The sequence below is a fragment of the Roseobacter sp. TSBP12 genome (genome assembly GCF_009129705.1).
Classification (GTDB): domain Bacteria; phylum Pseudomonadota; class Alphaproteobacteria; order Rhodobacterales; family Rhodobacteraceae; genus Celeribacter; species Celeribacter baekdonensis_A.
The window spans coordinates 1-52094 of sequence record NZ_PYIB01000088.1 but is presented as its reverse complement, the minus strand read 5'-3'; the positions used below and the strand labels follow the sequence as shown (position 1 = coordinate 52094).

Annotated in this window: 73 protein-coding genes, 1 tRNA gene, 1 other RNA gene, 3 pseudogenes and 1 riboswitch (1 of these 79 running past the window's edge); of the genes and pseudogenes, 34 read left to right on the top strand and 44 right to left on the bottom strand. The window is 58.0% G+C overall.

Translation table 11 applies throughout. From position 1 onward, the window contains the following. From C8029_RS21365 to C8029_RS21320, 10 genes are all read right to left on the bottom strand, one after another. On the bottom strand, positions 1 to 616 hold the 5' portion of the coding sequence (locus tag C8029_RS21365; RefSeq protein WP_152003701.1) for a terminase large subunit domain-containing protein. 1094 nt of this gene lie to the left of the window's left edge; 616 of the gene's 1710 nt are visible here — the first part of the coding sequence; its start codon is at positions 614 to 616; the stop codon falls past the left edge of the window. A 30-nt stretch (positions 617 to 646) separates the two neighbouring features. Then, positions 647 to 1084 (bottom strand): hypothetical protein, encoded by a 438-nt coding sequence (locus C8029_RS22170; RefSeq protein WP_193217711.1) that lies wholly within the window; start codon positions 1082 to 1084, stop codon positions 647 to 649. A gap of 70 nt (positions 1085 to 1154) precedes the next feature. Further along, positions 1155 to 1373: an HNH endonuclease gene (locus C8029_RS22610; protein ID WP_226946428.1), complete on the bottom strand. Its 219-nt coding sequence runs from the start codon at positions 1371 to 1373 to the stop codon at positions 1155 to 1157. A 316-nt stretch (positions 1374 to 1689) separates the two neighbouring features. Further along, positions 1690 to 2451, bottom strand: coding sequence for a hypothetical protein (locus tag C8029_RS21350; protein ID WP_152003699.1), 762 nt, complete (start codon positions 2449 to 2451; stop codon positions 1690 to 1692). Further along, positions 2451 to 3035 (bottom strand): hypothetical protein, encoded by a 585-nt coding sequence (locus C8029_RS21345; RefSeq protein WP_152003698.1) that lies wholly within the window; start codon positions 3033 to 3035, stop codon positions 2451 to 2453. The genes C8029_RS21350 and C8029_RS21345 overlap by 1 nt, the downstream gene beginning before the upstream one ends. 224 nt (positions 3036 to 3259) lie before the next feature. Next, the gene (locus C8029_RS21340; RefSeq protein WP_152003697.1) at positions 3260 to 3913 is read right to left on the bottom strand and encodes a hypothetical protein; all 654 of its coding nucleotides are present in this window, start codon (positions 3911 to 3913) and stop codon (positions 3260 to 3262) included. Beyond that, entirely contained in the window at positions 3910 to 4311 is a 402-nt protein-coding gene (locus C8029_RS21335; protein WP_193217710.1) for a hypothetical protein, read from the bottom strand. Before C8029_RS21335 ends, C8029_RS21340 begins: the two co-directional genes overlap by 4 nt. 1 nt (position 4312) lies before the next feature. Then, the gene (locus C8029_RS21330) at positions 4313 to 4684 is read right to left on the bottom strand and encodes a hypothetical protein (protein ID WP_152003695.1); all 372 of its coding nucleotides are present in this window, start codon (positions 4682 to 4684) and stop codon (positions 4313 to 4315) included. Next, positions 4681 to 5403: a hypothetical protein gene (locus C8029_RS21325; RefSeq protein WP_152003694.1), complete on the bottom strand. Its 723-nt coding sequence runs from the start codon at positions 5401 to 5403 to the stop codon at positions 4681 to 4683. Before C8029_RS21325 ends, C8029_RS21330 begins: the two co-directional genes overlap by 4 nt. A gap of 244 nt (positions 5404 to 5647) precedes the next feature. Next, on the bottom strand, positions 5648 to 6121 hold the full coding sequence (locus C8029_RS21320) for a hypothetical protein (protein ID WP_152003693.1): 474 nt from the start codon (positions 6119 to 6121) through the stop codon (positions 5648 to 5650). A gap of 119 nt (positions 6122 to 6240) precedes the next feature. On the opposite strand from C8029_RS21320, the gene C8029_RS21315 reads away from it, so the two are divergent. Then, positions 6241 to 6507 carry a hypothetical protein gene (locus C8029_RS21315; RefSeq protein ID WP_152003692.1) on the top strand — a complete coding sequence of 89 codons (267 nt, stop codon included), beginning with the start codon at positions 6241 to 6243 and terminating at the stop codon, positions 6505 to 6507. Positions 6508 to 6552: 45 nt separating this feature from the next. Here the strand turns inward: C8029_RS21315 and C8029_RS21310 are convergent, their stop codons facing one another. Next, the gene (locus C8029_RS21310) at positions 6553 to 6732 is read right to left on the bottom strand and encodes a hypothetical protein (RefSeq protein ID WP_152003691.1); all 180 of its coding nucleotides are present in this window, start codon (positions 6730 to 6732) and stop codon (positions 6553 to 6555) included. 178 nt (positions 6733 to 6910) lie between these two features. On the opposite strand from C8029_RS21310, the gene C8029_RS21305 reads away from it, so the two are divergent. The 24 genes from C8029_RS21305 (at position 6911) to C8029_RS21195 (ending at position 18536) form a co-directional block, all read left to right on the top strand. Continuing rightward, positions 6911 to 7195 (top strand): helix-turn-helix domain-containing protein, encoded by a 285-nt coding sequence (locus C8029_RS21305; RefSeq protein ID WP_152003690.1) that lies wholly within the window; start codon positions 6911 to 6913, stop codon positions 7193 to 7195. A gap of 262 nt (positions 7196 to 7457) precedes the next feature. Next, the gene (locus C8029_RS21300; protein ID WP_152003689.1) at positions 7458 to 7733 is read left to right on the top strand and encodes a hypothetical protein; all 276 of its coding nucleotides are present in this window, start codon (positions 7458 to 7460) and stop codon (positions 7731 to 7733) included. After that, positions 7730 to 7981 carry a hypothetical protein gene (locus C8029_RS21295; RefSeq protein WP_152003688.1) on the top strand — a complete coding sequence of 84 codons (252 nt, stop codon included), beginning with the start codon at positions 7730 to 7732 and terminating at the stop codon, positions 7979 to 7981. Before C8029_RS21300 ends, C8029_RS21295 begins: the two co-directional genes overlap by 4 nt. Beyond that, positions 7978 to 8499: a hypothetical protein gene (locus C8029_RS21290; RefSeq protein WP_152003687.1), complete on the top strand. Its 522-nt coding sequence runs from the start codon at positions 7978 to 7980 to the stop codon at positions 8497 to 8499. Before C8029_RS21295 ends, C8029_RS21290 begins: the two co-directional genes overlap by 4 nt. Before the next feature lies 1 nt (position 8500). Next, positions 8501 to 8665: a hypothetical protein gene (locus tag C8029_RS22165; RefSeq protein ID WP_193217709.1), complete on the top strand. Its 165-nt coding sequence runs from the start codon at positions 8501 to 8503 to the stop codon at positions 8663 to 8665. Then, positions 8665 to 8880, top strand: a complete 216-nt coding sequence (locus tag C8029_RS21285) for a hypothetical protein (protein ID WP_152003686.1) — start codon at positions 8665 to 8667, stop codon at positions 8878 to 8880. Before C8029_RS22165 ends, C8029_RS21285 begins: the two co-directional genes overlap by 1 nt. Beyond that, on the top strand, positions 8877 to 9062 hold the full coding sequence (locus C8029_RS21280; RefSeq protein WP_152003685.1) for a hypothetical protein: 186 nt from the start codon (positions 8877 to 8879) through the stop codon (positions 9060 to 9062). The genes C8029_RS21285 and C8029_RS21280 overlap by 4 nt, the downstream gene beginning before the upstream one ends. Beyond that, on the top strand, positions 9059 to 9277 hold the full coding sequence (locus C8029_RS21275; protein WP_152003684.1) for a hypothetical protein: 219 nt from the start codon (positions 9059 to 9061) through the stop codon (positions 9275 to 9277). Before C8029_RS21280 ends, C8029_RS21275 begins: the two co-directional genes overlap by 4 nt. Further along, positions 9274 to 9534: a hypothetical protein gene (locus C8029_RS21270; RefSeq protein WP_152003683.1), complete on the top strand. Its 261-nt coding sequence runs from the start codon at positions 9274 to 9276 to the stop codon at positions 9532 to 9534. Before C8029_RS21275 ends, C8029_RS21270 begins: the two co-directional genes overlap by 4 nt. Positions 9535 to 9551: 17 nt before the next feature. Next, complete coding sequence (locus C8029_RS21265; RefSeq protein ID WP_152003682.1) at positions 9552 to 9974, top strand: YfdP family phage-associated protein; 423 nt, start codon at positions 9552 to 9554, stop codon at positions 9972 to 9974. Between the two features lie 30 nt (positions 9975 to 10004). Beyond that, positions 10005 to 10988 (top strand): DUF2303 family protein, encoded by a 984-nt coding sequence (locus tag C8029_RS21260; protein ID WP_152003681.1) that lies wholly within the window; start codon positions 10005 to 10007, stop codon positions 10986 to 10988. A gap of 143 nt (positions 10989 to 11131) precedes the next feature. Further along, positions 11132 to 11389, top strand: a complete 258-nt coding sequence (locus C8029_RS21255) for an Acb2/Tad1 domain-containing protein (protein WP_152003680.1) — start codon at positions 11132 to 11134, stop codon at positions 11387 to 11389. Positions 11390 to 11456: 67 nt separating this feature from the next. Beyond that, positions 11457 to 11660 (top strand): helix-turn-helix transcriptional regulator, encoded by a 204-nt coding sequence (locus C8029_RS21250; protein WP_152003679.1) that lies wholly within the window; start codon positions 11457 to 11459, stop codon positions 11658 to 11660. 4 nt (positions 11661 to 11664) lie between these two features. Further along, positions 11665 to 11973, top strand: coding sequence for a DUF4326 domain-containing protein (locus C8029_RS21245; protein ID WP_152003678.1), 309 nt, complete (start codon positions 11665 to 11667; stop codon positions 11971 to 11973). A 4-nt stretch (positions 11974 to 11977) separates the two neighbouring features. Further along, on the top strand, positions 11978 to 13975 hold the full coding sequence (locus C8029_RS21240) for a DNA cytosine methyltransferase (protein WP_152003677.1): 1998 nt from the start codon (positions 11978 to 11980) through the stop codon (positions 13973 to 13975). Continuing rightward, positions 13972 to 14532 carry a hypothetical protein gene (locus tag C8029_RS21235; protein ID WP_152003676.1) on the top strand — a complete coding sequence of 187 codons (561 nt, stop codon included), beginning with the start codon at positions 13972 to 13974 and terminating at the stop codon, positions 14530 to 14532. The genes C8029_RS21240 and C8029_RS21235 overlap by 4 nt, the downstream gene beginning before the upstream one ends. Continuing rightward, entirely contained in the window at positions 14529 to 14969 is a 441-nt protein-coding gene (locus C8029_RS21230) for a hypothetical protein (RefSeq protein WP_152003675.1), read from the top strand. Before C8029_RS21235 ends, C8029_RS21230 begins: the two co-directional genes overlap by 4 nt. Then, entirely contained in the window at positions 14966 to 15157 is a 192-nt protein-coding gene (locus tag C8029_RS21225; RefSeq protein WP_152003674.1) for a hypothetical protein, read from the top strand. Before C8029_RS21230 ends, C8029_RS21225 begins: the two co-directional genes overlap by 4 nt. Continuing rightward, on the top strand, positions 15157 to 15444 hold the full coding sequence (locus C8029_RS21220; protein ID WP_152003673.1) for a BrxR family helix-turn-helix transcriptional regulator: 288 nt from the start codon (positions 15157 to 15159) through the stop codon (positions 15442 to 15444). Before C8029_RS21225 ends, C8029_RS21220 begins: the two co-directional genes overlap by 1 nt. Continuing rightward, positions 15437 to 16414 (top strand): DUF5131 family protein, encoded by a 978-nt coding sequence (locus C8029_RS21215; protein ID WP_152003672.1) that lies wholly within the window; start codon positions 15437 to 15439, stop codon positions 16412 to 16414. Before C8029_RS21220 ends, C8029_RS21215 begins: the two co-directional genes overlap by 8 nt. Further along, on the top strand, positions 16414 to 16647 hold the full coding sequence (locus tag C8029_RS21210; protein ID WP_152003671.1) for a hypothetical protein: 234 nt from the start codon (positions 16414 to 16416) through the stop codon (positions 16645 to 16647). The genes C8029_RS21215 and C8029_RS21210 overlap by 1 nt, the downstream gene beginning before the upstream one ends. After that, positions 16647 to 17009, top strand: coding sequence for an ASCH domain-containing protein (locus tag C8029_RS21205; protein WP_152003670.1), 363 nt, complete (start codon positions 16647 to 16649; stop codon positions 17007 to 17009). The genes C8029_RS21210 and C8029_RS21205 overlap by 1 nt, the downstream gene beginning before the upstream one ends. Before the next feature lie 136 nt (positions 17010 to 17145). Next, positions 17146 to 17643: an excisionase family DNA-binding protein gene (locus C8029_RS23065; RefSeq protein WP_152003669.1), complete on the top strand. Its 498-nt coding sequence runs from the start codon at positions 17146 to 17148 to the stop codon at positions 17641 to 17643. 107 nt (positions 17644 to 17750) lie between these two features. After that, on the top strand, positions 17751 to 18536 hold the full coding sequence (locus tag C8029_RS21195; RefSeq protein ID WP_226946426.1) for a tyrosine-type recombinase/integrase: 786 nt from the start codon (positions 17751 to 17753) through the stop codon (positions 18534 to 18536). Positions 18537 to 18601: 65 nt separating this feature from the next. On the opposite strand, the gene C8029_RS21190 is transcribed toward C8029_RS21195, so the two are convergent. The 5 genes from C8029_RS21190 to C8029_RS21170 all read right to left on the bottom strand — a co-directional run bounded on the left by C8029_RS21190 (position 18602) and on the right by C8029_RS21170 (position 21543). Beyond that, positions 18602 to 18677 (bottom strand) — tRNA-Val (locus C8029_RS21190). A 73-nt stretch (positions 18678 to 18750) separates the two neighbouring features. After that, positions 18751 to 19476, bottom strand: a complete 726-nt coding sequence (locus C8029_RS21185; protein ID WP_226946424.1) for a thermonuclease family protein — start codon at positions 19474 to 19476, stop codon at positions 18751 to 18753. A gap of 201 nt (positions 19477 to 19677) precedes the next feature. Further along, positions 19678 to 19920, bottom strand: a complete 243-nt coding sequence (locus C8029_RS21180) for an HP1242/YdcH family protein (RefSeq protein ID WP_009572845.1) — start codon at positions 19918 to 19920, stop codon at positions 19678 to 19680. Positions 19921 to 20004: 84 nt separating this feature from the next. Further along, complete coding sequence (locus C8029_RS21175; RefSeq protein ID WP_152003667.1) at positions 20005 to 20901, bottom strand: DMT family transporter; 897 nt, start codon at positions 20899 to 20901, stop codon at positions 20005 to 20007. A gap of 36 nt (positions 20902 to 20937) precedes the next feature. Next, positions 20938 to 21543: a LysE/ArgO family amino acid transporter gene (locus C8029_RS21170; RefSeq protein WP_226946423.1), complete on the bottom strand. Its 606-nt coding sequence runs from the start codon at positions 21541 to 21543 to the stop codon at positions 20938 to 20940. Between the two features lie 82 nt (positions 21544 to 21625). Here C8029_RS21170 and C8029_RS21165 point away from each other — a divergent pair, with 82 nt between their 5' ends. Next, the gene (locus C8029_RS21165; protein ID WP_152003666.1) at positions 21626 to 22540 is read left to right on the top strand and encodes a LysR family transcriptional regulator ArgP; all 915 of its coding nucleotides are present in this window, start codon (positions 21626 to 21628) and stop codon (positions 22538 to 22540) included. Positions 22541 to 22571: 31 nt separating this feature from the next. Here C8029_RS21165 and C8029_RS21160 read toward each other — a convergent pair whose 3' ends face one another. The 6 genes and pseudogenes from C8029_RS21160 to mgtE all read right to left on the bottom strand — a co-directional run bounded on the left by C8029_RS21160 (position 22572) and on the right by mgtE (position 29005). Further along, positions 22572 to 23312, bottom strand: a complete 741-nt coding sequence (locus C8029_RS21160) for a YebC/PmpR family DNA-binding transcriptional regulator (RefSeq protein ID WP_009572849.1) — start codon at positions 23310 to 23312, stop codon at positions 22572 to 22574. A 124-nt stretch (positions 23313 to 23436) separates the two neighbouring features. Continuing rightward, positions 23437 to 25218: an SLC13 family permease gene (locus C8029_RS21155; protein ID WP_009572850.1), complete on the bottom strand. Its 1782-nt coding sequence runs from the start codon at positions 25216 to 25218 to the stop codon at positions 23437 to 23439. A gap of 127 nt (positions 25219 to 25345) precedes the next feature. Then, the gene (locus C8029_RS21150) at positions 25346 to 26158 is read right to left on the bottom strand and encodes a TIGR00282 family metallophosphoesterase (protein WP_009572851.1); all 813 of its coding nucleotides are present in this window, start codon (positions 26156 to 26158) and stop codon (positions 25346 to 25348) included. A 90-nt stretch (positions 26159 to 26248) separates the two neighbouring features. Then, positions 26249 to 27019 (bottom strand): HpcH/HpaI aldolase family protein, encoded by a 771-nt coding sequence (locus C8029_RS21145; protein WP_009572852.1) that lies wholly within the window; start codon positions 27017 to 27019, stop codon positions 26249 to 26251. 23 nt (positions 27020 to 27042) lie between these two features. After that, positions 27043 to 27590 (bottom strand): annotated as a pseudogene (locus C8029_RS21140) (5-formyltetrahydrofolate cyclo-ligase). A gap of 14 nt (positions 27591 to 27604) precedes the next feature. Next, positions 27605 to 29005, bottom strand: a complete 1401-nt coding sequence (mgtE, locus tag C8029_RS21135; RefSeq protein WP_009572854.1) for a magnesium transporter — start codon at positions 29003 to 29005, stop codon at positions 27605 to 27607. A gap of 137 nt (positions 29006 to 29142) precedes the next feature. Between mgtE and guaD the strand changes: the two genes are divergently transcribed. Further along, on the top strand, positions 29143 to 30435 hold the full coding sequence (gene guaD / locus C8029_RS21130; protein ID WP_009572855.1) for a guanine deaminase: 1293 nt from the start codon (positions 29143 to 29145) through the stop codon (positions 30433 to 30435). 33 nt (positions 30436 to 30468) lie between these two features. On the opposite strand, the gene C8029_RS21125 is transcribed toward guaD, so the two are convergent. From C8029_RS21125 to C8029_RS21105, 5 genes and pseudogenes are all read right to left on the bottom strand, one after another. Continuing rightward, a complete protein-coding gene (locus tag C8029_RS21125) occupies positions 30469 to 30969 on the bottom strand; it encodes a CAP domain-containing protein (RefSeq protein WP_193217708.1) in 501 nt (166 codons plus the stop codon). Positions 30970 to 31099: 130 nt separating this feature from the next. Further along, positions 31100 to 31612: a CAP domain-containing protein gene (locus C8029_RS21120; protein WP_152003665.1), complete on the bottom strand. Its 513-nt coding sequence runs from the start codon at positions 31610 to 31612 to the stop codon at positions 31100 to 31102. A 31-nt stretch (positions 31613 to 31643) separates the two neighbouring features. After that, a pseudogene (locus C8029_RS21115) lies at positions 31644 to 32986 on the bottom strand (8-oxoguanine deaminase). 19 nt (positions 32987 to 33005) lie between these two features. Next, entirely contained in the window at positions 33006 to 33833 is an 828-nt protein-coding gene (locus C8029_RS21110; RefSeq protein WP_152003664.1) for an inositol monophosphatase family protein, read from the bottom strand. 260 nt (positions 33834 to 34093) lie between these two features. Then, positions 34094 to 34477: a helix-turn-helix domain-containing protein gene (locus tag C8029_RS21105; protein WP_009572860.1), complete on the bottom strand. Its 384-nt coding sequence runs from the start codon at positions 34475 to 34477 to the stop codon at positions 34094 to 34096. 364 nt (positions 34478 to 34841) lie between these two features. Between C8029_RS21105 and C8029_RS21100 the strand changes: the two genes are divergently transcribed. Further along, entirely contained in the window at positions 34842 to 35813 is a 972-nt protein-coding gene (locus tag C8029_RS21100; protein ID WP_152003663.1) for an NADPH:quinone oxidoreductase family protein, read from the top strand. 14 nt (positions 35814 to 35827) lie between these two features. Here C8029_RS21100 and C8029_RS21095 read toward each other — a convergent pair whose 3' ends face one another. Next, on the bottom strand, positions 35828 to 36706 hold the full coding sequence (locus tag C8029_RS21095) for a LysR family transcriptional regulator (RefSeq protein ID WP_009572862.1): 879 nt from the start codon (positions 36704 to 36706) through the stop codon (positions 35828 to 35830). 122 nt (positions 36707 to 36828) lie between these two features. Here C8029_RS21095 and C8029_RS21090 point away from each other — a divergent pair, with 122 nt between their 5' ends. Further along, on the top strand, positions 36829 to 37053 hold the full coding sequence (locus C8029_RS21090; protein ID WP_009572863.1) for a DUF1127 domain-containing protein: 225 nt from the start codon (positions 36829 to 36831) through the stop codon (positions 37051 to 37053). Between the two features lie 259 nt (positions 37054 to 37312). Continuing rightward, a complete protein-coding gene (locus C8029_RS21085; RefSeq protein ID WP_009572864.1) occupies positions 37313 to 38083 on the top strand; it encodes a Bax inhibitor-1/YccA family protein in 771 nt (256 codons plus the stop codon). Positions 38084 to 38156: 73 nt separating this feature from the next. Here C8029_RS21085 and C8029_RS21080 read toward each other — a convergent pair whose 3' ends face one another. Then, complete coding sequence (locus tag C8029_RS21080) at positions 38157 to 38744, bottom strand: GNAT family N-acetyltransferase (protein WP_081583729.1); 588 nt, start codon at positions 38742 to 38744, stop codon at positions 38157 to 38159. Between the two features lie 179 nt (positions 38745 to 38923). Continuing rightward, a complete protein-coding gene (rpmG, locus tag C8029_RS21075; protein ID WP_009572866.1) occupies positions 38924 to 39091 on the bottom strand; it encodes a 50S ribosomal protein L33 in 168 nt (55 codons plus the stop codon). Between the two features lie 230 nt (positions 39092 to 39321). Beyond that, positions 39322 to 39486, top strand: a riboswitch (FMN riboswitch). 77 nt (positions 39487 to 39563) lie between these two features. Here rpmG and C8029_RS21070 point away from each other — a divergent pair. Continuing rightward, on the top strand, positions 39564 to 40472 hold the full coding sequence (locus tag C8029_RS21070; RefSeq protein WP_152003662.1) for a DMT family transporter: 909 nt from the start codon (positions 39564 to 39566) through the stop codon (positions 40470 to 40472). Between the two features lie 124 nt (positions 40473 to 40596). Further along, entirely contained in the window at positions 40597 to 41124 is a 528-nt protein-coding gene (locus C8029_RS21065; protein ID WP_152003661.1) for a GNAT family N-acetyltransferase, read from the top strand. 159 nt (positions 41125 to 41283) lie between these two features. On the opposite strand, the gene C8029_RS21060 is transcribed toward C8029_RS21065, so the two are convergent. The 8 genes and pseudogenes from C8029_RS21060 to C8029_RS21025 all read right to left on the bottom strand — a co-directional run bounded on the left by C8029_RS21060 (position 41284) and on the right by C8029_RS21025 (position 47567). Beyond that, positions 41284 to 41994 (bottom strand): DUF533 domain-containing protein, encoded by a 711-nt coding sequence (locus tag C8029_RS21060; protein WP_152003660.1) that lies wholly within the window; start codon positions 41992 to 41994, stop codon positions 41284 to 41286. A 356-nt stretch (positions 41995 to 42350) separates the two neighbouring features. Further along, positions 42351 to 43088 carry a hypothetical protein gene (locus C8029_RS21055; RefSeq protein WP_009572870.1) on the bottom strand — a complete coding sequence of 246 codons (738 nt, stop codon included), beginning with the start codon at positions 43086 to 43088 and terminating at the stop codon, positions 42351 to 42353. Between the two features lie 150 nt (positions 43089 to 43238). Then, positions 43239 to 43641, bottom strand: an RNA gene (rnpB, locus tag C8029_RS21050) — RNase P RNA component class A. A 13-nt stretch (positions 43642 to 43654) separates the two neighbouring features. Further along, positions 43655 to 44278 carry an N-acetylmuramoyl-L-alanine amidase gene (locus C8029_RS21045; RefSeq protein ID WP_051130640.1) on the bottom strand — a complete coding sequence of 208 codons (624 nt, stop codon included), beginning with the start codon at positions 44276 to 44278 and terminating at the stop codon, positions 43655 to 43657. A gap of 76 nt (positions 44279 to 44354) precedes the next feature. Further along, the gene (locus C8029_RS21040) at positions 44355 to 45044 is read right to left on the bottom strand and encodes a hypothetical protein (protein WP_009572872.1); all 690 of its coding nucleotides are present in this window, start codon (positions 45042 to 45044) and stop codon (positions 44355 to 44357) included. A gap of 39 nt (positions 45045 to 45083) precedes the next feature. Then, positions 45084 to 46570, bottom strand: a pseudogene (gene gatA, locus C8029_RS21035) (Asp-tRNA(Asn)/Glu-tRNA(Gln) amidotransferase subunit GatA). Beyond that, positions 46570 to 46857: an Asp-tRNA(Asn)/Glu-tRNA(Gln) amidotransferase subunit GatC gene (gene gatC / locus C8029_RS21030; RefSeq protein ID WP_009572874.1), complete on the bottom strand. Its 288-nt coding sequence runs from the start codon at positions 46855 to 46857 to the stop codon at positions 46570 to 46572. The pseudogene gatA and the gene gatC overlap by 1 nt, the downstream one beginning before the upstream one ends. Positions 46858 to 46925: 68 nt before the next feature. Further along, positions 46926 to 47567 (bottom strand): ceramidase domain-containing protein, encoded by a 642-nt coding sequence (locus tag C8029_RS21025; RefSeq protein WP_152003659.1) that lies wholly within the window; start codon positions 47565 to 47567, stop codon positions 46926 to 46928. A gap of 67 nt (positions 47568 to 47634) precedes the next feature. On the opposite strand from C8029_RS21025, the gene C8029_RS21020 reads away from it, so the two are divergent. Beyond that, on the top strand, positions 47635 to 48354 hold the full coding sequence (locus C8029_RS21020; RefSeq protein WP_009572876.1) for a metal-dependent hydrolase: 720 nt from the start codon (positions 47635 to 47637) through the stop codon (positions 48352 to 48354). A gap of 6 nt (positions 48355 to 48360) precedes the next feature. Here C8029_RS21020 and C8029_RS21015 read toward each other — a convergent pair whose 3' ends face one another. The 6 genes from C8029_RS21015 to C8029_RS20990 form a co-directional block, all read right to left on the bottom strand. Further along, positions 48361 to 48609: a hypothetical protein gene (locus C8029_RS21015; protein ID WP_009572877.1), complete on the bottom strand. Its 249-nt coding sequence runs from the start codon at positions 48607 to 48609 to the stop codon at positions 48361 to 48363. A 148-nt stretch (positions 48610 to 48757) separates the two neighbouring features. Beyond that, positions 48758 to 49171 carry a periplasmic heavy metal sensor gene (locus C8029_RS21010; RefSeq protein ID WP_009572878.1) on the bottom strand — a complete coding sequence of 138 codons (414 nt, stop codon included), beginning with the start codon at positions 49169 to 49171 and terminating at the stop codon, positions 48758 to 48760. Continuing rightward, positions 49171 to 49506, bottom strand: coding sequence for a hypothetical protein (locus C8029_RS21005; RefSeq protein WP_193217707.1), 336 nt, complete (start codon positions 49504 to 49506; stop codon positions 49171 to 49173). Before C8029_RS21005 ends, C8029_RS21010 begins: the two co-directional genes overlap by 1 nt. After that, positions 49503 to 50117 (bottom strand): RNA polymerase sigma factor, encoded by a 615-nt coding sequence (locus C8029_RS21000; RefSeq protein WP_152003658.1) that lies wholly within the window; start codon positions 50115 to 50117, stop codon positions 49503 to 49505. The genes C8029_RS21005 and C8029_RS21000 overlap by 4 nt, the downstream gene beginning before the upstream one ends. An 87-nt stretch (positions 50118 to 50204) precedes the next feature. Next, positions 50205 to 50510: a hypothetical protein gene (locus C8029_RS20995; RefSeq protein WP_009572881.1), complete on the bottom strand. Its 306-nt coding sequence runs from the start codon at positions 50508 to 50510 to the stop codon at positions 50205 to 50207. 239 nt (positions 50511 to 50749) lie between these two features. Further along, positions 50750 to 51199 (bottom strand): nucleoside deaminase, encoded by a 450-nt coding sequence (locus C8029_RS20990; RefSeq protein ID WP_152003657.1) that lies wholly within the window; start codon positions 51197 to 51199, stop codon positions 50750 to 50752. 224 nt (positions 51200 to 51423) lie between these two features. Here C8029_RS20990 and C8029_RS20985 point away from each other — a divergent pair, with 224 nt between their 5' ends. Further along, positions 51424 to 52011, top strand: a complete 588-nt coding sequence (locus C8029_RS20985; protein ID WP_152003706.1) for an OmpW/AlkL family protein — start codon at positions 51424 to 51426, stop codon at positions 52009 to 52011. Positions 52012 to 52094 lie beyond the last annotated feature (83 nt).

Sequence of the window (52094 nt, the reverse complement as noted above, 5' to 3'; positions counted from 1 at the left end):
GCATGACAGCCGCAGCGCGTGGCAGTTTTCCGAGTTCGTGGACCTCATCAATGATCGTCAAAACCGGAATTTCTCCGGTGACGATATTCGTGCCAAATGTCTTTACGGCTAGGCTTGTGTTTGTCTTGCGTCGCGTGATCTCGCTGTCTGAGTCACTGACGTGGAAAATCTTCTTAAGCGTCTCATCCATATCGATCATGCCACGAGCTTGATCAAAGCAGCGGCCTGAAATCGCTTGCGACGGACCAACAAGCATCATCTTGCGGTTTTGCGTTTCTTCCATGTAGAGGGCCGTAAGCCCCAAACCAGCACCATAGGTGGTCTTCGAATTCTTCTTGGGAACCAAACAAAGGAGTTCCCATACAATCGGCTGAAATGTTTCTGGATCTTCACTCGCCAAAAATGCCACGAGGATATCACGAAACCAATCACCACAAGCATCAGCCAGGTAAGGCGCACCTGCAACGTCAGGCAAACGTAGGCGATTGAAAAAGGTTACAACTTTTTGCGCCTTAGCTTCATTGACTGGCACATCAGCAATTGGCGGCAACCCAGCTTGAAGTTTTTCCCACCAGTCAGGGCATGCAAAGCGCGCAAGCGCCTCACTGTTTGACATGAGTGGATGCCTCACGTTCCAACTCAAGCATCAACTCTGCCTCTGCATCATGAGCTTGCGCACGAACCATTGCTTTTTTCCCAAGACCATCAGCGGCCTGTGCTTGGCAGGTCTTGACACCAAACTCCTCTCAGCTTGCATTTCGTCATTTCGATCAAGCATCTGTTGGAACACGCGAGCCGCACCAATAACCCCATTCAGAGCAGACTCGGACATGACCATAATCCGCTCAGCCTCAAGCCGATCCCGCATCATCTCACGCTCAGACAGTTCGGCTCTAAAATACCGCTTCAAAGTCGCCAATGAGCAATCAATAGCATTTGAGACACGCTCATTGCTCCACCCCAAAGCCAGTAACAGTTTGACTTTGTTGCGATTTCTTTCCGTTACCTCAAAAGTGGGTCGGCCACGTTTCCCTTTTCCTTGACGGACAGGGTTGCCAAATAGGTCAGAAACTTCATCGCCCATAAAAAAAATCCCCAGATGAGAGTGAGTACCGGTCTAGGGCTGAGGCCACCCCAGAGATTAGACCCCCCCCCTACCCTTTGCCCGACCTCCGGGCCGCCGCCTCCTCGCGTTGCTTGACCGTGTCGTGGCAGGTCTTGCACAAACACTGCAGGTTCGATTCATCCCAAAACAAATCGAGATCACCCCGATGCGGCCTGATGTGGTCCGCGACCAACAGTGATGTGTCAGACCTCAACACGCCACAAATCCGGCACGTAAACAGATCGCGCGTCAGCACCGCAAACCTCATCCTCTGCCACCGCGCCGTGCCATACAGCTTGCGCAATGGATTGGCCTGCGCCCGTGTCCTGTCATGCTCACGCGCGCCACTCGACAAATACCCGACCTGAGAGGGCAGCCTGTGCGTACCGTCACGCAAACGCGTCAAACGACCCATGCCAACCTCCATCAATGTCTAGATACTTGTGACCAACCCCGACCGACCGCCACCGCGTGACAACCCAAAGTTGGATACGAAAAAGCGCCCAAACCTTTCGGCGGGCGCATTTCTCGATTATTCATAAATTCGTACTGCCAGCGTGGTTAAGCGTCAATACCCTTTTTTCTCACCCAAACCCCTGCATCCTATCCAGCGCCCCGCGCAGCGCCTCCCTGATACCATTCCGACGCGCCTTGTCGTTTGGCTCCCAATGGTACTTGGACAAGACCCCACTGACCGTCAAACCATCCAAACAGACGCTGTCAACAACCATGCGATCGGTGATGATCCGATACCGCCTATCCGCACCACTCGAAGCGCGCGCCCTCTTGACGCTGACCGCAACCCCTCGCCCAATCCTCGCCCGCATCCGCTCCAACCTATTGGCCTGCTCCAACCTCAGATCAAGCACATCAAGATCACCACCGCCGCCACCAATCCGCCCATCAAACGAACTGCACTTGACCGTACCGCCAGACTGCGCCTCAACCAAAGCCGCATAGAGACGCCCAATGGACACCTGACCCGCCGTAAATGGTGGATCATAAACCGCCGCATCATCCTTGGCCTTGCGCTGATCATAGGCCTTGATCGCCGCCGCCTCCATCGCGTCGAACCCATCGCCAACACGCAAACCCTTGCGGCCCGCATAGCCCGCATCCCTGACCCTCAACGACGATCCGGGCACCATCTCCAATACCGTAAATGTCCTGACCAATCCCCGCGCCGGCGCATGTGGTATGTCTGGACCACACACATCAGGCACCGTGCCGCTCTCCATCACCCGCGCGATCCGAACGGCCTCATCCTGCATCCCCTGCAATGCCCGCTCCATCGACGCAACGCCGTCAGGACCGACGATGATCACCCTGTCCTTATCCGTCACCATCACTGCGCCGCCTCCACCCTGCCCAAAGCCGCGATCTTCTCGCACTTTGCGATCTCGCTCACCCTGTGCTGATAAAATGTCATGTCGGATTGTGTCACCTGAACACCATCCCGCATTTGGCGCTCGATGACCTGCATCCGTCTGATCTTGTCGCTCGCCTCATCGCGAATGATCTTGATCGAATACGACTTCGGCCACTGCCGCTTGTCGCGAAGGTATTTGAGCAACTCCGGTGCCCACCCCTCACGGATCGCCTGATCCGCAAAAGGCTCGGCAAAGACCCTGCGGATCAAGGGTGACCCGCTGTCATCCGGCTTTTGATATTTGTAAGCCCAATCCAAAACCCCGTTTGCAATCGGAAACCGATCCCGATCCTTGCCACCCGGCTTACTCGCCGCCTCTTCCTCAAGCGCCGCCAAATTGGCATCGCTCATATACGCCAGCCGCGCGCACAAATCGCCCAACATGTCGTCAAACTGCGCCTTGGTCAAACTCCCCGGCTTGGCCAATCCGCGCCGCAACAAAGGATCAATCAAAACCGACCTGACGCGCTTCTCTCCAATTGCTTGCTCTGCACTGTCCATCACTCGCTCCTTTTCTCAGCCAATCCGACCGATCCACACAATGAACCCCTTGGTTCTTTTTTCCCTCACTCGACGTAAAGAATGGTTTTTTGTTTTGTTTTGTAATGTGTTGTCCTATAGGGCAATTTCACCAACAGGCCTGAAATCAACTGAAATCTAACTGAAATATTTCAGTAGTATTTCAGCAACATTTCACTTCATTTCACTTTGATTTCAGCAGCATTTCACCTTCCACCACTGCGCGGAAATTTGGCAATCTCCCCAGAATATCCAAGCACTTCGACCATTGCCGCCTTGACATTGTCAGATGTGATATAGAGGTCAGAATGTTCGAAATACTCAGCCAAAGCCGTGATCGCTTGCGGATTTGATATGATCGCCTCTCCAACCTTCATTTCCGCCAATTTGGCCTTGATGCGTGATTTCTTGACCGCAAGTTTTGCCGCCTCTCGCGCGCCATCCCGGCCACGCTTGCGCTTGTACATCTCCTCGACAATGCCTTGGATCAAACCCGGATGACCCAGACGCTCCTCCATGCGGCCCGTGACCATGTCCTCAACATGCACCGTCACCCATCCATGCATGACTCTGCCCTTGACGACACACCAGTCATCCAAACTCGAATATCGCGCCAAACTGGCCAACTCGATATCGCTGCTTGGCAATGTGCCACCCGGATCTTGCCGCATGGCCTCAGACCAAAGGATAAGCGCGGTGCCGATCACCTCACGCTGTTTTTCCATAAGAGCCGTCGAAAGGAACTTTGATCCAAGAAACTTGTGACCATAGAACGGCCACCAATCGTGGTTCGACAGCGTCTCACCAACCCTGAGCGGCCAGACGATAAAATCAGAGGTGCAATCGTCGTTTGCACTCATGACGTCTCCCCCGCCAACCGCTCAAACTCTCCCTCAGGAAAACGCAGATTGACCAGATCGCGCACATCGCGCATCGCGCGCTGTAGGCCCGGATCGCCGCGCCATCCTATGTCAGGGTCAAGCACAACAAACCCCGGCCATGTGCGGGTCTGATAATCTGCACGCTTTGCGACGACAAACCACACGATGGCAGTGCCGTAATACAACCTGCCCACCTGCACTGCGCAGGGCTGCACCAAGCGCGCGCACAAATCACGCGCCACCCGGACAGACGCCCGATCCGGCACCACATAGGCCACATGATGACCCTTAAGCGCCACCCGCGCACATTGCGCCAAACGGGTCTCCCGAAGCCCCCGCGTCACCACGCAGTTCTGGCCTGTCCCATGCATCATCATATCACCTCTCCCCTTGCCTCTGGACGCGATCCGCAAGCCACGCCGATTGCAGCCGCCACACAAAATTGCGTGCGACCCGCGTGCGCTCCCTGACCGCTTCATCTTTTGATTTATTGCCAAGCCGATGCACCAAAAGCGGCAAGGCCGCCCTATGCCCCCACTTGCGCGCCTCCGCTGTGCCCTTGGCCCGACAGACCTCAGAACAGTAAATCTGCCACCCGCGCCCCGGCTCAAACACCCGCCCGCACTCGGGCTGAAAACACACCCCCGGCGTAATCAACGGAGCCGCGTCAAGCTGCGCAAAGGCCACCTCGCCAAACGGCTCAAAACGCTCTGCCACCGCATACGCGCTGATATGTGCCCCGGTGGTCATATCGCCAAAGCCTTCTGATTTACGTCAGGGCCGTCCTTATAAAGCCGCTTTCTACGCCACTCTCCGGGGCCGAGCGCGGGCCTATTGATATCCCAAACAAACCAAGAATTGCGCTGCGGTGGCGCACCGCCGCCACGAAAGTCGATCTTCCAACAGCACAAATATTCGATGGATGGCGGATGATCTGTCAAAATCTGATCCAGGCCATTGATCCGCGCAGCCGGCCAATCGGCATTCAGCAATAGTGCGATATAACCAAGCCCAAGATCAAAAGACTGCTTCAACCACCGCCCATGACCATCGCGAGCATTGATCAAATTGTAAGGCGGGTTGGTAAATGACACACAAGACGGAACCGGATCTTCTGGTCGAGGTTGCCAGTCAAGAAATGATCGAAGCATGACGCCCGGAAAACCGCGATCGACAACATCCGTGCCATAAACATCAAGCCCAGCTTGGATGAGCACATTGGCGATATGCCCTGCGCCGACTGCATTCTCCCAGACCAAATTCCCATGCGCGCGAATAAATGCAATTTCTTCGCGCAAAACGGCCTCTGTTGCACTTGGCGGCGTAGGGTCAAAATCAAGTGGATCTCGAACATCATCAGGCTTGCGGTGCTCGCGCTCCAAACCCTTGATCATCATTTGCGCGGGATGCGGCTTCTTGCTGCCACCGCTCATAGCACGAAAAAGAGGTTTTGTTGACGCCGCTGCCATCACATCACACCCCCAAAGGGGTGCGGCGCACATACACCATGCACCGCACCCACCCAACAGGGAGAACGGGGAGCACATTGCGCGGGCATCCACGCTCCCCCGGTATGGACGCTAGGGAGAAAGGGAACCCTGCCCGCGCTGTCTGAATAAAAGGCCGGAGGCGACAAATGCGCCCCCGGCAGGTGCCGCCGCGAACCGGCTGTCCAAACCGGCTCCGAGCTTGAGGCAAATGCGGCGGTAATGCTCATGCTTTAACCCCTGATTTATCAACCAAAATCGCGCGAAAACTCACAGCCGCCGCGATCAACTCGTCAACCTCAACCAACTGCCCTGCGGCCTCTTTCGCCGTGTAATCGCCCGGATCATCCGACAGCGACGAATGCGCCTCCGCATGCCTCATCAAAACGTCCGAAAATTCCCGCGTCAGACGATGCACATCCGCCGCAGTCACCCCCGACACATCCACCGGCTGAAACACCCCTCCGGCCAAGGCCGCAAAATGCTCCGCAATCGCCACCCCGGCGCCGGGCTCAATCCGCGCCAATCGGTCCAGGTAATTGACCCCGATCCCGCCCGGACGATGCTCACTAAGCTCTGTGCCATAAGACAACGTTGACACCGCCACGCCCAAATCAACCGCCGCAGCCTCAAGACCGCCAACCGCCGCATAGGCCGCGCGCACCGCACTCTGAACACTCCCCGGCCTAGCCAAACGCATGTGAAAATTCTCCCGCCGATTTCACATGACGCCATGCGCGCCACATGAAAGAGTGCAGACAGGCCGGGGTCACACCCTCCCCGGCCCGCCCTATGCCAACCACGCCAGAGGAGGAACTCATGGCTGACAATTCCGAATTAGAACTCATGGTGGCGCGATTGCGCGGCGAAAACATCGCCCTGCGCGTCACGTTGTCCGCACTCATCGCCGACATGGCCGACACCAAAGAAGACCCGGAACATTTCATTCTGAATCTCCTCGCGCCGCTGCACGAAGGCGTTGCCGCAAGTACCGACCAAAGCCCAATGTCGCGCGCCGGAGCCGAAGGAATGCTGGACGCCGCAACACGGCTTGAGGCCGCCGCTTTCGAGATTTTATCCCATTGATAGCGTTGCGCTCCAGACGATCCAAAGTGTCATCAAGATCAGACATCACGCGGCCTCCACCTTATCACGCGGCAAATGGCGCGCCGCCAACTGGCAAAGATCATCCGCCGTGACAGCATCATCCCCATGAATCCGCTTCGAGGCCTCGATAATATTTTGGAAATAGACCCCGCGAATGTTGTCGGTCTCATGCATCTTATGCACAGCCGCGATAGACGCACCCACATGGCGCGCAAAATCTTTTCGCGACGGCCATTTGTCTATCACTTCTTTGAAATCTGAAAATTTTCTCATGCCAAACGAATAATCGACGTTTCTTCGATTTGTCAACGGTCGACGTAACTTCGATGGACGTTTTTCCTATCAGAGATACAAATCGTACAATCAGTCGGAGAATAGAAGAATGGATGAAACCAGCCCAATACACCCAACATCTGTGGGTCGTAGATTGGAAATCCTGCGTGAATATCGCGGAAAAACAAAAGCTGAATTTGCGGATTCCGTCCAGATCGACCGCACAAGCTATGGCAAGATCGAAAAGGGCATAAAGCCACTTAAAGCCGACATGGCCTATAAAATAGCTGAGAGATGGGGGGTATCCATGGATTACCTCTATCGTGGACGATTGACTGAAATACCCGACAGCTTGGCAGATAACATCATCAAAAACCTGACCCACAAAGATTGATATGCACGATCTATAGAGCCGCCAAAGGCCATCCGCGCGCAAAAAAACAAAACACGTTCCTCAAAGTCATACACGAAAAATCCTCCCCCAGAATCACCCTCAACTCAAAGTGTGTATTCGGTTCATAATTTTATCAATCGACATTTCTTCGATTATTTAGCTTGACCTATCGACAATTTGTCGATTACGAATTGGCCCATCAGCCACTGAAGACACGTCATTTACAACGTTGATCGTGGCACATCATTTGATGGAGGCCACCATGGCACATATCCGCCAAGACGATTTCAAACCCGCCACAGATGGCGCAAATGACCGCGCGCACGGCCTGATCTACGGCCTTGACCCGCATATCCCCGCCCATGCGCGGATCATCCTCAACACCCCCGACAAATTCTCTCCGGTGCGCCGCGCTTTGGCTTTTGCCACCCTCAAACAGGCGCGAGGCGAAACCTTTGATCGGTCCCGCATGATCCGCGATGCCTTGGCGATGACCCGTGCGCAAAACTTTGTTCACGCGGTCGAGGTGACGGCATGACATCGAACCCCATCCAATCCTTGCTGAACCGCATCGACCCCGCCGCCTCCCTCGCAGAGCGCTACGACATCCTCATGAACGAGGCGATGGAAACGGGCGGCACATTTGCCACTTTGGGCGACATCACCACCATCGACATGCACGGCATTCGGGTAACCCATTGCTCCGAAACCGGCGCAATCCGCCTCTGGCTCCGCGCCGCCGCCACCCACTTTGCGCACTCCGAAAAGGTGGGTGCCACATCATGACCATGCATGACACCGCCCCAATGCTGCGCATCGCGCTTGCCCAAGACCTCGCGAATGAAATTCTTTTGCTCGCCACCATCGGCGCACCCCTGAGCAAAGTTGAAACCGCATTCACCGACGCGGGCGGCAAAGTCATCCGCGATCACACAAGTGGTTCCTGCTACGTCGACCACCTCGGCATGCAAGAACACCACACCTCACAACCCGCGCTGGCAATTTACCTCTGGGCCGAAACAGCCCTTGAGGCCGCGCGCGACATGCAGATGAAAGACCCGCTGACACTGTTCACCGCCCTGCACCGCGACACCAAGCTGGACGCACTTGTGCGCGTGATCCGCCAATACTGCGATATGGGCATGGGCACATTCGTGCCCCCACAAGACCACGCACATGCCCCGGCCACCCACCTGTTCGAAATCGAATTTCTCGGCATCCACGCCACCGGATTTGGCGAATACGAAGCGGCGCGCAATTGGCGCAAAGCCGCCATGGCGACCCAACGCAGCGAGGCCGCATGACATGGGCCAAGACGTGAAATCAGAACGCGACCGCTGCGCCGACATCGTGCGCCGCAAAATGCCCTACGCTCACGGCCATCCGCTCATGGGGACAGACGAAGCTGTTGCCATCGTCCTTGAGCGCATCTTGGCGGAAATCCTCAACACCAATCAGGAGGCCGAGTGATGTCCGAACTGCCCGCATTCGCCCGCTTTTACATGGTCTGCCGCAAACCATCCGGCCCCATGTCAAAAACCGAGCCGCGCCAACGCTACAGCCACCTGTCAGACGCACGCGAGGCCGCGCACAAACTGGCCAGCCAAAACGACGCGCCGTTTTTGATCTTGGAATCCGTCGAAATCATCCGCCCCGGCGATGCCACAGAGGGGCGCTTGCTGTGACCAAAACCAAATTCGACGTCAGCGGACTTGTGCACGGCCTCGGGGAGACCACCCACCGGATCACCGCCCCCAATGAAGATGCCGCCATGATCAAATTCAGCAAGGCCTATCCAACCAAGGAAATCATCGGCATGCGCGCAACACCCATCCATCGCGATGACTGCGAAGGTGTGGACCAATGACCGATGATGAAATCCTTGCCAAATCAGAAGAGATCAAAGCGCGGCGAAAACGCGCCTCACGCGCGCGTGAGTTTATGAATGCGGATCGCGTGGTTCTTGGCATCATCATTAGGGGCGAAATTTACAACGCAATCGACATCCCACGCGATGCCAACCTTGCAGCCCTTCTTTGCCGACTTTTTGACTGCAACATCACGGAAGGCGCTGACCAATGACCCGCCTTGCCGACATGCCTCAGGCGACACAGGCGGGCATCCTCTGCAATGACCCGAATTTTCAAAAATTCGCAGCCACCAAAAGCGGCTTTCGCGGTGGTCAATTCACGACCCAAGCCGCCGCCGAATACCTGCGAACCACCTGCCACATCAAAAGCCGCCGCGACCTCAACACGGACGCAGACGCCCAAACCAAATTCGCCGCCCTGCGCACAGACTTCGACGCATGGACCGGCAAAATCGCAAACCAACGATAGAAAGGACTTTTAAAGTGATGGCAAAAAAAACCACACCCACAGAGATCACCACCCGCGAGCCGCATGATCCGTATAAAATGCGGACGCTTGAACAAATCCTCGCCCTGTTCGATGGCGGCGATTTTTTGGCCAAAGTCATGTCTGGGCACAAGCAACTCCAAATCGACCTGCTGGACCACAAAGAAGAACACGGCACCAAAGGGTGTAACGGATCAATGACCCTGCAAGTCAACTATGCGCTTGGCAAATCCGGCGATGTCGCCATGGGCGCAACAGTCACCTTCAAAGCTCCGAAAAAGCCGCCATCAAGCGCCGCCGCCTTCATCAACGATAACGGCGAACTGACCCTCTACAACCCATTCATGGCCCGGATGCACCAACCCATTCGCGATGTGACGGACTTCGATCCCGAGACAGGCGAAATCCGTGACGCCGAATAAATAAAATCAATAAAGACAAAGGAAAACCTCATGTCAGACACACTCATTCCAGAAAATCCAGCCGAAACCATGCGCAAGGTCATGGAAGACCTTGGCCACCACATGCCCATTGAATTCCCAAAAGAGGTTGATTTTACCAAACCCGTCGCTGTCGCCGTACCAAAAGGCCGCGACATCAATTACCTCACACAAGCGATCCGTGACAGTGCGGAATTTCTCAAACCTGCGCGCCGCAAAGGCACTGCTAAACTGTCCGATCTGGACAGCCTGATCACCTGGGCGAACCGCTTCAAAAGCGATGAAAGCGTCCTGTTCGCAAATCCCGACATGACCGCCCCAAAGCTCACCTGCATCGCCGACTATCATGCAATGGGCCCCGTCGATGTCACATCCACCTCAGGCGATCCAACCGCCCGCCACTGCCATCACCGCGCCATCTATGACTTCCCTCTCTCTGACGAATGGGTGGCATGGATGAAAATCTCCGACACGCTGTTGGAAAAAGACGACCTTGGCGAATTCATCGAGGCCCAAGCCAAAGACATCATGGACCCAACCCCTGCCATCCTGTCCGGTCGCGAAAGTGATGAATTCCAAGATTGGGAGAACCGCCTGATCCAGACCGCCCAAAAGATCGAAGGCCGCTTTGGCCAACTCGGGCAACTTTTGGCGATGTCAAAACAGTTTCAGGTCTATGAGGCCAGCAACCTGACAGTCAGCACGAACCGGGACACCGGAGAGGCCCAAGTTCAATTCCTCAACGAACATAAGGATGCGGACGGCCAACCCCTGAGAATCCCGAACCTGATCATCATCACCATCCCTGTGTTCATGGGTGGCGCGCCGTACCGCATGGCCGTGCGCTTCCGTTACCGCAAAATGGGCGGGTCGGTGAAATTCATCCTGTCGATCTACAACCCGGAAAAGGCATTCAAAGCCTCATTTTCTGAGGCCGTCGATATCGCCACCGAACAAACGGGCCTGACCACCCTCATGGGTGCGCCCGAAGCCTAACCACCCCCACGCACCCCCCCAATCGCCCCCGGACACCGTGGAGCGTGGCCACCGTCCGGTGACAACACCCGAAAGGCCATAGAAGGCCGGAAGACCGCCCGTCATGGGCAAGCGAGGCGGTCAATCAACTCAAAGGAAACACCATGAACACACATATCGACAGCACAAGCGACGACCGCATCACAAACAACGCCGTGCGCCACCAATACCGCAAACTTTCCGATCGCGAGAAAGCCCAGATGCAGGACATCAAAGACATGGGCGGGACATTTATCGCCAAGCTCCATGAAATCGGCGGAACTGGCCACGGCGGTGACTGCTTTGGCTCGCGCGATCTGGCCCTTGCAAACACCCACATCGAAGACGCCGTCATGCGCGCCGTCCGCCATATCACCGCCTGACCCACCGGTGAGGGCCGACAGAGCGCGGCCCCATCCCGTGTGACAGCACACAGAGAGGATTTACCCCATGACATTTACACCCGCAGAATTGAAGACCCTGCCACTCCTGACACAACCTGAAAAAGTCGCAGCACACCGCTTGGGCGTAAGCCAATCAACGCTGAAATACCACAAATCCAACATTCTCAAAAAAGCCGGGGTGCGCAACATCCCGTCTCTTGTCGCGCGCCTCGCACCGCTCGGGCAGCCGTTCGAAATCATGGAGGCATAAGATCATGACCGCACAAACACAAATCACCAAACCCTGCCGGATCACAGTCAAAGCCGCGAGGCACACGCCGCCTGACGCTGTCTTTGTTGGGTGCGGGTCAGAATGGTCAAACCCGTATCAAGGCACCGGATCACTCGGTGCCCCCGCATATGTGGCCAACCTGTTCCGCCAACACATTTGGCGTCCGGGCAAATTCAAAAAGCGTGTGGAAATCCGCGCCGAACTCTCCGCCCGCAACCTTGCTTGCACCTGCCCCCAAGGCCAACCCTGCCACGCCGATATCCTCCTCGAAATCGCCAACGGAACGGAGTGAGATTATGGACGGAAGCCTTTTCCTTGACTGGCCAACGCAGCCCGCGCGCGACGACAGTCGCCCAATGATCATCGACAGCTTTGCCGGTGGTGGCGGTGCCTCGACAGGCATTGAAATGGCTCTGGGACGCTCTCCCGATGTGGCAATCAACCACAATCCAGCGGCTCTGGCACTGCATGAAGCCAACCACCCGCACACGCTGCACCTGATCAATTCGATCTATGCCGTAGACCCGGACGATGTGTGTCACGGGCGTCATGTCGGCCTCGCATGGTTTTCGCCGGACTGCAAACATTTTTCCAAAGCCAAAGGCGGCAAGCCTGTTGAAAAGGGAATCCGTGATCTCGCATGGGTCGTGGTCCATTGGGCGAAACGGGTGCGCCCAGATGTAATCATGCTTGAAAACGTCGAGGAATTTGAGGATTGGTGCCCGCTCACGGACGATCATATGCCAGACACCACACGCAAAGGCGAGACCTTCACATTGTGGGTCAGGTCATTGCGTCGATTGGGTTACAAAATCCAATGGCGCGTCCTGCGCGCCTGTGATTACGGCGCACCCACGATCCGTAAGCGCCTCTTTGTCATCGCCCGCCGCGACGGTCGCGATATTGTCTGGCCGAAGCCCACACACTTTCCGACCCCCGAACTGCTCCGCGATGGTTTTGGCAATCCTGATGACGCCAAATACCAACCCAAACCATATCGCACCGCTGCCGAGTGCATTGATTGGTCACTGCCCTGCCCGTCTATTTTTGACACGTCTGAGCAGATCAAGGCAAAGCACGGCCTGCGCGCCAATCGACCACTTGCAGATAACACGCTGGCCCGTGTTGCGCGCGGGATGAAACGTTACGTCTTGGACGCCCAACGGCCATTTATCGTCAATCTGACCCACGGCGCGCGCGTCGAGGATTTGGCCACGCCTCTGCGCACGATAACCGGAGCCAACCGGGGTGAAAAGTCTGTGATCGTCCCGAGCATTACCCGCTTCAACGGCGGTGCGACAGGCCAAGACCTGCGCGCCCCTTTGGCGACAGTGACTGCAAACAGCTACATCAAGCGCCCAGGTGGAGCGGCACCGCTTGGCCTCTTGGCCCCATCCCTCATGTCGATGAAAGGAACAGCACGGCGAGACAGCCCCATAAATGCGCCGCACCCGACCGTGCTGGCCGGAGGTGGGCACAGCGCCATGATCGCGCCAGTCCTGACCTATGCGCAGCAAGGCGGCGCATGCCGCGACATCCGCGAACCGCACCACACGATCTGCGCCAACAGCAAGGACCAGAATGCGGTGATCATCCCAACGCTGATCCAGACCGGATACGGCGAACGCCATGGTCAAGCACCACGCACCCTCGATATTGGCGCACCCCTCGGAACCATTGTGGCCGGCGGCATCAAACACGCCACGGCGGCGGCCTTCCTCGCCCAACAAAATGGCGGCCCGAAAATGGATCATCACGCTGGCCGAGATCCGCGCGACCCCATGTCAACGGTCACCGCCGCAGGATCGCAACAAACGCCCGTCGCCGCGTTCTTTGCCAAATACTATGGCACCGGTGATGGGGCCCGCCACGACGAACCGGCGCACACGATCACAGTCAAAGACCGCTTTGCCCACACTCAGGCCGAAATGGCAGTGCCACCGTTTAGCAAGGACCATGAAGCCCGCGCGCGCGAGGTGGCCGAGTTCCTGCGCGCGCATGGCGCTTGGGACGGCGGCGAGTTCGTCACCCTGACCATTGACGGCACCGACTATGTGATCGTCGACATCGGACTGCGCATGTTGACCCCGCGTGAGTTGTTCAACTGCCAAGGTTTCCCGCGCGACTACGTCATTGACGGCGTTTGGCATCAGAGCGGCGACACCTGGACTTTCAAATCCTTCCCGAAAAACGTCCAGGTCTCATGTGTCGGCAACAGCGTGGCACCCGACATTGCCGCAGCACTCGTCAGCGCGAACTGCGCACACCTCATCGAAAAGGAAATGGCAGCATGACAGATGACAAAATAATGTACGTATGCGCAGACTGCGGCGAACACATGCCAGAGGCATGCGGGCACTATGACCGCTATTATTTGGCAGTTATGCCTGACGGTACATGGCTTTGCGAGAACTGCACCAGCGAAACCGACATACTCTCCAGATGCGGCGTTCAACCGGGCGGGCCAGACGGCGACGAGTGGCCAAGATTCCACGATTTCCCTCACCCGCCTGAATACCAGCCAGTGATGCTCAGCGCAGCCGTGCATGACGCTCTTGCCGAGCGCCGGCGCCAGATCGAGGTGGAAGGATTTTCAGAGGACCGTGATGACAAATATGTCGACGGCGAACTCGCATCCGCCGCCCTATGCTACGTGATGAGCGCAGCACATGCACTCACGCCGCAGAACAGCGACAAGATCGAGGATCTGCCAGAATGGTGGCCCGTGTCGTGGGATGAGGCGTTTTTCAAACCGACGACAGCCCGCCGCGACATGATCAAGGCCATCGCTCTCCTATTGGCACAAATCGAAAGTCTCGATCGCGCCGAAGAAAATGCGGTGCAGCTATGACCACTCAAGATTTCACACCGCCGCCACGCGCCAGACAGCATTGCCGCCATTACAGCTATCAGATGGGCCACGTCTCGCCCTTGGAAGATGGATCAGGCCCGCGTTGCGCGGTCGGTGTCAAAATGGATGACCTCGGAGCCTCCGAACCCTGCATGCCGAAACCTGCGGGCTGGTGTCCGAAGCGTGAGGAATGGTCCAAGGAAGAGCGCGCCACTTGGGCGAGATGGGCGAAAGGCAGCCGCGCGCGCCTTGCCACCATCATTGCAGCCCTACCGCGTCAGATCGAGGTGAACTCAATAAACGCCATGACCTGCCCGGCTTGCGGCGGAACGTTGCGCTACGGGCGGTGGCGCGGCGGCGCTCAGGTGCAATGCGAAACCCCGCATTGCTGTTCTGTCCGCGTGAATGTCGATGAAAGCAAAGGATGGCCAGCATGATCCCGCAAGACATCGAAGAACTGCGCAAAATCAACCCATATGCCGCAGACGAGGCAGAGAAAGAGGCGGCGCGCCACGGCTCCAACGATGACCGCGAACAAGGGTCACACGGATTTGGGTTGGCACTTGTTGGCTTCCTGATCGCATGTCTGGCCTTTGGCCTGTTTCTTCTGTGGGGGATGATCTGATGAACTTCGCGCAGCGAATGCGATTGATCTGGATCGACAGCCAACTTGAATGCGGACCGCTCAACAGGTCTGACATTATGCAAGCATTCGAAATCTCCACGGCGCAGGCGGCATTGGACCTGAAAGCATATCGGACGGAACACCCAAGCCGGATCAAATATGAACCGCGCCAGAAACACTACCGCCGCCCACAAAATGCCAAGCCGGCATTCCATGAAAACCTTAGATTTCATGTCTACGAAGCCATTATGGCGATGCATCTTCACAAGGATATCTTCCATGAGTGACAAAACTAAAATAGAATGGACCGATGCAACGTGGAACGTCATCAACGGCTGCACTCTGGTCGACGATGGGTGCAAGAACTGCTATGCGGCCACGCTGGCCGGGACGCGTCTTAAAAACCATCCGTCCCGCGAAGGCCTGACCAAGCGCAACGCGGCGGGCGGCTATCAATTCAACGGTCAGGTCCGGTTCATCGAAAGCGAACTGACCAAGCCGCTCTCATGGCGCAAACCGCGCATGGTCTTTGTCTGCGCCCATGGCGATCTGTTTCACGAGGATGTGCCCGACGAATGGATCGACCGCGTGTTTGCCGTCATGGCACTCTGCCCGCAGCACACATTTCAGATGCTCACCAAGCGGCCAGAGCGCGCGCGTGAGTATATGGATGGGTTTGCAGATTGGGTGCGCGTAGAGAAATTGCTGACCGAAACAGCCCCATCAAATCTTTGGAATGGCAATGTCTACCAAGCCAAGCGATACCTTGAATGCGCGCACCCCCTGCCCAACGTCTGGCTTGGCACATCGGTCTCCGACCAACCCAGCGCAGATAAGCGCATCCCTGATCTGCTCGCCACCCCCGCCGCCGTGCGCTTTGTCAGCGCCGAGCCTCTGTTGGGCCCGGTGGATTTGACGCGCTGGCTCATCGACTGGGTAATCGTCGGCGGCGAGAGCGGCAGGAATGCCCGCCCCATGCACCCGGATTGGGCACGATCCCTGCGCGATCAGTGCGAAGCGGCTGGTGTCGCGTTCTTCTTTAAGCAGTGGGGAGAGTGGGCGCGGGCCGACTACACAGTCTGCCCTGATAGCTACATGGGGACCAACAAGGCAGTTTGGCTGGGATGGGATGGAACTCAGGCCAAGCCATCGCATCATGGCCTCGAAAACCCAATCGGCGTGATCCGCGTAGGAAAACGCGCCGCCGGGCGCTTGCTCGATGGGCGCGAGTGGAACCAGATGCCGGGGGATGTGTGATGAAGCACGAGATTTTGACGCGCACCTTCGTCGTGCAGCACAATCCGAACTGTCCGTCACCTTGGCTGGTGAGGATACCGGGAAAGAGCTGCATCATCGACATGAAACCATACTGCGGGTTTGGTATAGCTCATGAAGAACTTACAGGCGATATTCTAGGCTTCGGCAAGACATTCTGGGAAGCCGCTGACGCTGCCATATCACAAGACACCAAACAAAAAGTAGGTGCGTGATGGTCGCCTACAACTTCAACCCGCGCTTTGCCGATGATGTGCAAAACCTCATCAAACGCCAAACAATCCGCGCCAACGGAAAACGCCGCCACGCCCGCCCCGGCGATGAACTGCAACTTTACACGGGCCAACGCCGCCCAGAATGCCGCCTCTTGCTGCGCACCACATGCGCCGCCTCGCTTCCAATAGTGATCTATCCAAACGCGATCCTCGCGGATCAAACCTATTCGACCGCCAAAGACCTTGACGTATTTGCCAATCTGGACGGCTTTACGGACTGGTCCGACATGCTGTGCTTTTTTGAGACGTCACACGAACTATCCGGCGCAAACCATTTCAACGGCACACTTATCAAGTGGTGAGGAGAAAATTTATGGCAGTAAAGGTGTGGAGATGTGCGGGGTGCGGGATTGAAGGCCCAGATACCATGCGCCGCTGCAACTGCGCGACAAATGTCGTTTGTTGTGGCCGCGAAGGTGCTTGGAAGACTGACCCGACATGCCCGCACTGCGGCGAGCCGATAGACATGAGGATCGGCAATCTTCCAATCCCAAATATGAGCAAGGCGATGAAGTGCGACAAATGCAAAGGCTCGGGCACCATCATCAGCAAGCACGGTGGGATCTGTCTGCGGAATGGCGTTTGGCACACATACCCGGCCCGGGTGACGTGCTGGCATTGTCATGGCTCGGACGAGTCCAAATAGGAAGCCATATGGAACACGCAAAACCGTTTTCACCCGAAACTCTCGCATCTCGCTGGGATTGTTCCGATCAAGCCATCAGAGACATGATCCATCGGGGAGAGTTGCGCGCCTTTCGTGTTGGGCGCATGTTTAGGATTCCCCATCAGGTCGTATTGGAGCGAGAAAAATGCCAGACATCACCATCGGAAAATTCAGAGGCGGGCTTTGCGTCTATTGGCGAGAGGACGGAAAGCGACGACGTTATCAGCTTGAGGCACGCACCAGAGCGGAGGCCGAGGCAGAGGCCGTAGACGTCTATCGTCGCGAAACCTTTAAGAGCAAGCCGCGCGGATCGACCATTTCAGATATTTGGAATGACTACGTTTCGGATTTGGGAGACAAGCCCACGGCCAAAACGATGGGCTACACCGGCAAAGCGATCCTACCCCACTTTGGCGCATACCGACCCGAAGACATCGACAAGGCGCTTTGTCTTTCATACGAGAAAAAGCGGCTGGATGAGGGTAAGAGTGTCGGCACAGTTTGGACAGAGCTTGGCCACCTCAAAGCCGCGCTCAACAACGCTGTGAAGTGCCGACAGATCGGCAAAGCGCCGCACATTTGGCGTCCAGTCAAACCCGAGACCGACATGCGCATCCTGAACGCGGGCGAAATCCGCGCTTTGATTGAGGGTGCAGACGCGCCGCACATCCGTCTCGCGCTGATTTTGCTAACCAGCACCGCCGCGCGTGTCGGGGCTGTGTTGGATTTGAAATGGGATCGCATCGACTTTGAACGCGGAATCATCAACCTGAGACGCCAAGACGGCATCACCCGCAAAGGCCGCGCCATTGTGCCGATGAATGGATCGGTGCGCGCCGCCCTGAATTCGGCTTATGAGGCCGCCCTATCCGATTTCGTTATCGAATATGCCGGGGGACAGGTTGCCAACATCCGCAAGGGCGTCACCGCCGCGATCCGAAGGTCCGGCATCGGGCATGTGACGATCCATGAGCTGCGCCACTCCGCAGCGGTTCACATGTTAGGTGCAGGCATTCCCATCGAGAAGGTTGGGCAGGTTTTGGGCCACTCAAATCTGGCCGTGACCTACAAAACCTATGGCCGATTCCTCCCCGAACAAATGTCGGATGCGGTCGAGGTCCTGGACTTTATGAGCCTAAAGAACCGGCGCGAGGTTCAATGAACCTAAGCACACTTCGCAAAACACGCCATACGAAGTAACTTAAACAATGATTTCAATGGGTTGAATGGTGGGTCGTGAGAGGCTCGAACTCCCGACATCTTCGGTGTAAACGAAGCGCTCTACCAACTGAGCTAACGACCCGGTGCAGAGGCGTTTAGGCGAAAAATTCGGGGCATGCAAGGGGGGAAACGGCTTTGTCGCACTTTGACGAGGATCAGCCCTGTGCGCGATGCCATCCGGCGGCCAGTGCGTCGCCTTCTGAACAAAACCAACGCTCGCCTGAGGCGGGAGAAATCCGTGTACCCTCGTACCAGCGCCCGCCGGGTAAATGGTAAAGCTTGCCGGATTTCGAGATATTGCCTTTGATCGCGCATCCCTCTGGAGGGGTTTGAACTGGCATTGATGCGAGCTGTGTGGCGCGTTTGTCAGCGCGAAATTGGGCTGGCGGGGTCACCGCCGCACGCCACAATCCGATGCCACCGGCGCGCGCGTCTTGTTCGGTTTCGACGTAATCTTTGGCGTATTTGACATAGGCATAGGCTGCGCCGGCCGCGACCATTGCGGCATTCACATCCATGCCCTTTGGATCATAACACACTGCCACCGTGCGCCCGTATCGGTCGGTGTCTTTCGGCGCGCAGGACAGGCCGGGTTGTGCCAACCGTTCCAACACCGCTTTCGACCATGCACCACAGCCCCAAAACGCGCCTTGCATGTCGCCACAGGTCTGCGACAACTCAGGCGCGTCAATGCCAAACAGGCGGATGCGCACCTCTCCCAAGACCAATGTGTCGCCATCGACGACGCGGAGTTTTTTGCCGTAAATTGATCCGGGCTGGCTGGATTTCTGCGCGGCTTTGGGCGGGGCATTTGAGGCGAATTGTCGGGCTTTGGCGGCCTGCCCGCCCGCTAGAACCTCAATAGCCGTCCTCTCCCCCACGGCCTGCGCTGTCCTCGGGGGAATCAGGGCGAATCCAAGCCCCAATGCGGCCCAAAGAGCCGCAATATATGGTATTTCACCCAACCTCACACACTAATTGTGCATGATTTGTTCTCACAACACAAGAGGACGCGTTACCTTTCGGTTAACGCGCCCCTTCTCTGTTTGTGCTGGATTTCATCGCCTCAAAAGAGGTAGATTTCACGCCGACGCGGTCAAAATCCCGTACAACTCATCCTTCAGAGCCATTCGTCTTTTGCGCAATTCGGTCAAAGCCAGATCTTCCATCGGATTGATATTGCTTTCGGCCAAATGCACCTGATCGTTCAACTCGTTATAATCGTCCATCAGGCGTGAAAAATGTGTATCCTCCAGTTTCAGTGCGGAAATCTTATCCGCAAGATCTGGGAAATCTGTGATCAGTTGGTGTGGCGTATTGGACATGCGCTTCTCCTTATGTCTGCGTCCTGAATTGATGTCAGTGTGACCGGATCACACGCCCGCGACCTTGACCAAGATCAACATAAATCACGGTTTCTCAACGACAGCCGCAGCCCGCGCAGAGCGTTTCGCCCGCGCTTCGCGCCATGTGATAAAGGACACCGCGCTGATGATCATCACTCCGCCCAACAGCACAAATGGATCAAACGCCTCGCTAAACAACAGCATCCCAAGGCTCACCGACCAGATCAGTTGGATGAACACCACCGGCTGTACCACCGATTGCGGCGCACAGGCAAAGGCGCGGGTCATGGAATAATGGCCAAAGGTGGCGAAAGCGGCGGTGAAGAACAACAGGATCAGCTCATGCAGCGTTGGCGTCTCCCACTGCAAGAGCGCGAAAGGCGCGATTACCAACGGCACGGTCACAGACATCAAAAACACCACGACAGAGGCCGGCAATTCACGCGTCAATTGGCTTGCGATCAGATAGGAGCCGGCAAAGGCGATGGCGGAGACGATCATCGCCACATGGCCGGGGTCGATTTCGCGAAAGCCCGGCCTGAGGATCACCAACCCACCCAAGAACGCCACGACCAGTGCCAAAATGCGCGGCAAAGCGATGCGTTCGCCAAACAACACCACGGCCCCGATCGAGACATAGATCGGGTTCATAAAATTCATCGCCGTGACTTCGCCCATCGGAATTTTTGTCATGGCAAAAAACCAACAGGTCATGGCAAGGGCGTGACACATCGCGCGGCCAAAGGTGAGTTTCCACAGCCGTGGGGTGAACTGGACCTTGGCCACCGATTTCAGCGCCGGGATCAGGAACACCAGCCCCAAAAGGAACCGCAAGAACGCCGATTCCAAAATAGGAAGACCACTGCCGACATATTTGACCAAGACGTTGACCATCACGAAGTTCAACGTGGTCACGAGCATCCATAAAATGCCCTGAACGGGTTTGCTGATCTGTACCATGGCGCGACACTCGCGGGATTTTCCGCGAATGGCAATTCAGCCGCCGCGCACAAGACTGATGGCAATTGTCCACATGACACCGGCGATCAACGCGTCCAGCACCCGCCATGCTGTGGCGCGGGCAAAGAGCGGTGCCAAGAACCGCGCGCCAAAGCCCAAGCTGAAAAAGAAGGCAAAAGACGCGGTGATCGCGCCGATGGCAAAGGCCTCTTGCGCGCTCGCAAATCGCGCCGACACCGCCCCCAAAAGCACCACCGTATCGAGATAGACATGCGGGTTGAGCCATGTCAGCGCCAGCGCCGTGCTCACAGCCGCAACCAAAGACCCTGCCCCGCCTGCTGCGGCCTCAAGATGGCCACCGCCCTTGATCGCAGCCTTTGCGGCTTTCGCGCCATAAAAGGCCAGAAACGCCGCCCCGCCCCAGCGCATCAGCGGCAGAACGTGCGGAAAGGCCTCGGAGACCTGCGCCGAGGCAAACACCCCGACCGAAATCAAGACCGCATCCGAGAGCGCGCAGACCAAAACGATGGGCACCACATGCGCCCGCCGGATGCCTTGACGCAGCACAAAGGCGTTTTGCGCCCCAATGGCGACGATCAGGCTGAGCCCGGTGAGAAAGCCGGTGAGAAAGATCGACATCATGGACACTCCAAAAGATTTGCCCGCTCGAGATAGGGGCAAAATTTAAGTTAGACAAATTAAAGATACTACTTAAAGATTAGACATGCTTACTTCCGCCGATTACCCCGCCCTCACCGCCCTCACCCATGTTCTGCGCAGTGGCAGCTTTGAGGCAGCCGCCCATGCGCTGCACGTCACCCCGTCGGCGATTTCGCAGCGGATCAAGGCGCTTGAAGACCGGATGGGCACGCCTTTGGTGCTGCGCGGATCGCCCTGCGCCGGCACCGAAACGGGACGTCGCCTTGCCCGGCATATGGAGGATGTCGGCCTGTTAGAGGCGCAATTGAGCCGCGACCTTGGGCAGAACGCGCGCGTGACCCAGCGGCCCCTGCGCATTGCGGTCAATGCCGACAGTCTCGCCACATGGTTCTGCGCCGCGATGGCGCAAGCGCTTGCGGTACAGGACGGGCTGTTGTTCCAACTGGAGATCGACGATCAGGACCACTCCGCCGAGGCCCTCAAGCGCGGTGACGTCAGCGGGGCCGTGTCGGCGCGAGCCACAGCGGTCGCAGGCTGTGACATCCATCCGCTCGGCGCGCTGCGGTATGAGGCGGTGGCCTCTCCCGGCTTTGTCGCGCGTTATCTCCCGGATGGGATCACCGCCGCCGCCCTCTCCCATGCGCCCTCGTTGATCTATAATGAAAAGGATCGGCTTCAGGACATTTGGGCCACGCGGATGACTGGGCAACGCCTGTCTCTAACCGCGCACCGCATTCCGTCCACCCATGGCTTTGTCGATGCGGCACTGTTGGGGCTGGGCTGGGGCTTGAACCCCGTGGGACTTTTGGCACCGCATCTGGTCTCTGGCGCCTTGCTGCGCCTCTCGCCCGAGCCCGTCGATATTGCGTTGTTTTGGCATGTCTCGCGGTTGAATGCGCGTGTGCTTGCACCTGTGACACAGGCAATCGTTGGGACGGCCAAATCCCAGCTCGTCCAAACAAAAACCCCCGCCACTTAGCGGGGGCTTTCGAAATCTGTCGCCTCAGCGATTAAAGCTGTGCGGCCACATCGTCCGGCACGTCAAAGTTGGCCGTCACCGACTGCACATCATCATCGTCTTCGATGGTTTCAACCAAACGCATCAGCTTTTGCGCGGTCTCAAGATCGACCTCTGTGCGGTTCTGCGGTTTCCAGATCAGTTTGGCCTCTTTGGATTCGCCCAAAACAGCCTCCAAAGCATCCGAGACCGCCGACAGATCGCTGTCGGCCGTGTAGATCCAATGACCGTCTTCGTCCGATTCCACATCCTCAGCGCCCGCTTCAATCGCGGCCATCATCACCGTATCGGCATCGCCCGCAGAGGCGTCATAGGTGATCTCGCCCACGCGGTCGAACATGAAGGACACCGAACCAGAGGTGCCCAAATTGCCACCCGCTTTGGTGAAATAGGAACGCACGTTGGAGGCGGTGCGGTTGACGTTGTCGGTCATGGTTTCGACGATAAAGGCGATGCCCGAGGGGCCGTAGCCCTCATAGCGGATTTCGTCATAGTTTTCAGCGTCGCCGCCCATGGCCTTTTTGATCGCGCGATCAATCACGTCTTTCGGACAAGACGCCGTTTTCGCCGTCTTCACCGCCAGACGCAGACGCGGGTTTTTCTCCGGGTCAGGGTCGCCCATTTTCGCCGCCACGGTGATTTCCTTGGCGAGTTTGGAAAACAGTTTGGACCGCACCGCATCCTGGCGCCCTTTACGGTGCTGGATGTTTGCCCATTTAGAATGGCCTGCCATTGAGGCACCTCCGCAAATTCAATTAAGTCAGCATTCGCGCCTCTATAGGCGATCCGCCCCCCCGCCCGCAAGATCACGCGCGGGGGTCAATGGGGGAAAGCAGGCAAATTCAAAAGAATTCGCCCTACATCGGCCAAAGAAACGGGATCACCGCAGAGGCCAGAAGTCCGATCGAGATGTTCAACGGGATGCCAATTTTCATGTAATCGGTGAATTTATAGCCGCCCGGACCGTAAACCATGGTGTTGGTTTGATAGCCAATGGGCGTGGCGAAGGACGCAGACGCCGCCACCATCACCGCCACCACAAGCCCGCGCGGATCTATCCCCATCGAATGCCCCAACCCGATGGCAATCGGCGTGACCACCACGGCCACCGCATTGTTCGACACCAGTTCGGTCAAAAGCGAGGTCAAAAGATAAATCGACCAGACCACGAAAAACACCGGCAGGCCCTGCAGATGCGGCGTCAGTGCGGTGACGATCAATTGCACCGCCCCCGAAGTCTCCAAGGCCGCGCCAATGGCCAGCATCGAAAAGATCATCGCCAAAAGCCGGCCATCGACAAAGGAGAACGCTTCTTCGGCGTCAATGCAGCGCGTGACCAAAACGATGGCCACGGCCACCACCGAGAGCATCAGGATCGGTGCGACACCGAAAGCCGCGAGAAACACAATTGAGAACATCGCGATCAGCGCGATCGGCGCATGCGAACGGTGATAGGCGCGTTCGGTCGGAACCGAGACGTCGCCCATGTCCATATCGGAGGCCAACCGTTGAATATCGGCGGGCGCACCTTCGAGCAAAAGCGTATCCCCCACCCGCACTACGAGGTCCTGAATGTTTTGACCCAGGTTTTGGTTGCGACGATGTACCGCAAGCGCATAGACGCCATAGCGGCGACGTAGCCGCATGGAGGACAGCGAACGCCCAACCATTTTACACCCCGGCGTGATCAGCACTTCCATCGTGGTGGTTTCCACCGCCGAAACCTGATCCACACGTTTGAGCGATTTGTCGCGTTGAAGGCTGAGCAATTCGGTGATCTGCGAGCGCAGCACCACGCGGTCGCCCACCTGAAGCTGAAAGCCGTTCAATTCATGACGATAGGATTTGTCGCCGCGAATGACGTCGATCAACCGCACACCTTCGCGTTTGAACAGTTGCACCCCGGTGACTTCACGCCCGATCAGGTTGCTGTCGGGCGGCACCACGGCTTCGGTGAAAAATTTCATCTTGGAGCGGCCAGACGATAACATCGCCGCCAGACTGTCGCGATTTGGCAAAAGATGCCGCCCGATGACCAAAAGATAAAACAGCCCCCAAGCGGTGATGATCAGACCCAAAATCGAGACCTCGAAAATCGTGAACGGCTCCATGCCTTGAGTCCGCGCCACGCCATCGACCAAGAGGTTGGTCGAGGTGCCCAAAAGCGTGATTGTCCCACCCATAATGGCGCAATAGCTGAGTGGAATCAGCAACTTAGATGGCTGCACCCCGAGCTTGGCCGACAGTTGGATGAACACCGGGATCATCACCACAACCACTGGCGTGTTGGCGACAAAAGCCGACAGGATCACCACCACCAACAACAGCAAAGCGATGGCCACAGGCGGGTGGGTTTCGGCGTAGCGCCCCGCTTGGCGGGTGAACCATTCCAAGGCACCGGTGCGCACCATCGCCCCCATGACGATGAACATCGCCGCGATGGTCCAAGGGGCCGGGTTTGACAGGACCGCGAGGCCTTTATCATAGGGCAAAATGCCCAAAACGATCATGAGAGCGGCGCCCGTTATGGCAACCACTTCAGTTGGAAAAATCTCGCGCACAAACAGCACGAACATAGCGCCAACCACGACAAGTGCGATCACCGCCTCTGTCATAGGGCTGAATTGAAAAAGCTCCATGCATCCTCGCGCTGAGTGACTATCTCCCGCGCAATATGACCTGTAGCTCCCCCGGTTCACAAGCGCGAATAAAGGGCAGTTTCAAAACACTCTTGCGGCCAAGCCACCGAAATCAGAACATTTTCCCTTACGGGAGGCTTTGCTCCAACCGCCCGCCTTGGCGAATTTGGCGCACCCGTGTGGCCAGCCCGGTTTTGTCATCGGTCTCAACATAGACGCCCGACAAAGTCGCCTCGCCTTTGGCCGGTTCAAACCGACCTTTCGCCATGCCCGTCACAAACCGGCGCAGCGGCTCGGCCTTGTCCATGCCGATCACCGAATTGTAGTCGCCACACATGCCCGCATCGGTCAGATAGGCCGTACCGCCGGGCAAAATCTGTGCATCGCCGGTGCAGACATGGGTATGCGTGCCGACAACGACCGAGGCCTTGCCATCGCAAAAATGCCCCATCGCCATTTTCTCAGAGGTGGCTTCGCAATGGACATCAATCAAAGCGGCCTGAATAGACCCGCCCAGTTTATGGGTCATAAACACCTGATCCAACGCCGAAAACGGGTCGTCAAAGGCGCGTTTCATGAACACTTGCCCCAGCACTTGCGCGACCAAAATGCGCCGACCACGCCGATCTTCAAAGATCCGCATACCGCGTCCGGGGGCCGCCTTGGCGAAATTGATCGGCCGGATGATCCGCGTGTCACGTTCGCAATATTGCATCATGTCTTTCTGGTCAAAAGCATGATCGCCCAACGTCAAACAATCGACGCCCGCCTCCAACAACCCCTTGGCATGTTCACCCGAAAGCCCCATGCCATTGGTCGCGTTTTCGCCATTGACCACGATGAAATCGAGGCCCCAATCGACGCGCAGTTTCGCGATCCGCTCAAGAACAGCTTGGCGTCCGGCACTGCCGACGATGTCTCCGAGAAATAGAATTTTCATGGAAAAAAGGCTTAGGCCCCCGCGCGCCGTTGGCAAGACATGTGGCAAGACATGCGCCTTTACCGTGAGCAAAATACTCACATTGCGCGCTCAAATGTCCTGAAACCGCGCCAAACTGGCCCGTGCCGCCGCCATCAACCAGGCCGCATCAATGCCAAGCGCGGTAAACCGCGAGCCCGCCGCGATATAGCGCCGCAACGCCGCCTCATCGAGGGTGATAATGCCTGAGGGCATATCGAGCGCCTTGAGCCGGGCAAACCCGTCCAAAACAGCCGCCTCGACCTCGGGTGCCGCCAAATTGCCGGGGTATCCCATGTCGGCGGCCAAATCGGCCGGGCCGATAAAGATCGCATCGACGCCGGAGACAGCCGCGATCTCTTCGAGCGCGTCCATCCCGGCGCGACTTTCGATTTGCACGATCAGACACAGCTCACTTGCCGCCTGAGCCACATAGTCAGAGACCGCGCCAAACCGGCTTGCCCGCGTGATGCTATTCATGCCGCGCGCACCTTCGGGGGCATAGCGCATCGCCGCCACAGCCGCGCGCGCCGCCTGTGCCGAATGCACCATTGGCACCATCAGCGTCTGCGCGCCTTGATCGAGGTGACGTTTGATCAGCGCCGTGTCATTCTCAGCGATCCGCACAACCGGCGCACAGCTCGCAAATCCAGACAGCGCCTGCAGTACCGCCAGCACATCCGTCACCTCCATCGCGCCATGTTCGCTGTCGATCAGCACCCAATCATAACCCGCAGCGGCCAAGAGTTCGGCCTGTTGCCCGCCGCCCATCGTGTGCCATGCCCCGAATTGTTGCACCCGCTCGTGCAAGCGGCGTTTGAACAGGTTGTGCGGAATGTGCATGAGGGAAGCCTCCAAAACAGGTCCTAAAAGGTCAAAACTTCGCGCTCGGTCACAATCGCATCCAGCGGCGCGTCGGTGCCTTCGACCGGAAGATCCGGCGCCTCTTGCGCGCCATACGCCAGACCGACGGCAAAGACCGGCCCCTGCGCGCGCAGTTGCGCCAAGGTCCGATCATAAAACCCACCGCCATAGCCCAACCGATGGCCATGACGCTAAACGCCAGCATCGGCACGATCAAAACGGTCGGGGTCACGGGCATGGAGCGTTCCGGGGTCAGGGTCCCAAACGCGCCTTTGACCATCACCGTGTCGGGTGTCCATAGATCAAAGCGCAAAGGCTGGGCCTTGGCTTCGACCACGGGCACGGCAACCGGACCCGTTCGGGCCAGCGCGATCATCACCGCGCGCGGGTCGATCTCGGTGTCGATCGGCAGATAGCCCGCGATCACCTGGCCGCGAAACGGGGTCAAAAAACCCAAAAGCAATTGCGCCGCCTGACTGGCCGCAAGCCCGCCGGTCTTATGCGCCTTGGCGCGGGCCACCCGCGCCCGCGCGCGCAGTGCCGATTTCAAATCATCCGTTACAGTCACAGAAGAACCACACCCGCCAAACCTAAAAATGCAAAGAAGCCAACGACATCCGTCACGGTCGTTACAAAGGCCCCCGAGGCCAGCGCCGGGTCAACCCCGATGCGCTCCAATACAACAGGCACCCCGATCCCGGCCAGTCCCGCGATCACCAGATTGATCACCATCGCCGCACCTATGACGGCGCCCAGCGCGGGCGAGCCGAACCAAGCGATGCCAACAATCCCCATGATCACCGCGAAAACGATGCCATTGGTCAGCCCGACGAGCACCTCACGACGGATCACCCGCCAGACGTTCGCGCCGGTCAAATCGCGGGTGGCAATCGCACGCACGGCCACGGTCAGCGCCTGTGTGCCGGCATTGCCGCCCATTGAGGCCACGATGGGCATCAACACAGCAAGGGCCACAAATTGCGAGATCGTCGCTTCGAATTGCGCAATCACCAAAGAGGCCATGATCGCGGTCACAAGGTTGACCGCCAACCACGGCAGGCGTTGTTTCACCGTGTCAAACACCCGGTCGGCCAAAGAGCCTTCACCAACACCGGCGAGACGCATGATGTCTTCTTCGTGTTCTTCGTCCAACACGTTCATCGCGTCATCAATGGTGATCACGCCGACCACCCGGTCGTCCTCGTCCACCACGGGGGCGGCGATCATATGATACTGGTTGAACGCATAGGCCACATCGGTTTCGCTTTCATCGACGCGAAAGGTGCGAAATCCCGGCTCCAAAAGCTCGACCAAAGGTTGTTTGCGCGGTGCCCCAAGGATTTTGCCAAGGGTGACATGGCCCACGGGATGCAGCTTGGGATCAATCAGCACCATGTGGTAGAAATCTTCCGGCAGCCCCTCGGCCTCGCGCATGAAATCGATCGCCTCGCCCACGGTCCAATGCTCCGGGCCCATCACGACCTCGCGCTGCATCAAACGACCGGCGGAGAATTCCGGGTAGGACAGGGATTTTTCGACGGCAACCCGATCAGCATCCTCAAGAGAGGACAGAATCGCCTCTTGCGATTCCTCATCGAGGTCTTCGATCAGATCGACCACGTCATCGGATTCAAGTTCGCGGACGGCTTCGGCCAAAACTTCGGGCCGCAGGACGTGGATCACCTCGTCGCGGATGCCTTCGTCGAGTTCTGAGAGGATGTCACCGTCAAACTCAGCACCATAAAGCAGAATCAGCCGCCGCCGGTCAAAGGCGTTGACCTGTTCGAGCAAGTCGGCGATGTCGGCCGCGTGCAGCGGTTCCATCAGTTCAATCAGCTTGGTCCGATTGCCTGTATCGACGGCAAAGAGGATTGAACTGAGCACACGCGCACTCAGCGAATATACATCCTCTTCGGCCTCTTCGACCGCCGCCTCTTCGGTGATGTCCTGCTGATCTTCGCTCATATCGTGCCCGCTTGTTCGTCACCGGGGACTTTAAGGCAGCTTGCCCAAGAGAAACAGAGGCAAGATTGATTTACCTCCCTGATCTGCGTGCTTAATCTGTTTCCAACGTTACACGCCTTTTACCAAAGCAGGTTCCCATGGAAACACTCATCGCCGGTCAGGTTGTCCAATTTTTAGGCGACCCGTTTGTGATCCCCCCGACCGAAGCCGTTCAGGTTCAATCAGACGGCGCGATTTTGGTCCGGGACGGCAAAGTGGTCTCCATCGGCGGGCGCGATCACATGCGCGCCAAACACCCCGACGCGGTGTTTCATGACCATGGTCCGGGTTTGATCACACCCGGCTTCATCGACGCCCATGCCCATTATCCGCAAACCGCGATGATCGCGAGTTGGGGCAAGCGGCTGATTGATTGGCTGAACAGCTACACCTTTCCCGAAGAGATGAAATTCGCGGATCGGGCCTATGCCGATGACATTGCCGGACGCTATCTCGATTTGCTTTTGGCCAATGGCACCACCACGGTGACCTCGTTTTGCACCATACATCCCGGCTCTGTTGAGGCGCTGTTTGAGGCGGCCGAGGCGCGCGGAATGCGGATTGTGGCGGGCAAAACCTGTATGGACCGCGACACCGCCCCCGAAGGCCTGCGCGACACTGCCCAATCCGCCTATGACGACAGCAAGGCCTTGTTGGAGCGCTGGCATGAACGGGGCCGCGCCACCTATGCGATCACGCCACGGTTTTCGCCAACCTCGACACCAGAACAGTTGGAGGCCCTTGGCGCGCTGTGGGCAGAGCACCCGTCCTGTTTGATGCAAACGCATTTGTCCGAGCAATTGGACGAAATCGAATGGGTCAAAGGGCTATATCCCACTGCGCGCGATTATCTGGACACCTATGAACAGTTCGGATTGGTCCGTGAAGGGGCGCTTTTTGGTCATGCGATCCATCTGGAACCGCGCGAGATCGATCACCTGAGAGCCAATGATTGTTCGCTGATCCACTGCCCGACCTCGAACACTTTTATCGGTTCGGGCCTGTTTGACATGGGTGCGCGCAAGGCGGAGGGGCACCGCGTGGGTCTTGCCACCGACACCGGCGGCGGATCGTCGTTCTCATTACTGCGCACCATGGCCGCCGCTTATGAGATCGGCCAGTTGACCCATACCGCATTGCACCCGGCCCAGCTTTTGTGGTTGGCCACCTATGGCTCTGCCCATGCATTGCATATGCAAGATCGGATTGGCTCGATTGCGCCGGGGATGGAAGCGGATTTCACCGTGCTCGATCTGGCCTCCACCCCCGCGATTGCCCAGCGCGCGATCCGGGCCGAAACGATTTGGGAAGAGGTGTTTCCGACCATCATGATGGGCGACGACCGCGCGGTCATCGCCACCTATGTGATGGGCCACAGGGTCGCGGTTTGACGCCGTGGTTGAGGTCGCGGTTTGCTTTGGGCCTCAGCGGCAGCCCTTGGCAAACACTGCGACGAACAAATTGTTTGGCCCGATGCCAATGCCGATGTCTTTGACTTGGGTGTTCAAAACAATGCGGCGATGGCCGTCGGACGTCATCCATGCGGCCATGGCCTGTTCGACGGTTTTCCAACTGTAGGAAAGGGTTTCTCCGGCCAGACAGCTTTGATACCCGGCCCGCAACACGCGCTCGCGCGGCCCAAGCCCCTCAGGCGACGTGTGGCCGAAATAGTTGCGCCGGATCAGATCGTCCGCATGGGCTTGGGCAGCATGGGTCAACGCTGTGTTCACCTTCAGCTTGGTCAACCCACGCGCTCGTCTTTGGGCATTGATCGCTGCAATCAGCGCGCGGGCGGTCTCCTTTGGTTGTTCCACCGCAATCGTCACCGTCGCTTTTGGCATCGGGCGCACATCCGCCGCATGGGCCGGACCGCCCAACCCGCCAACAGCAATCGCAAACACGATCAAACCGCGAATAAGGCTCATCATCGCTCTTCCCTTAGAAACCGTCGCCTTTTTCCATGGGAAAAGTGACGGTTTAAGGGCGGATTTTCGGCGCATACTCAACATTCATGTGCAATTTGATTAGGGTTTGAACGGTATCATGCAACGGCGGTCAACATCCTCTCGCAAACACGGCAACGATGGTCATGTTGTCGCTGACGCCAACACCGACGCTCTGCGCCTGTTTGAGCAGGATGTTTTTTCGATGCCCGGGGGAGGCCATCCACCCCATGACCGCCTGTTGGATCGTCGGGTACTGCGCCGAGAGGTTTTCGGCCACGAGGCAATGGCGATACCCCACCGCCGTCACACGATCGCCCACAGTGGACCCGTTTTTGCCCGTGTGGGAAAAGTAGTTTTGCGCCACAAGATCATCGGCATGTCGCTGTGCGGCCACCGCCAGCTTGGCATTGAGGGTCAGGGCCGCGCGCCCGTGTCTGGTGCGTTCGGCGTTGATCAGGCTGACCACCTCAGCCCCGGTCACGACACGCCCGCGCAGGGTGTTTGACGTGGCGTTTTCGCTCTGAACGGGGGTGATTTGATCGAATCCCGCACCGGTTTCTGGGCCGCAGGCCGTTAACATCAAGGCCGCCGCGATGGCACAGGCGGTTGTCCGTTGCTTCATGGTCTCGCTCCCTCGTCTCTTACAGGTGTCGTCACCCGTCCATCAACCCCTTCAAAAGCCGCGCCTGTGATGCAAGCGTCGTCTCCGTGTTGATCGTGGTGACCCAACTGTCCGACACCACATGCCGCCCTTCCACAAACAGATGTTTCACCACCATCGGCCCGGCCAGCAACAGCGCCGCCGGGTCCCAACTGCCCGCAGCTTCGACGTCAGACATATCCCAGATCGCAATATCGGCACGCATCCCGGGCACGATTTGGCCAATGTCATCGCGGCCCAAAACCTTGGCCCCGCCACGTGTGGCAATTTCCAAGGCCTCGCGCGGGCTCATCTTATCGGCGCCATAGGTGACACGTTGCAACAACATCGCCATGCGTGCTTCAGCCACCAGATTGCCGATGTCATTGGACGCCGAGCCATCAACACCAAGTCCACATTCACCCCCGCATCGCGCATGGCGCGCACCGGGGCCACGCCAGACCCAAGCCGGCAATTGGAACAGGGGCAATGGGCGACGCCGGTGCCGGTTTTGGCGAAAAGTTCGATCTCGCTCACATCCAATTTGACGCAATGGGCGTGCCACACATCCGGGCCAGTCCAGCCGAGATCTTCGGCATATTGGCCGGGGCGACAGCCGAATTTTTCCAGAGAATAGGCAATGTCTTCGTCATTTTCGGCCAGATGCGTGTGCATCATCACGCCCTTGTCCCGCGCCAAAATCGCCGCATCGCGCATCAAGTCGCGCGACACCGAAAAAGGCGAACAAGGAGCCACGCCAACCCGGATCATCGCACCGGGATTTGGATCGTGAAAGGCGTCAATGACGCGGATGCAATCGCTGAGAATATCCTCTTCGCGCTCGACCAAACTGTCGGGCGGCAATCCCCCGGCACTTTCGCCAATCGACATGCCCCCGCGCGTGGCGTGAAGCCGCAGGCCGATGGCCTTTGCGGCGTCAATCGTATCGTCGAGCCGCGCACCGTTGGGATAGAGATAGAGGTGGTCGGAGGTGGTGGAACAGCCCGAAAGTGCCAATTCCGCCAGACCGACCATGGCCGAAACCCGCATATGGTCAGGTCCGAACCTAGCCCAGATCGGATAGAGCGTTTTGAGCCAGCCAAACAACAGCGCGTCCTGCGCAGCGGGCACGGCGCGGGTCAGGGTTTGGTAAAGGTGATGGTGGGTGTTGATCAGCCCCGGCGTGACCAGACAGCCCCGGCCATCGACGATTTGGGCATCATCGTCATAAAGCCCCTGCCCAACCGCTTCGATCACACCATCGCGGACCAAAATATCGCCGCCTTTGATCTCCTGTCGCCCGTCATCCATGGTGAGAATGACATCGACATTGCGGATCAGAAAACAGCGGTGCATTTGGAGCCTCACATATGGGTCAATAGGTCGACAGTACCGCCAAAGCCGCCTCATGCAACTCTTTGCTGGCCGCGGCCAAAACCCGCCCGCCCTCAAGCACCGGACCGCCCTGCCAATCGGTGACAATGCCCCCTGCCGCTTCGATCACCGCCAATGGCGCAAGAATGTCATAGGATTGCAACCCGGCCTCGACCACCAGATCAATCTGACCCGCGGCCAAAAGCGCATAGGCGTAGCAATCCATGCCGTAGCGGGTGAGTTTGCAGCGCCCGGCAAGATCGTGAAAGGCGCGGCCTTCGATCTCGGAACCAACTTCGGGGAAGGTCGAGAAAATCACAGCATCACCAAGCGCCACACCGCTGCGCACGCCCAAAGCCCCTGTGCCATGCGGGCCGGTCATTTCAGAGTGGCCAAACCCGCCCACGAACCGCTCGCCGATATAGGGCTGATCAATGATGCCAAACAGCGCCTGATCGGCATCGCGCAGCGCGATCAACACGCCCCAGGTCGGTGTGCCGGAAATAAACCCGCGCGTGCCATCAATTGGATCCAAGACCCAGGTCAGCCCGGATGTGCCCGCTTTGGGACCGAATTCTTCGCCCAAGATTCCGTCTTGCGGGCGGCGTGCCTCGATCACCGCGCGCATTGCCTGTTCCGAACCGCGGTCGGCCACGGTCACCGGATCAAAGCCCGCGTCTTTTTTGGAGGTGGTGTCCAGAGCCGTGCCACGAAAATATTGAAGCGTCACCTCTCGTGCCACCCCGGCTGCGGCATGGGCTGTGGCGATGATCTCTGTGCGATCTGTCTCGCTCAGACCCTGTTCCGATTTGGCTGTGACATCGCTCATCATCTTCTCCTTGGCATGGCCATTGGTATGGACATTTGCAGCGGCTTTGATCTTGGCGGTAGCCGCTTGGCCCTGTCAGGTCAAGCGACGGCGAGGCCAAAATACGGCGCACAAAGAAAGACCCGCGCAGATGCCAAAGGATGAGGCGTAAAAGAAACGGCCCCAATTGCCATTCAGGCAAGGGGGCCGATCATTTGGGGGGCTGAGAGGAAGGCCACACACACCGCTTCGTGTGCGCCTGGCTTTGCGCAGATCAAAGCTTAGGCAACGTCGGACAGGACCCGCGCCAGTTCAAACAAACGGCGACGTTGGTTTTCTGGGATCGCATAATAAGAGCGTACCAGTTCAAGCGCCTCTTTGTCGGCCAGAATATCGGCGGGAACAGCGTCTTGTGCGGCGACGGCGTCTTTCATATCGCGCACATGTGCCTCCATGCCATCAAAGAAAAACGCGACCGGAACCCCAAGAGATTCCGCGATATCCCACAAACGGGATGCGGAGACACGGTTCATGCCAGTTTCGTATTTTTGAATTTGCTGGAATTTGATCCCAACTTTTTCTGCAAGCTGTTGCTGCGTCATACCAACCATCCAACGACGATGGCGAATCCGCTTGCCCACGTGGACGTCCACGGGATGTTTCATACTAACCGCTCCTTGTTCGTGCTGCGCGCAATAACCTATGCGTGTATAGCACGTTTCTTAGGCTTGAGCCTTTCGCTCAACCTGTCTTTTTGGATAGGATTGAAAACATACAGACTAAGTCACTGATTATAAAAGATATACAACTAAGCACCTTGGTAAAATATCGCTAAATCAGATAATTGTCAGCAAGACACTTACTAAACCTGCGCGTGTTTTTTGATCACTTGTTGCATTTTGCAAATCGCGCCTCCCGCCTCACAGACCTCATCTTGCACTGTATCCGCCCTGTAAAAAGGGGCAAATGTGACTCGTACAGGCGCTGAATCGCATAGACAGGCCACGCCGGGCAGGCCAAAATCGCGACATGACACAGACAACCAAAGCATACCGCGTTACCGCATTTGATCGACCGCCCGAACTCAAGGAGATGCCGCTGGAGCCTCCTGACGCAGATCAAGTTCAGGTCAAAATCCACGCAAGCGCCCTCAATTTTGCCGACACGTTGATGTGCACAGGCACCTACCAGGACACGCCGACACCGCCCTTTACCCTCGGGTTAGAGTTGGCCGGTGAGGTGGTGGCGCTTGGCAAGGACGTCACAGCGCTCAAAATCGGTCAGCGCGTGGCGGTGTTTTCCGGTCAGGGTGGTCTGGCGACCTATGGCAATTTCGCCGCCTCACGCTGTGTGCCGATCCCTGACGGCCTCGGCTATGACGCCGCCGCCGCCCTGCAAATCGCCTATGGCACGTCGCATATGGCACTCAGCTATAAGGCGCGGCTTATGCCCGGCGAGCGGTTGGTCGTCACCGGGGCGGCGGGGGGCGTGGGTTTAACCGCGGTGGAAATTGGCAAACGGATGGGCGCGGAGGTGATCGCCATTGCGCGCGGGGCCGATAAATTGGCCGTCGCACAAAAGGCCGGGGCGGATTACCTGATCGACGCAGAGGCGGACGACATCCGCGACCAGATCAAGGCGCTTGGCGGTGCCGATGTGGTCTATGACGCGGTCGGCGGGGACTTGTATGAGGCCTGCTTTCGCGCCACCAACCCGGATGGGCGCATTTTGTTGATCGGGTTTGCCGGCGGCGGACTGCCCCAGATCAAACCCAATCATATGCTGGTGAAAAACATCACGGTGATTGGCTTTTACTGGGGCGCCTATTTGGGCTTTAAACCCGAGCCGTTTTTGGCCTCGCTGAGTCAGTTGTTCGACTGGGCGGCGCGCGGCGAGATCACGCCGCATATTTCAAATCGCCTGCCGCTCTCACAGGTGGACGACGCGATGGATCTGATCCGATCCCGTCAGGCCACGGGCAAGGTGATTGTCACGCCCTGAGGCGCAAAACCCATTCACTGTGCCGCGAGCCGCGCCCCGGTGCGGTAGCTATAGGCGTTGCGGATCAAATCGCGCAGGGTGGTCTCCGCCTCGCCCTTCATCAGATCAGAGGCGTAGAGGTTGATCTTTTTATGGGCCAATTCCGGCAGTGCCCCGCCATGATGAATCGGCTCCGTCTGCGGCGGGGTCGAGCCTTCTAAAATCGCGTGCACCGCAAGATCGGCCGACACGGAGGCCTCGATCGTGCGGGTTTGATCGCTTTCAATGCCCATTTCCCACGGAATGCCCGCCCGATCCAGCGCTTCCTGGACGCCTTTGCGGAACACGCATTTATGCTCAAACGCCAGACGCAGCGGCCGTTGCCGCCAAGCGCTGCCACCAATCGCCCCGATCCAGACCAAAGGCAGTTCGGCAATGGTTTCGCCGCCCGCATCCAACCCGTCTTCGGTGGTCATGATCAAATCCGCCTCGCCGCGCGCAAACATCTCTTTCAGTTTGAGCGTGTAGGAGGAGACAAGATTGACCCGCATCCGCGGAAAATTGGCGTGAAACTGTTGCAACACCTGTGGAATCGACGGGTAGACAATATCATGGGGCACGCCGAGGACGATCTCGCCCTCGTATTCCTGCGCAGTGAGACGGCCATAGACCTCATCATTGAGTTCCAACATTCGCCGCGCATAGGACAAAAGCTGTTCACCCGAAGCGGTCAGCGCGATGGTGCGGGCCGAACGATCCAACAAATGGGAATCGAGGCTTTCCTCCAACCGCTTGAGCTGCATCGACACTGCCGATTGCGTCAGATTGAGATAGCCTGCCGCACGGGTCACGCCACCACAATCGGCAACGGCGACAAAGGAGCGCAGGGCGGTGATGTCGAGATTACGGGCCATATCAATTCCTGTGATCTATTTCGCAACAAGCATTCATTTTATTTGTTGATCATGATCGGCGATACAGATCAAGGAAAATGATTCCACAGCCACCATAGTTCACCATTTAGAAAGGATTGACGATGTTCGCGAAAGCTCAAACTCTGGCCCCGACCTGCACCACGGGCGCACGCCGCGCACCGTCCTTTTTCTCTCGCCTGCGCGCTGCCATGGCCCTCTCAAAACAACGCCGCAGCTTGGCACAATTGGATGATGCTTTGCTCGACGACATTGGCCTGACCCGTTTTGAGGCCCTGCGCGAGGCAGAGCGTCCGCTTTGGGATGCGCCACGCCATTGGATGCGCTGAACAGCCGTTCGATCATGCGACAAACAGGCCAGACTCCGGGCCAGCGCCCCTGCCCCACCCCCATTTGAACCGCGACATCTAAAAGTGTCGCGGTTTTTTTGATTTTTTTCGCCTCACGACACATATTAATAGGGGCCAAAAAGAAACACGCGGTTTGTGATCCGCATGTGCTTGAAATCTCCTCCCAAACTGCCAATATCAGAGAGGAAATCCCGAATTTTTCGGGGCGTAGTGATTTTGACGCACAGGAGTACAGTCCATGGCTGACTACAGAACGGTCCACGCAGGCGCAGGTGCCCGCTCTGCTGAGGTGGACGCGGGTCTTCGCACCCATATGAACAAAGTTTACGGCACCATGTCGGTGGGCCTTTTGGTCACCGCTTTGGCCGCTTGGGCGCTGTCCAACCTCGCGGTGAGCGCCACCCCGACCGAATATATGGTGAAAGATGGCGAATATCTCACCAGCCTTGGCTATGCGCTTTACGCAACGCCCTTGAAATGGGTGGTGATGTTTGCGCCGCTGGCGATGGTGTTTGGCTTTGGTGCCGTGGTGTCACGCTTGTCTGCCGCCGCGACCCAAACCTATTTCTACGCCTATGCCGCGTTGATGGGCTTGTCGCTCAGCTCGATCTTTCTGGTCTTCACCGGCGCCTCTATCGCGCAGACGTTCCTTGTGACCTCCGCAGCCTTTGCCGGTCTGTCGCTTTGGGGTTACACCACCAAAAAAGACATCTCGGCTTGGGGATCGTTCCTCATCATGGGGGTGATCGGCCTTTTGATCGCCTCTGTTGTGAACATCTTCCTCAAATCTTCCGGGCTTGAGTTCGCGATTTCTGGCATTGGTGTTTTGATCTTTGCGGGCCTGACCGCCTATGACACGCAGAAAATCAAAACCGACTATATCGCTCATGCGCATGCGATGGACGGTGAGTGGTTGGCGAAATCGGCCATCATGGGCGCGCTGAACCTCTACCTCGACTTCATCAACCTGTTCATGTTCCTGCTGCAATTTTTGGGCAACCGCGACTGATCTGCAGACGAATTTGAAATGCCAAGGGCCGGTCACTGTGACCGGCCCTTTTTATGTCTCCAAGCATGTAACCTTACGCGCTCAACTCCCGCGCCATCTGTACCGCTGGCAGGGCCACGCCGGGCCGCAGCATCAGATCGACATCACCAGACATGGCAAAGCCATGCGCCTCATAAAACGGCTGGGCCGTCAGGGTAGAGAGGCAACACATCCGTGTCACGCCCGTGCGCTGTGCATTGGCCAGAACATGATCCAAGACCACACTGCCAACCCCACGCCGGACATAATCGGGATGCACCGCCACGCGCCGCATATGGCCGATCTCGCGCGGGCCCACACCGCCAAAGGGGCTGGCCTGGGTCCATCCCCCCGCCGCAATCAAATCGCCGCCGCCGGTTTCAGCGACAAAGAACGTACCGCTGTTCAAAAGCCGCGGCGAGGTCACCAAGAGGGGCGGCAAAACCTTTGCCAAAATCGCTTCGGAATAGTCGGCTCTGAGCAACTCGCCGTAAGAGGCGCGGAACAAATCGTCAATCTGCATCGTGTCCGCCGGCATCGCCTGGCGCATCACAAAGGGTGGCAGCTCAGGCCGCCGATCCATCACCGCCAAAGCTTCGCTCAGGCTCGTTGGTCTCTCATCTAATGGATCACACTCTAACATCTCTCAGGCCTCTCCTGTGGGCCGCGCTTGGCGGCGAACGGTGATCTCCCGAGGTCTCTCTATGGGGATCTCTGGGGATCAGGGGGTGAGGCAGTCAGGCGGGGGATAGTAAAAAAGAAAACCCGCGTGACCGTCTCTCGGGTCGCGCGGGTTTTGCATTTCGGTGTCTTCGGAAGGGCTTACTTGATTTTGCCTTCTTTGTACTCGACGTGCTTACGCGCGACCGGGTCGTATTTTTTTACGACCATCTTTTCGGTCATGGTGCGGGCATTCTTTTTGGTCACGTAAAAGTGGCCCGTGTCCGCGGTCGAGTTGAGACGGATTTTGATCGTCGTCGGCTTCGCCATTTTGAATACTCCAGTTATCTCATGCAACGGGGGCGTCCGGGCCGACCCGTGGAATCCTTGAAGCCCGCCTTTTAAGCCCTTGCGGCCCCGAGTCAATGGTGTTCGGTCGGGTTTTGCCAAAAAACCACATGTGCCGTCCATTCCTTTTCTCGCACAATGCCCCTGCACGTCTGACACTTGCGCCGATGCCGCGCAGTGCATAGCTTACGCGTCGCGGTCATTGGGACCGCAAAACCTCTCAGGGCGGGGTGAAATTCCCCACCGGCGGTAACCAAAGGCGCGCAGGCGCTGATGTAAGCCCGCGAGCGCCACGGGCACCTTCACAGGCACCCTGGGACAGCAGACCCGGTGTGAATCCGGGGCCGACGGTATAGTCCGGATGAAAGAGAGTTGGATGCGGGATGGGGTTGCCCCCTGCCCCCATGTCCTTCTGTGCCTTGAGTTATGTGCGGTAACAGAAAGGACACGCCACATGACTCGTTCCCCCTCCGGCCTTTGGGCCACGCTCGGCCCCGCGCGCGCCGGTGCCCTTTTGATGATCGCCGCCGGCGCTTTGTTCGCCGTGATCAACGCCCTCACCCAATATGTCACGATGATGCAGGGCGTGCCCTCCGCGCGACTGGCGTTTTGGCAATATTTCATCGCCTTCCTGTTTTCCGCCCCATGGGTGATCCGTCACGGGCTGCGCGCCATGGCCACCAACAGCCTGTGGTCACATTTGATGCGGGTGGCGGCGGCCACCATCGGGGTTCAGCTTTGGATCGCAGGGCTGGCGCATGTGCCGATCTGGCAGGCCATCGCCTTGATCATGCTCTCACCGTTTTTTGTCACCTTGGGCGCGGGGCTGATCTTGCGCGAAGAGACCACATTGGCGCGCTGGTTTGCCGTCACGCTTGGGTTTCTGGGCGGGATGATCATCCTCGCGCCCTGGTCCGAACGATTTTCGATCTACGCGCTCTACCCGGTGGGCGCTGCGGCATTTTGGGCGCTGACCTCATTGTTGACCAAACGCATGACCCGGACCGAGACGCCCGAAAGCCTCACCGTCTACCTGCTGCTCTTGCTGACACCGGTGAATTTCGGCCTCGCTTTGGGCGACGGGATCGCGCTTGATCTTGGCCTATCGGGCGGGATCGTGTTGTTGGCGGGGGTTTTGACCGCCCTGGCGCAATATGCGATTGCCAAGGCCTATTCCATCGCCGACGCTGCCTATCTCCAGCCGTTCGATCACCTCAAATTGCCGCTCAATGTGGCATTGGGCGTGGCCGCCTTTGGCTTTGTGCCGCCGGGATCGATGTGGATCGGGTCGCTGATGATCCTGTCGGCGTCGTTCTATTTGCTGCGGCAAGAAAGCCGGTCTGCGCAGATGGCGGCGGCCTGAGAGCGCCGACACCGCGCCGCGCATATTGGGCTCGACATCATTCAAGCCGGACCGTCATTGCGGTCCGGGTAGAGGCTTTCTACGCACACATTGCTGTCGTCAGCCGATGTGCTAAAAGCATGGCATGACACGGCACGAGATTGACACCGAGCGACTGCTACTCAGAGGCTGGAAGCCTGAGGATCACGCGCCCTTCGCGGCAATCTGCGGCGACCCTGAGGTCATGCGTTACATTGGAAATGGCTCAACCCGAACCCCAGACGATGCGGCGCGATACATTAGGTCGTTTGAGAGAGAGTGGTCCGAGCGAGGCTTCGGGTTGTTTGCAGTTGAATCCAAGCAGACCGATGATTTGATTGGATTTACGGGCTTGTCTTGGCCGGTTTTTTTACCGGAAGTCCTGCCGTCCGTTGAAATTGGCTGGAGGTTTTCCAAGTCAAGCTGGGGGAAAGGTTACGCAACCGAAGCCGCATTGGCCGCCCTCGCATTCGGCGTGAATGAATTGGGCATCACGGACATTGTGAGCATTTACCAAGTCGGGAACGGAGCGTCGGCGCGCATCATGCAAAAGCTCGGCATGGTTTTTGACCGAAGAATCATTGACCCAACCTGCGGGCGCGAGGTCGAGGTATATCGTCTACTTCAAAAATAATGGGAGTGCGGGCACCTTTGATCCAGCCGCCGCATCTCGTCCCACCGTCCGACCTCCCATTTCAGCTCAGCTTGCCACGTGGAGGTCAAAATCACCTGACGTCCACCAGCCCCCAAAAGGGCGACCCGAAAGCCGCCCTTTTCGCCTCGAAATCGCAGCTTACAAAACCGGCTTGCCCATCGACTGATGGATTTCCGCCTGTTTCGCCGGGTCCATCATCAAGGATTGCGCCAGACCCATCAAAAACGTCTTTTCCGCATCGGTATCGACCGAAATCGCCATCAGGGCCGCGGCATAGACCTGAGCCGCCGCAGAGGTGCCCGCATCTTTGGCCAGCGCCATCGGATCGACAGGCGCGTCCAATTCGGCCTGCACAAAGGCGATTTCTTCGTCAGAGGCGTCTTTGAGTTGATCCAGAATTTTAGTGCGCTCTTCGGCGTCAATTTCGCCATCCGCCTTGGCCGCCATGATCATCGCCCGGATCATCAGCTTGGCGTTTTCCTCGGACGCCGCGCCGACCGGCGTCCCCTGTGCCACCGAGGCAAACATGTCGGTCATCGACGCCGCGCCCGAGGCGGCCGCCCCGCTCATCGCCGAGAACAATGACCCAAGCCCGGCTTCGGTCGCCTCCGACATATCGGCGGCTTGGTTGCCAAATTTGCCCATCATGCCGCGGACAGCCTCTGCCCCGCCCGGAAAGCCGAATTTCTCCGCCATCTGACCCATTTGATCGGCGACACTGCCGGGATTGCCGGATTGACGCATGGCTTCGCGCACGCCGTCCATCCCGCCCATCTTTTTCACTTTCTCCACGCCTTTCGCCGCGGCAAAGCCGATCGCCAAAGTTGTCAAAGTCCGTACAAAACTCATTGGGACACTCCCTTATAGATTTCTCTCAAACCCATACTGCGCGCAAAAATCCTTTGTGCCAACGGGGAGAATGCCGCCATCTCCCTCAACAACTGGAGTTTTGCGCGTGAATACCCAGTGGACGGCACTCACACCTGAGGGCCTTGGTCTATTTGGAAATCAGTTTCTAAAGTGTTTTGCTATCATGTAATCTTAAATTTAAGATCATAATCCCGCTGCCTTATCTCAACTCTGCTCGGGGATGTCGGACCTTCGCAACAGCTTGCACGGAGTTCAACTCAGCGGGACGAAGCTGCCGTTCTTCATTTCCACACCGATGGCCGCTTTTGATTTCTGACTAACGCGTCTGTCCGCGGTCATGGCAACTCTGTTGGCCCGTGAAAATGCTCTATTCGTTGTAGACGATTATTCTCAAAGAAGAGGCTGACGCGACTGTAATACGGAGTGACAAAGCTGCTGTACCACACAAGATGATGAAGCCCGGTGAATCTCCAACCAGAAGTGTCGCGCACGAAATCAGAGTAGGAAGAATCGACGAGCCTTCGCTCGTAGGATTGCGTGTCGAAGGTGTCCGCGCGGGCTACGTGGGTCGAGACATATGCCTTCAGCCCGGTTTCGTTGCCAGCTATCCGCTTATAGACGTCGTTTCGAGACATGCCGATGGTGATTTGATCTTGAAAAGCCAACATGGCGGCATCGATTTCGTCATATCTGGGGTTCGGATTTGACCACGTTTTGGGTTCGAAAATCGGCCAAGACCGGTCCAGAGTATCGTCGACAAACTCCAAGCGCATAGGTACCCCGAATGCTTGGCCAAACCACACGACAATACTGTCGTCTTCCGAGAAGTTGCGCTGAAGTTCAGCCATATCCGGGGCTTCAAGCAGCGTATCGTGGAACGGACGCGGCTCTGGGGGCCACATGCCAAGTCGCTCGAGAGTAGCTGCTGACTGCGACTTATCTTCGCCAATTGTGAAAGGACCGTATGAGCCTTCTGAAACCACTTTTGTACCGCCGAGGGCAAAGAGCACGAGCAAGATGAAAACGGTTATAGTCACCGCAAATATACTAAGAAGAACCTTGCCAATGCTCATTCCAACTGACCTTCTTTCTGTGCGGTTTAATCGCCCTGATAGCCGACATTTCTACACAACGCAGCATCAGCTACGATGGGCTCGTTCCTGCCTTTAGCTGCGTTGAGCGCCAATGTCGGCTATGACCCATTTAAAATGGATGAAAGAAATATACGCGGACGGCCTATAAGCCGGATTCTGTCTCAGCGGGCGGACCCGCCGTGGATAACCATTCCTCTAGGCCTGCTGTTACCAACAGGCTCAAGCTGCCAACCCGGACGTCTCGGGCTCAAGCATCCCTGCGGGCGGTATGCAAAGCACACAGTCCCCGCGCGACGTCCCTATTTGGCATTGCTCCCGGTGGGGCTTGCCGTGCCGGTTCTGTTGCCAGTCCCGCGGTGGGCTCTTACCCCACCGTTTCACCATGACCCCCGTATGAGAGGGCTGTCTGTTCTCTGTGGCGCTGTCCCTAGGGTTGCCCCCGCCGGGCGTTACCCGGCACCGTTGCTTGATGGAGTCCGGACTTTCCTCGCGCCAGGGATCGCCCCCAGCCCGCGATTATCCAGCCATCCGCGTATCTGAGCGACTTAGGCGAGCCAGTCGTCCGGGTCAACGGGAAAGCGTGTCGCCAGATCATGCGCCATGGCCATATCTATGGCATCAAGGGGGCCGTGATGATTGGGACGAAAGCGGGCGCGAAAGGCCGGCAACAGCGCCTCGATCGGGGCGTCTGGATAGCCAAACGCCGCGAGACCTTGCAAAAACTCATCCTCACGGGCCTCAAAATCCAGCGTAACCTGTGGCCAGACCGACAGGCCGCCAAGCGCCAATCTGCGCCAATCAAAACGTGGGCCGGGGTCGATTTTGCGCGAGGGTGCCATGTCGGAATGGGCAATGACCCGTTCGGGCGCCATGAACCAACGCTCGATGATGTCGGTCAAAAGCCGCTCCAACGCATCCATTTGATCCGCGGCAAAGGGGACAGTGCCGGGGTTGGCCAGTTCGATCCCGATGGAATGAGAATTCACATCCGTGACGCGGCCCCATTGCCCCGCCCCCGCGTGCCAAGCCCGGTTTTCTTCATCAACGAGGCGCAAAATTACGCCCCGTCCATCAATCAGGTAATGGGCGGAGACCTCGTGATCCGGGCAACAGAGCCGCTCCAACGCGGCATCGGCGGAGGTCATGGCGGTGTAATGCAACACCACCATATCCGGGCGCACACCGCCGCGCCGTTCGCCAAAATTGGGCGACGGATGATCAACGATATTTAGCACATCAGACAAGTCAGCGGGCGCTGGCGGCCAAACGGAACGGCGCAGGGTCCCAGCTACAGGCAAAGCCATCGCCATCGGGATCAAGCCCTTTGGCGTTGCGTTCCGGCCCGCCACTGTTGAGGAAATCTTCCTGTGCCAGATCGGGCGACGGGTATTTGGCACAGGCGCGCGCCGCACGGGTCTGCGCGCCGGGGATCAGCCGCGAATACAGCGCTTCACCGACGCGATTGGTGGTCGACAAGGCGAACTCAACAATTGTGGCCGCATCCTTGGTTGGGCGGGTCGGCACGGCAGTCGGCTGAATGGTCACATAGGAATCTTTGTTGGCCGCGACGCGGGCGGCGTCTTCTTCGATCGACCGCTCGGAGGCAACCGCATCGAAATTGTTTTCCGAAGAAATCCCGATGGCGTTGGTCACCGCTTTGGGCGCGGGACCCACAGGTGCGGCGGTGTTTTCCGCCGCATCAATCGCTGCGGTGGCTTCCGCCGAAATCGCCTGAGTGTCGAGACCTGTGGTTGCATTCGTGCTTACGCCCGCGTTTTGACCCCGCCCATCGCCATTGGCAATCAACTCGGCCTCACGTTGGGCCTGATAATCCGCATAGGAGCCAAAGCCCACGCCGGAGCCGCTGTCCGGCACGGGGGTTTCGCAAGCCGCAAGGGCAATCAAAGAAATCAAGGCGTAAGAGGCGCGGCGCATGGGCGGCAAGCTCCAAGGATGAGGTCAGTTCGGCGTCCCTTACCACCATTTTTCCGGCTTGGAAACAAAGCCCACAGCCGTCTCAAGCGAATGGGCGATATTCAGCAGATCACCCTCTTCCCACGGCGCCCGATGAGTTGCAGCCCCAACGGCAGCCCCTTGGCCGACAGACCCGCAGGCACCGAAACCCCCGGCAGACCCGCCAGGTTGACGGTCACGGTGAAGACGTCATTGAGATACATCTGGATCGGATCGCTGTCCGACATTTCACCCAGACCAAAGGCCGCCGACGGTGTCGCGGGGGTCAGGATCGCATCAATGCCGGCCGCAAACACGTCCTCGAAATCCTTTTTGATCAAGGTGCGGACTTTGCGGGCGCGGTTGTAATAGGCGTCATAGAACCCAGCCGAGAGCACATAGGTGCCGACCATCACCCGGCGCTGAACCTCGTGGCCAAAACCTTCGGCACGGGTCTTTTCATACATGTCGTCGATGCCGTCACCCGCCGCCAATTTGGCGCGGTGGCCATAACGCACCCCATCATAGCGCGCGAGGTTGGACGAGGCTTCAGCGGGCGCGATCACATAATAGGCGGGCAGCGCGTATTTGGTGTGGGGCAGCGAAATCTCGACGACCTCAGCCCCCGCCGCGCGCAGCATGTCTGCACCGTCGTCCCAGAGTTTGGAGATCTCTTCAGGCATCCCCTCCATGCGGTATTCTTTCGGGATACCGATTTTCTTGCCCTTGATGTCGCCGGTCAGCATGGCCTCAAAATTCGGCACGGCCAGATCGGCGGAGGTGCTGTCCTTCGCATCATGGCCGCACATGGCTTCCAACATGATCGCCGCATCGCGGGTGGTTTTGGTCATCGGCCCGGCCTGGTCCAAGGAGGAGGCAAAGGCCACCACGCCCCAACGTGAACAGCGCCCGTAGGTCGGTTTGATCCCGACAATGCCGGTGAAAGCCGCCGGTTGGCGGATCGACCCGCCGGTGTCTGTGCCGGTTGCGGCCAAACACAGGTCCGCCGCCACAGCCGCCGCAGAGCCACCAGAGGAGCCGCCCGGCGTAAGCTGGGTGTCCTCATTGCCACGGCGCCACGGGTTGACCGCATTGCCGTACACAGAGGTTTCATTCGACGACCCCATGGCGAATTCGTCCATGTTGAGCTTGCCCAACATCACCGCACCCGCGTCAAACAGCTTGGTGGTGATGGTGCTCTCATATTCGGGTTTGAAGCCTTCCAGGATGCGCGACCCGGCTTGGGTGTCGACGCCTTTGGTGGCAAAGAGGTCTTTGATCCCGATCGGCAGGCCACACATCGCAGGGGCCTCGCCGGACGCGATCCGGGCATCGGCCGCTTTGGCCTGTTCCATCGCGATTTCGGGCGTGTTGTGCACAAAGGCGTTGAGCGCGCCGGAGGCGGCAATCGCGGACAAACAGGTTTCGGTCACCTCAACCGAGGTGAAATCGCCTTTGCGCAGACCGTCACGGGCCTCGGACAGGGTGAGTTTATTGAGATCAGACATTATTCCACCACCTTCGGAACCGCAAAAAAGCCTTCGCGCGCATCGGGCGCGTTTTTCAGGATGCTCGCCTGCATATTGCCATCGGTGACCTCATCGACCCGGCGCTTGAGGCGCTGCGGCGTGACCGAGGTCATCGGCTCGACGCCCTCGACATCCACTTCGGAGAGTTGCTCGATAAAGCCAAGCACAGCGTTGAACTCTTCGGCCAGTGCGGGAAGTGCGTCTTCCTCGACCCGGATACGGGCGAGTTTGGCGACCCGGCGTGCGGTGTCGATGTCAATGGACATGGTTGGGCTCCGTCTATTCTGTTGGCACAGGGCTTTTGACATGGCTTTATCGCGCAGGCGCGCGGCCTTCAAGCCTCCTTCACCCCTATATGGTTGGCGTAGACCGCGATCATATGCGCCAGAACCACGGCATTGAGCAGATGCCAGAGGAAATGCGTGCCCATCGGCCAGAGGGCGCAGATCGGATCATCCAACATGCGACAGCCGATGGAGAGGCACAACAGCCCCGCCCCCACCGCCAAGCCGCGCGCGGTTTTGCGGGCTTTGTCCTTTAGAAGATAAGCGTAGATGAAGATCAACATCGGCACGGGCGCATAGGCCGAGGACGATCCAAGCCCGAGCTTGGCAAACAGTGGCATAGTCGCAGCGGCAAAGGGGAAAAACAACAGGGTCACGAGCACGCTTTTCCACCGCTCTAGCCCAAAGAAATCCCGCGTGGCCGCGAAAATATACAGCAGAATAAAACCCAGGATCGGTGCGGTGTCGGCCAGTGCCCCCCAGCGTGTCGCGGTGGTGTGAAAGGCAAAGGACCCAACCCCGATCAACGTCAGGACCACCGTCATCGCCCGCGCCAAGGGGACATCACGGGTGCGTGGCCAGACGTAAAGCGCCGCCAGCACAAAGGCCAAATTGGTCAGCGCATTGACGGGCTCTGACCAAAATGTGAAATCCACCCGCTCACAATAGCCATCGAATTGCTCTGTCCACATGTGATTTCTCCTGCTCCTGTGCTAGCTTTTTCTGAGCTACGTTTGAGGACTATATAGGAGAGGGCGCATGAAAATCACTTGGCTTGGACATTCCGGTTTTCGCATCGAAATCGCGGATCAGGTTTTGCTCATTGATCCGTGGCTTGCGGGCAATCCCTCCTTCCCAGAGGAGCGCGCGGCGGAGGCCACCACAGGGGCCACGGCGATCTTTCTCACCCACGGCCATGGCGATCACGCCTCGACCACCCTGCCCGTGGCACGCGACACGGATGCGATGATCTATTGCATCCATGAACTGTCGCTCATTCTGGGAGCCGAAGGCGCGCAGGTCACGGGCTTTGGCAAGGGCGGCACGATCACCTTGGGTGAAGGCACCTTGGGCGAAGGCGACGCGGCGGTGCGGGTCACGATGGTGAACGCGGTGCATTCTTCCTCAATTGATTTCAAAGACGGCGCACCGCGATATGCGGGCGACCCGGCGGGCTTTATGATCTCGGGCGAAGGCCACACGATCTATGTCTCTGGCGACACCGATCTCATGGCCGATATGGCGTGGTTTGCCGATCTGCATCAGCCCGACATCGGCATTCTCTGCGCCGGGGGCCATTACACGATGGACATGACCCGCGCCGCCTATGCCTGTCAAAAATTCTTTGATTTCAAAACGGTGATCCCGTGCCACTGGGGCACATTCCCGCTTTTGGCGCAGAGTTGTGATCCGCTGGTCTACGCTCTGGACGAGGGCGTGGTCCAAGTCCCAGAGGTGCTTGTCGCCATCGAGATTTAATGGCGGCTACGCCCCGAGCACCAGATAGCGCCCAATGCCGTAAACGTAAAATGCGGCAAACAGGATGTTGATCCATTTCAACTGCCGCTCGGAATGCAACCATCCCATCGCCAGCCAAATAAGGCAAAACGGCAACGACAGAAACAGGTTCAGCGGATACCAGTTTTGCACGATGGCAATCGTCGAGGCGACGCCCAGCAGCAGGGCAAGGTTTTTCAGATGCCGTTCATGGCGCAACAGGGTGGTTTCGATCATCAGGCACTCGCGCAGAGACCCGCAAGGGCCAACCCATGCGGATGGCCCCGAAAACGGGCGTGATTTCAAGGATTTGGGATGGCGCAGGGGCCAAACCCCCGCGTGCCCTGCCTACCCGATCCCCGCGCCAAAGACAAGAGGGCGCACCTCAACCCTCAGAGGCGCGCTCTTCCATCACCCCAAGCACCACGCCCTGGGTGAGATCGAGTACCGCGTCCAATTTGACCCGAAACGCCGCCATCGCAGCCTCTGTCGCCGCGCGATCAAACGGCTCTGTGGTGCTGGTGGCTATCACCTCTGCGCGGGCGGCCATTGCGGCCTGAAGCGCGGGGCCAAGCGTGTCGCTGTGCGCCATGATGTCTTTGCGCAAGGCTTTGCGAATGTCGGGCGGATAGGAGGCCGTGCGCATATCCATATCGCCCAACACCGCCACTCTGAGTTGATGCGCCCGCAGCACGGCTCCGATGACCACGGCATTGCCCAAAAGTGAAACGCACAAGATCGCGATCAAACTCACCCGCCCCCAAGCGATCCGTCGTTTTTGCAACACAGCCTGTGACATCAAAATCCTCCAAGCAGGGCCAAGGGATCGCCCAGTGTGAGCAGCGTCAAAAGCCCGTCACCCGCAATCCAAGTTGAGCCCAAATAGCCAAACACACCGCCGATGAGCAAAAGCCCGAGGAACCCGGCGCCCCAAGGCAAGGGTTCGGACAGGACCGCCCCCAAAGGCGCAGAGGCCGAGGTGCTGTTTTTTGCCAATTGGCTTAGAACCGCGCGCGACAGAATGGCGGTGTCTGCATCGCCGGGGGTGGAGAGCAGCGCGCCCAACTGGCGATCAAACTCCCCGTCTGACATGTCACTCCCGTCCTGTTTCACCGTCTGTCGATCCGTCATCATCCATCCTCCAAATCCATGTGCGCCCGTAATGCCGCACGCGCGCGTATGAGCAATTGCTCGGTTGCCCCCGCGCTGGTGCCCAGCGCTTCGGCAATTTCCACGGTGCTCAATGCACCAGCCACCTTGAGCAAAATCGCCTGACGTTGCCGCGCGGGCAACGCCTTGATCGCGGCATGGGCCAGAGCCAGCCTTTGCCGCCCGTCCAATTGCGCCTCGACGCCGGGCATCTCATCTTCAAACTCCGGTGCCGCGTCCAGACCAACAAAACGACGAAACCCGCAGCGTCGGTTGTGGTCAATGCACAGGTTGACCGTGATGCGATACAACCAGGATGACACGGCCCCCTTGTCGGGATCATAGCTGTGCGCCCGTGTCCACGCCCGCAAAAACACCTCCTGTGCCACAACTTCGGCCTCTGAACTGACGCTCAACATTTGTGCGGCATAGCGACGGATGCCCGTACCATAGAGCGCAATCAACCGGGCCAACCCCGCGCGTTCGCCCCGGGCCATTGCGGCCATGGCCGCCTTTGCATCTGCCCGCAGTTGGGCTTGGTCTTCGGGGCCCTTTGAAACGGGTCCAGCTTGTTGGGGGCCGGTCTTCTGGGTCACTCGCACGTCATCATATACACACCGCTTATCCGGCTCTCTGTTCACAGTTTAGCGCCCCACCCCACGCGGGCGGGCTGAGACAAGGCCTTAGCGCGTGATCAAAAGCGTGCGGGTGCGCGTGTTGCTTTCGCCACTCGGTCCGGTCCCGGTCACTGTGGTGGTCGAACCGCCCTGTTCCACCGTGCGCTGACGGTTGCGTGAGACAGTTTGCCCCCCTGCGGTGGTCCCTGTGGTCATGGTGTCGCAAATGACCATTTGCCCGTCCACCATACAGCTGCGGTTCTTGGTCATGGTACCGCCCTTTCCGGTGGTCACGGTGACATTTTGGGCAAATCCGGGGGCAGCCAAGGTCAAAGGCAGCATCAAAGCGAGGGCATAGGTGAAAGGCTTCATGGTGATTTCCTTTTGAGTGTTAAAAATGAGCAGAATGCGACTGTCGGTTCCGTCTTCTGACCGAACCCTGGGCCTTGGCCATAAAATCAGCGACGCGTGCCAATTCTTTTGCATTCAGCAGGCCAAGAGATAATAAGGTCGCATCTGTCTCTCCTTTGAGAACGTCGATACCCTTATTACGGCACCCAACCGGTGCTCCTACGCCAGACACAGATTTTTTGAGATGGGGCGGGCGCGGTTTAACGCCGGGAGGCAAAAAACGCCTTGAGCATGGCTTCGGCCCGATCGGCCGCGATGCCGTCATAGACCTCGGGGGCGTGGTGGCATTGGGCGTGCGAAAACACCCGCGCGCCATGGGCGACACCGCCGGATTTCGGGTCTTCTGCGCCGTAATACAACCGTGCAATCCGCGCGTTTGACATCGCTGCCGCGCACATTGGGCAAGGTTCCAACGTCACATAAAGATCATAGCCCGGAAGACGCTCTTGGCCCAGCTTGGCGCAGGCGGCGCGGATGGCAACGATCTCGGCATGGGCCGTCGGATCATTGTCGGCGCGGGTTTGGTTGCCACCGCGCCCGACGATCTCGCCCTGCGGCGACACCACGACCGCACCCACAGGCACCTCACCGCGGGCCTCGGCCAAAGCCGCCTCGATGAACGCATCATCCATATAAGAGCGAAAAGACATGGCCTTTCCTGACGTGGAATCGCGCCTAAGGCAAGGCGCGCTTCGCAAGAGTGACTTGTTGCGCCACACACGCCCCCTCCTCCGACAGATTGACGCAGCCCCCGTCTATTTGATGCAAATCAAAGCTCTTGCCCCGGCCGAGGCAGAGCGTCCGTCACACGCGCGACGTTACGACATTAGGACACACCAAGAAAACGACGACACTTTTTGCCACCGCCCTCGCCCTGACCCTCGCCGGACTGTCCGGCGCAACCGCGCAAGAGGCGGGGACCATGTCTCTGGGCTTCGGCCTTGGCGGCGTGGTGCCAAAATCAGACAATGGCACCATTTTGGGCGGGGCCAATACGCTTGATATTGGGGACAGCGTCCGCCCGACCCTTACATTTGAGTATTTCGTCGCCAATAACATTGGCATCGAAGTGCTCGGCGCCGTACCTTTCATGCATGACATTGATGCCTCCGGCTTGGGTCGCATTGGCTCGACCAAACACCTGCCGCCCGTCATCTCAGTGCAGTACCACTTCAACGGTGGCGAACAGTTCTCGCCCTTTGTCGGCGTTGGCCTCAACTACACTGCGTTTTTCGATGAAACTGCCAAAGGCGCAATCGCAGGCCATGATTTGGACCTCAGCGATTCTTGGGGCGTCGCGCTTCATGCGGGTTTTGACTACAAAATGAGCGATCACGGCGCGTTCCGGACCGATGTGCGCTGGATTGACATCGACAGCGATGTCAAACTCGATGGTGCAAAAATTGGCAAAGCCGAAATCGACCCTTGGGTCATCGGGATGTCCTACGTTTACTCGTTCTAAGAGGCCCTCTCATTCAAGAGATTGGATGGGGCCTCACACCCCATCCATGATGGTCCGGCCTGCACGTGCCCCCGTGCGGGCCG

What these genes read in the sequence shown, in the direction of transcription:
- C8029_RS22170 (WP_193217711.1), bottom strand. Translation starts at nt 1,084, where the DNA reads ATGGGCGATGAAGTTTCTGACCTATTTGGCAACCCTGTCCGTCAAGGA.
- C8029_RS22610 (WP_226946428.1), bottom strand. Translation starts at nt 1,373, where the DNA reads ATGAGGTTTGCGGTGCTGACGCGCGATCTGTTTACGTGCCGGATTTGT.
- C8029_RS21350 (WP_152003699.1), bottom strand. Translation starts at nt 2,451, where the DNA reads ATGGTGACGGATAAGGACAGGGTGATCATCGTCGGTCCTGACGGCGTT.
- C8029_RS21345 (WP_152003698.1), bottom strand. Translation starts at nt 3,035, where the DNA reads ATGGACAGTGCAGAGCAAGCAATTGGAGAGAAGCGCGTCAGGTCGGTT.
- C8029_RS21340 (WP_152003697.1), bottom strand. Translation starts at nt 3,913, where the DNA reads ATGAGTGCAAACGACGATTGCACCTCTGATTTTATCGTCTGGCCGCTC.
- C8029_RS21335 (WP_193217710.1), bottom strand. Translation starts at nt 4,311, where the DNA reads ATGATGATGCATGGGACAGGCCAGAACTGCGTGGTGACGCGGGGGCTT.
- C8029_RS21330 (WP_152003695.1), bottom strand. Translation starts at nt 4,684, where the DNA reads ATGACCACCGGGGCACATATCAGCGCGTATGCGGTGGCAGAGCGTTTT.
- C8029_RS21325 (WP_152003694.1), bottom strand. Translation starts at nt 5,403, where the DNA reads ATGGCAGCGGCGTCAACAAAACCTCTTTTTCGTGCTATGAGCGGTGGC.
- C8029_RS21320 (WP_152003693.1), bottom strand. Translation starts at nt 6,121, where the DNA reads ATGCGTTTGGCTAGGCCGGGGAGTGTTCAGAGTGCGGTGCGCGCGGCC.
- C8029_RS21315 (WP_152003692.1), top strand. Translation starts at nt 6,241, where the DNA reads ATGGCTGACAATTCCGAATTAGAACTCATGGTGGCGCGATTGCGCGGC.
- C8029_RS21305 (WP_152003690.1), top strand. Translation starts at nt 6,911, where the DNA reads ATGGATGAAACCAGCCCAATACACCCAACATCTGTGGGTCGTAGATTG.
- C8029_RS21300 (WP_152003689.1), top strand. Translation starts at nt 7,458, where the DNA reads ATGGCACATATCCGCCAAGACGATTTCAAACCCGCCACAGATGGCGCA.
- C8029_RS21295 (WP_152003688.1), top strand. Translation starts at nt 7,730, where the DNA reads ATGACATCGAACCCCATCCAATCCTTGCTGAACCGCATCGACCCCGCC.
- C8029_RS21290 (WP_152003687.1), top strand. Translation starts at nt 7,978, where the DNA reads ATGACCATGCATGACACCGCCCCAATGCTGCGCATCGCGCTTGCCCAA.
- C8029_RS22165 (WP_193217709.1), top strand. Translation starts at nt 8,501, where the DNA reads ATGGGCCAAGACGTGAAATCAGAACGCGACCGCTGCGCCGACATCGTG.
- C8029_RS21285 (WP_152003686.1), top strand. Translation starts at nt 8,665, where the DNA reads ATGTCCGAACTGCCCGCATTCGCCCGCTTTTACATGGTCTGCCGCAAA.
- C8029_RS21275 (WP_152003684.1), top strand. Translation starts at nt 9,059, where the DNA reads ATGACCGATGATGAAATCCTTGCCAAATCAGAAGAGATCAAAGCGCGG.
- C8029_RS21270 (WP_152003683.1), top strand. Translation starts at nt 9,274, where the DNA reads ATGACCCGCCTTGCCGACATGCCTCAGGCGACACAGGCGGGCATCCTC.
- C8029_RS21265 (WP_152003682.1), top strand. Translation starts at nt 9,552, where the DNA reads ATGGCAAAAAAAACCACACCCACAGAGATCACCACCCGCGAGCCGCAT.
- C8029_RS21260 (WP_152003681.1), top strand. Translation starts at nt 10,005, where the DNA reads ATGTCAGACACACTCATTCCAGAAAATCCAGCCGAAACCATGCGCAAG.
- C8029_RS21255 (WP_152003680.1), top strand. Translation starts at nt 11,132, where the DNA reads ATGAACACACATATCGACAGCACAAGCGACGACCGCATCACAAACAAC.
- C8029_RS21250 (WP_152003679.1), top strand. Translation starts at nt 11,457, where the DNA reads ATGACATTTACACCCGCAGAATTGAAGACCCTGCCACTCCTGACACAA.
- C8029_RS21245 (WP_152003678.1), top strand. Translation starts at nt 11,665, where the DNA reads ATGACCGCACAAACACAAATCACCAAACCCTGCCGGATCACAGTCAAA.
- C8029_RS21240 (WP_152003677.1), top strand. Translation starts at nt 11,978, where the DNA reads ATGGACGGAAGCCTTTTCCTTGACTGGCCAACGCAGCCCGCGCGCGAC.
- C8029_RS21235 (WP_152003676.1), top strand. Translation starts at nt 13,972, where the DNA reads ATGACAGATGACAAAATAATGTACGTATGCGCAGACTGCGGCGAACAC.
- C8029_RS21230 (WP_152003675.1), top strand. Translation starts at nt 14,529, where the DNA reads ATGACCACTCAAGATTTCACACCGCCGCCACGCGCCAGACAGCATTGC.
- C8029_RS21225 (WP_152003674.1), top strand. Translation starts at nt 14,966, where the DNA reads ATGATCCCGCAAGACATCGAAGAACTGCGCAAAATCAACCCATATGCC.
- C8029_RS21220 (WP_152003673.1), top strand. Translation starts at nt 15,157, where the DNA reads ATGAACTTCGCGCAGCGAATGCGATTGATCTGGATCGACAGCCAACTT.
- C8029_RS21215 (WP_152003672.1), top strand. Translation starts at nt 15,437, where the DNA reads ATGAGTGACAAAACTAAAATAGAATGGACCGATGCAACGTGGAACGTC.
- C8029_RS21210 (WP_152003671.1), top strand. Translation starts at nt 16,414, where the DNA reads ATGAAGCACGAGATTTTGACGCGCACCTTCGTCGTGCAGCACAATCCG.
- C8029_RS21205 (WP_152003670.1), top strand. Translation starts at nt 16,647, where the DNA reads ATGGTCGCCTACAACTTCAACCCGCGCTTTGCCGATGATGTGCAAAAC.
- C8029_RS23065 (WP_152003669.1), top strand. Translation starts at nt 17,146, where the DNA reads ATGCCCGCACTGCGGCGAGCCGATAGACATGAGGATCGGCAATCTTCC.
- C8029_RS21195 (WP_226946426.1), top strand. Translation starts at nt 17,751, where the DNA reads ATGGGCTACACCGGCAAAGCGATCCTACCCCACTTTGGCGCATACCGA.
- C8029_RS21180 (WP_009572845.1), bottom strand. Translation starts at nt 19,920, where the DNA reads ATGTCCAATACGCCACACCAACTGATCACAGATTTCCCAGATCTTGCG.
- C8029_RS21175 (WP_152003667.1), bottom strand. Translation starts at nt 20,901, where the DNA reads ATGGTACAGATCAGCAAACCCGTTCAGGGCATTTTATGGATGCTCGTG.
- C8029_RS21170 (WP_226946423.1), bottom strand. Translation starts at nt 21,543, where the DNA reads ATGATGTCGATCTTTCTCACCGGCTTTCTCACCGGGCTCAGCCTGATC.
- C8029_RS21165 (WP_152003666.1), top strand. Translation starts at nt 21,626, where the DNA reads ATGCTTACTTCCGCCGATTACCCCGCCCTCACCGCCCTCACCCATGTT.
- C8029_RS21160 (WP_009572849.1), bottom strand. Translation starts at nt 23,312, where the DNA reads ATGGCAGGCCATTCTAAATGGGCAAACATCCAGCACCGTAAAGGGCGC.
- C8029_RS21155 (WP_009572850.1), bottom strand. Translation starts at nt 25,218, where the DNA reads ATGGAGCTTTTTCAATTCAGCCCTATGACAGAGGCGGTGATCGCACTT.
- C8029_RS21150 (WP_009572851.1), bottom strand. Translation starts at nt 26,158, where the DNA reads ATGAAAATTCTATTTCTCGGAGACATCGTCGGCAGTGCCGGACGCCAA.
- C8029_RS21145 (WP_009572852.1), bottom strand. Translation starts at nt 27,019, where the DNA reads ATGCACATTCCGCACAACCTGTTCAAACGCCGCTTGCACGAGCGGGTG.
- mgtE (WP_009572854.1), bottom strand. Translation starts at nt 29,005, where the DNA reads ATGAGCGAAGATCAGCAGGACATCACCGAAGAGGCGGCGGTCGAAGAG.
- guaD (WP_009572855.1), top strand. Translation starts at nt 29,143, where the DNA reads ATGGAAACACTCATCGCCGGTCAGGTTGTCCAATTTTTAGGCGACCCG.
- C8029_RS21125 (WP_193217708.1), bottom strand. Translation starts at nt 30,969, where the DNA reads ATGAGCCTTATTCGCGGTTTGATCGTGTTTGCGATTGCTGTTGGCGGG.
- C8029_RS21120 (WP_152003665.1), bottom strand. Translation starts at nt 31,612, where the DNA reads ATGAAGCAACGGACAACCGCCTGTGCCATCGCGGCGGCCTTGATGTTA.
- C8029_RS21110 (WP_152003664.1), bottom strand. Translation starts at nt 33,833, where the DNA reads ATGAGCGATGTCACAGCCAAATCGGAACAGGGTCTGAGCGAGACAGAT.
- C8029_RS21105 (WP_009572860.1), bottom strand. Translation starts at nt 34,477, where the DNA reads ATGAAACATCCCGTGGACGTCCACGTGGGCAAGCGGATTCGCCATCGT.
- C8029_RS21100 (WP_152003663.1), top strand. Translation starts at nt 34,842, where the DNA reads ATGACACAGACAACCAAAGCATACCGCGTTACCGCATTTGATCGACCG.
- C8029_RS21095 (WP_009572862.1), bottom strand. Translation starts at nt 36,706, where the DNA reads ATGGCCCGTAATCTCGACATCACCGCCCTGCGCTCCTTTGTCGCCGTT.
- C8029_RS21090 (WP_009572863.1), top strand. Translation starts at nt 36,829, where the DNA reads ATGTTCGCGAAAGCTCAAACTCTGGCCCCGACCTGCACCACGGGCGCA.
- C8029_RS21085 (WP_009572864.1), top strand. Translation starts at nt 37,313, where the DNA reads ATGGCTGACTACAGAACGGTCCACGCAGGCGCAGGTGCCCGCTCTGCT.
- C8029_RS21080 (WP_081583729.1), bottom strand. Translation starts at nt 38,744, where the DNA reads ATGTTAGAGTGTGATCCATTAGATGAGAGACCAACGAGCCTGAGCGAA.
- rpmG (WP_009572866.1), bottom strand. Translation starts at nt 39,091, where the DNA reads ATGGCGAAGCCGACGACGATCAAAATCCGTCTCAACTCGACCGCGGAC.
- C8029_RS21070 (WP_152003662.1), top strand. Translation starts at nt 39,564, where the DNA reads ATGACTCGTTCCCCCTCCGGCCTTTGGGCCACGCTCGGCCCCGCGCGC.
- C8029_RS21065 (WP_152003661.1), top strand. Translation starts at nt 40,597, where the DNA reads ATGACACGGCACGAGATTGACACCGAGCGACTGCTACTCAGAGGCTGG.
- C8029_RS21060 (WP_152003660.1), bottom strand. Translation starts at nt 41,994, where the DNA reads ATGAGTTTTGTACGGACTTTGACAACTTTGGCGATCGGCTTTGCCGCG.
- C8029_RS21055 (WP_009572870.1), bottom strand. Translation starts at nt 43,088, where the DNA reads ATGAGCATTGGCAAGGTTCTTCTTAGTATATTTGCGGTGACTATAACC.
- C8029_RS21045 (WP_051130640.1), bottom strand. Translation starts at nt 44,278, where the DNA reads ATGGTGGTGTTGCATTACACCGCCATGACCTCCGCCGATGCCGCGTTG.
- C8029_RS21040 (WP_009572872.1), bottom strand. Translation starts at nt 45,044, where the DNA reads ATGCGCCGCGCCTCTTACGCCTTGATTTCTTTGATTGCCCTTGCGGCT.
- gatC (WP_009572874.1), bottom strand. Translation starts at nt 46,857, where the DNA reads ATGTCCATTGACATCGACACCGCACGCCGGGTCGCCAAACTCGCCCGT.
- C8029_RS21025 (WP_152003659.1), bottom strand. Translation starts at nt 47,567, where the DNA reads ATGTGGACAGAGCAATTCGATGGCTATTGTGAGCGGGTGGATTTCACA.
- C8029_RS21020 (WP_009572876.1), top strand. Translation starts at nt 47,635, where the DNA reads ATGAAAATCACTTGGCTTGGACATTCCGGTTTTCGCATCGAAATCGCG.
- C8029_RS21015 (WP_009572877.1), bottom strand. Translation starts at nt 48,609, where the DNA reads ATGATCGAAACCACCCTGTTGCGCCATGAACGGCATCTGAAAAACCTT.
- C8029_RS21010 (WP_009572878.1), bottom strand. Translation starts at nt 49,171, where the DNA reads ATGTCACAGGCTGTGTTGCAAAAACGACGGATCGCTTGGGGGCGGGTG.
- C8029_RS21005 (WP_193217707.1), bottom strand. Translation starts at nt 49,506, where the DNA reads ATGATGACGGATCGACAGACGGTGAAACAGGACGGGAGTGACATGTCA.
- C8029_RS20995 (WP_009572881.1), bottom strand. Translation starts at nt 50,510, where the DNA reads ATGAAGCCTTTCACCTATGCCCTCGCTTTGATGCTGCCTTTGACCTTG.
- C8029_RS20990 (WP_152003657.1), bottom strand. Translation starts at nt 51,199, where the DNA reads ATGTCTTTTCGCTCTTATATGGATGATGCGTTCATCGAGGCGGCTTTG.